Here is a 56239-nt window from a genome sequence, read left to right on the forward strand (position 1 = left end):
CGAAGCCAGGCTACGTTAAGAGCAGCTTGACTCCGGGATCTCTGGTCGTTACCGAATATTTGACCAAAGCCGGCCTGATCGAGCCGCTCGAGCAACTGGGCTTCCACGTAGCTGGTTACGGCTGTGCCACTTGTATCGGAAACAGCGGTCCGCTTCCGGACGAGGTTTCCAAAGCGATTGCCGATAACGATTTGACCGTTGCCGCCGTGCTCAGCGGTAACCGTAACTTCGAGGGACGGATTCACGCTCAGGTGAAAGCCAACTACCTGGCCTCTCCTCCGCTCGTTGTCGCTTATGCCCTGGCCGGAACGGTGGATATCGATCTGACGAATGATCCGATCGGCTATGATAACAATAACGAGCCGGTTTATTTGAAGGACATCTGGCCTTCCACGCAAGAAATTCAGGAAGCCATCCGGATGTCGCTCAGCCCGGCCATGTTCCACGAGAAATACAAAGACGTCTACCGCGCCAACCAACGTTGGAACGAGCTGGACGTTGCCGAAGGCGAGCTGTATGAGTGGGATGAGAAATCCACCTACATTCAAGAGCCTCCATTCTTTACGGACCTGCAGCCGGAGCCTGAATCCATTGCTGATATCCGCGGGGCCAAAGTACTTGCTCAGCTCGGGGATTCCGTTACGACGGACCACATTTCTCCAGCGGGTAACATCTCACCTTCCAGCCCGGCAGGCCAATATTTGGTAGAGCATAACGTAGAGAGAAAAGACTTCAACTCCTACGGCTCCCGCCGCGGTAACCATGAAGTGATGATGCGCGGAACGTTCGCCAATATCCGGATCCGCAACCAGGTGGCTCCCGGCACGGAAGGCGGCGTGACCACTTATCTGCCGAACGGCGAAGTGATGTCTATCTATGATGCTTCTATGAAGTATCAGGAGCAGAACACGCCGCTTATCGTTCTGGCAGGTAAAGAATATGGAACGGGCAGCTCGCGTGACTGGGCGGCCAAAGGAACGTTCCTGCTCGGCGTCAAAGCCGTTATCGCCGAAAGCTTCGAGCGGATTCACCGCAGCAACCTGGTCGGCATGGGCGTGCTGCCGCTGCAATTCCCGGAAGGCTTCGGCTGGAAGACCCTCGGTCTGACCGGTACAGAAACGTTCGACATCGTCGGACTGGATGACAGCGTACAGCCTGGACAAAAAGTAAAAGTCATCGCCACTCGCGACGACGGCTCCAACTTCGAATTCGAAGCGATCGTCCGTCTCGACAGCATGGTGGACGTAGATTACTACCGGAACGGCGGTATTCTGCAAACGGTTCTCCGCCAAATGATGAACGAAAGCAAATAATCATCAGCCGCATTCTTGTGGCAGGTGAACTGAAAAACCACCCCCTGCACTCTGAAGTGCAAGGGGTGGTTTTGTTCGTGCTGCTTGCTTTTATTTATCTTTATTTGATCATCTTGCCCATCCGATTCGCTGCTTCGACGATAATCGGGGCATCCTGCTTCATCTGCTCCATCGTCAATCGGTTGGCTGGGCCCGATACAGCCAGCGCCGCTACCAGCTTGTGAGAGCGGCTGAAGATGGGAGCCGCGATGGCGGCGGCCCCCTCCTCTCTCTCCTCCACGCTTGTCGCATAGCCAAGCTGCTGGACCTCCAGGATTTGTTCCAGAAACCGTTCCCGTTCCGGACCGTTGGGCCAATCCCTGGATTGCTTTAATTCATTGCGCGTCTCCCGATCGGCAAAAGCAACGAGAATCTTACTCGATGCGCCTACGTACAGAGGAAGCCTGGCTCCTACCTGGGCTACTCTGCGAATAGCTTGATTGCTCTGCACCGCCTGAATGCGGACCCGCTCAAAGCCGTCACGGACATAAAGGCTGACCGTCTCCCCTAACAAATCCCGTAATCTCTCCATCTCCGGCAGCAGCAGCACGGCCGGATCATCCGTCTGGGCCATTCCCGCAGCCAGCTCCCATATGCGCAGACCAAGCCGATATTTATCCGTACCGGCATGCCGAACCAGAAACCCTTTGCCTTCCAAGGAAGCGATCAAGCGGTGTACAGTACTTTTATGGAGACCTACTTTAGAAGAAATCTCCGTCAAGCTTAAATCGGAAGCATCTGTAAAGCACAATAAAATATCTACTGCCCGCTCTACCGCGCGGACCGTCAATTTATTATCTTCCATCGTTACACACCCTCTCAAAGTTTCACTTAATGAAACTTGATTACACCTAGTATACCTGATCCCTAACCAAGCGTAAAGAAACGTTTTGCTCTCAGGCATAGTTCCTTCATTGAGAGAATACATTGACAATAGCGTTCTTATCGAGAGCGGGCCCATTTTATGTAAGGAGGAATATGGATGCTAAGGATCTATGGATCGCTTATGCCCTTGAGATTACTCGAAGAAATCCGCTTTTGGAAAATGCAGGAGAAAGAGCACACCGAAGTCATCCGAGCATTAGTCAGCAATCTGGAGCCGCAATATGTGAAGCTGCTCAAAGAATGGGAGCCTGTGTTTGAGAAGACGGAAATGACCGCCACTCAATGGATTGAGGCGTTGATTCGTTCCCCTGGCAGCTTGACACCCCATGCCCAAGCGCAGATTCAAAAATTGGTCCAGGAGTCGCTGCGGCAGTCCCGGTTATTCGTGAGCCAATTGCTGCATATGCTCTATCACAGCCAGGCCATCGCCGGCAATCCGACTGCCCAAGTCGTCGTTCGCCACATTATTCGCGAATCGGAGTACTTCCTCGGTGTGCTGGATGCCTATATGAGCGAACGCTTGCCGGTTCAGCCTCCTATAGTTCAGTTCCCTCCTACCGCGGCATTCCAGGGCTACCAGGCAGGAATGGCCTTCACAGACCCTACACCCCCTTCCCCTGCCAGCCAGAATCGGTCTGAAGAAGATAAAGTTCAATTACATTGGGTAAGAGAGGCAGACCCCTCTTTGACAGCGGCGGGTGAAGGAAGCTGGTCACAGATGATCCCCGACCTGAAGCCGGTTCCAATCGGGGGGCACGTGCTTCCTCCGCTTCCCTACAGCTACGATGCCCTAGAACCCCATATCGATGCCGAAACGATGAAGCTCCACCATGATATCCATCACAAAAGCTACGTGGATGGCCTGAACACGGCTGAGAAAAATATGGCTAAAGCTAGACAAACCGGCGATTTTTCACTGATCAAGCATTGGGAGAGAGAGGCGGCTTTTAACGGAGCCGGGCACTATTTGCATACGATCTTCTGGAACGTTATGACTCCTAAAGGAGGCGGCAAACCTACCGGACCCATCGCTCAACAGATCAACAAAGACTTCGGAAGTTTCGCTAACTTCAAAAAGCATTTTTCAGAAGCAGCCGGGAAAGTCGAGGGCGGGGGCTGGGCTATCCTCGTCTGGAGTCCAAGAAGCCATCGTCTCGAAATTCTGCAGGCCGAGAAGCACCAGAACCTTTCCCAATGGGATATAGTTCCCCTTCTCGTATTGGATGTCTGGGAGCACGCCTATTATTTGAAATATAAAACCGAACGGCCCAAATATGTCGACGCCTGGTGGAATGTCGTCAACTGGAACCATGTGAACGAGCGATTCGAGCAGGCCCGGAAGCTGCGTTGGCATCCATACTAATTGCCAGTCCAATAATATAGGTGTCACTGAAGAATGCTGTTTAATAGGTCATGGAGTGGAGGAAGAAAGGTGTCTCCTATAATCAACAAGGCGCCTACCGCAGAGGGAGGCGCCTTGCCATTAGCGAGCGTATGGACGTCCGCTTAATATTGTTTTAACAAAGATAGAAATTCTGCCCGCAGAGCGGAATCCGTCTGGAAGACTCCTCTGATTCCCGAGGTGACCGTCTTGCTTTCCGGCTTCTTGACCCCACGGGAGCACATGCACAAGTGCTGTCCTTCCACGACGACCATCGTTCCATGAGGCTCCAGCACTTCTTCAATAATGTCTGCAATATCGGCCGTAATTCTTTCTTGCAGCTGCAGCCTTCTCGATACCGCATCCACCAGCCTGGCCAGCTTGCTTAGTCCAGCTACCTTGCCGCTTGGAATATAGCCGATATGGACTTTGCCAAAAAAAGGAGCCATATGGTGCTCACAAGTACTGTAATACACGATATCTTTCACGATAACCAATTCTTCGTGCTTCTCATCGAACGTGACGTCTAGAATATCGCGCAGGTTGGCATGATATCCGGAGAAAATCTCCTCATACATTCGGGTCACTCGGTCGGGGGTTTCCAGCAGGCCTTCCCGGCGGGGGTCTTCCCCGATCAGACGAAGTATTTCACGGACGTGGCCTTCGATTTCTTCTCGGTTATCAACGACTGTCTCGTTCCTGTATTCCTGAAAAGCCATTTGCATATCCTCCATTTACCCGACCACAAGATTATCGTAAGCTGGATCATAGGTTGAATCGTAAGCTGAAGCTATTCACGTTCTTTTGGTCGATTTCTCGGTTTATTTAAACTTCTGTTTTTTCATCATCTGCTGTACTTTATTCATCTGCTGCTTGTTCATGTTGTAGCCCATCTGCTTAGCCATCTTTTGCAGCATTTCCGGGTTGCTTTGCATTTTCTCAATCTGCTTTCGCAAATAAAAGACCCCGGCAAAGAACCCGATCGCAATTCCGGCGATAAGGGTCAAAATCGGAATAACATAATTCATGATGTGACACCTCTGACTTATAGTTTCTTTTTTGTCCTAACCTGATTAATGATAGCACGTCCGGACCTCTGTGACAAACGATTATCCTCTCCAGCCTTCCAATTCCAGAAGAAACCTCTTGGTAGGCAAACCTCCGCCATAACCAACCAGTTCTCCATTAGCCCCAATCACTCGGTGACAAGGAACAACGATCGGTAACGGATTGTTATGATTCGCTCCCCCAACCGCCCTGACCGCCTTGGGAGAGCCGATTGCCTGACTGATTTGCAGGTAGGAGCGGCTTTCCCCGAATGGGATTTGTCGCAAAGCATTCCACACCCGCTGCTGGAACGAAGTTCCCCGCATATCCAATGGCAGAGTGAAGGCCATTCGACTGCCTGCAAAATATTGCTCTAATTGATTTACAGCCTCTCGCAGGACAAGCTTGTCGGGAAAGACCGTATCTGCATAAAGCTTAGATTTGCACCATTTATGCAAAGATTCCTTCACCTCGGCATATGAGCCAAAATCAATTCTGCACAGCCCTTGCTCTGATGCACATAGCACCAAGGGCCCGATCGGAGATTCCATTTCATCATAGAAGGCCTGTGGCATCGGCGTTCTCTCCTTTCTATGTTGAATTGTCCGCTTTTTTCTCCAACGCTTTTTTCAGTTCCTGAACAACCGGCAGTTCCGCTTCCTTATCCAGAGCTTGACGCAAAGCCTCTTCCGCTTCCCGCCCCGGGATTCTCCCAAGCGACCAGGCCGCAGTGGCCCGGATTTCCGGACGCGGATCATCCCGCAGCAGTCCTGTCAATAAAGGAACGGCCGTCTGGTCCTTGAAATGCCCCAGCGCGATGACGGCATTCCTTTGAATGGGCTTTTTTCCTCTCCACGAAGCCGCGCTCTGGCCATACTTCTCCTTGAATTCCCTATTGCTCATCGTCAACAGAGGCTTCAGTAATGGCTTCACAAGCTCCGGGTCCGGCTGCAATTCGGGCTGATGAGTCCAATTCAGTCCTTTATTTTTGGGACAGACGATCTGGCACGTATCGCATCCGTATAGCCGGTTTCCGATTTTCTCCTTGAACTCGTCCTCGACATATCCTTTCGTTTGGGTAATGAAGGAGATGCAGCGACTGGAACTCAATTGACCGGGGCCGACCAGCGCCCCGGTAGGGCAGGTATCGATACATAGGGTGCAGTCTCCGCAATCTTCCGTAATGGGAGTATCCGGTGGAAAAGGAAGATTAGTGACCATCTCCCCCAAATATACCCATGACCCCCATTCGGGTGTAATGATCGCGCAATTTTTACCGCTCCAGCCGATTCCCGCACGCTGCGACACGGCCCGATCCACGAGAGCCCCCGTATCGACCATGCTCATCATCCGCGCACCTTCCACCCGCTCGTCAATGAAGGCTTCCAATCTCGCCAATCGCTCTCTCAGAACATGATGATAATCCGTCCCCCAAGCGGATCGGGAGATCATTCCGCGATACGCACCCGGCTCTGATCTCGGCGGATCCTTTAGTTTGGAAGGATAAGCGATCGCTATAGCGATAATGGAGTGCGGCTCGTCCAAGCTCTGGTCCGGGTAGACCCTCTTATCGATATCCGGCTCTTCAAATCCGGACTCATATCCTTTTTTGCGGTGCTCCAGCAAAATCTGTTTCAGCTCCAGGAACGGGTCCGCTGTTGTAAAGCCAATTTTGTCGATCCCGAGGGAAGGAGCCGCTCTTACGATTTCCTCCTTCAGCCTGCGCCAATCCTCTCTCCCCGCTTCTTCTATTCGGAGCTTCATTCCTGCATCACCTCTTTAGCTTAAGTGCCCCGCCTCATACTCCGCCGAACTTATTAAGCGGCCAGATGATCCATTCGGCTCTTCCGACGATGGATGATTTCGCTATCTCCCCAAAGATCCGGCTGTCCCGGCTGGCATTCCGCTTGCGATTATCCCCTAACACGAACACGTGATTATCTTCCACCGTATAAGGTCCGAAATCCCCATCCTCTATAGCGGTTTTTGTATATTTCTCTTCCACTGGCTGTCCGTTAACATAAAGCTCTCCCGCTCGAATTTCTACCTGATCCCCAGCGACCGCCACTACCCGCTTAACAAGATATTCGGTTCGTCCGTTTTGGGGATCCGGATCTTTAAATATGACTACATCCCCGATCTGCGGCGCTTGAAATCGGTACAGAATCCGGTTAACAAGCAGCCTTTCCCCGTTCTCCAGAGTCGGTTCCATGGAGTAGCCATCCACCATCGATTGGGAAAAAATAAACTGATTAACAATAACGACCACCAATAACGCAAAGGAGATGGATTTAACCCAGTCCCACAATTCCGCCGTAAAGCTGCCGTTGGTTAGACCTTCCGCCTTCTTGTTGCCGGCAGCGCTTCTTTTTTCTTCGAGGGCTTGGTTCATGAATGTTCCTCCGATTTTCTCTCTTTCCACATTTGATAACAATAGAGAGCCAAATCCGCTTGAAAAGGCGGCCTGCGTTCTGAGATGCAGTCCATGAGTTGTCGCAGCCCTTGATCTACATTATATTGCACGCTAAGCGGATAACGATACCTCAGCTTATTCCGTTCATACTCCTCTTCATCCTCCACCCGGATAGTTCCGTTTTCAGCGACGACGACATCCAGATCGTAATCGATATAAGTGAGATGCCTGCCGGAGCCTTGTGGCGGAGAAGCTAAGTTGCAATAATAGCTTACACCAGATGCTCCGATCAATGCGATTATATTATACCATCGGTCCGGCCAGAAAAATGCAACACCTGGAATCGACGTGAACCACCGACTTCCGTCCGATTCAATCACCTTCGTACGATCGTTGATCAGCACAAGGGTTTGCTCTCCCATTCCATCGGGGGGCAAGCATGAGTTCGGAAGAAGCCAGTTTGTTGTCCATTTCCGATGCAGCCGGCCGTCATGTTTGATACTGCGAATAACATATTGGGATTTATTCATAAGCCCCGGCCCTTCTATAAGCTTTGGGTATGAAATAGGGGGTGTTCTTTATGCCAGCCCAAATATCTTTGGGATACGCTGCACAAATTTACTTTCACTTTAACATACTATGATCTCTTGCGCTTACGTAATCTGAATGATTTTTATGGAATAATAAAGAAGCATATCTTCCGGCCAATATGGCTCCAAAAGATATGCCTCATACAAGAATCCTTCCACCCTGTTTAATAATGACAGGAGTACTAACCGTTAACGATCCGCAGCGGCTTGAGCGGCTTAAGAAAATCGCTCGCGCTGTATCCGAGTGCTTTATACAAAGGAAGCACTGGCTCGTTGTGCGCATCCAACGAAACAACAATACGGCTAACCTTACGATAAATAAACCGTTCTTTCAGCCCATTAATCAGAGCCTTGCCTACCCCTTTGCCCCGATGATCGGGATGGACGGCAATTCGGTAATAATATCCCTTGTTATCGTCTATTGTTCCGATGATGAGTCCAACAATCTCTTCCTCAACCGAAGCAACTAGAACCAACTTGCTATCCAAAGACAACTGTCGGCTAAACGCTTGCCTTGTCTCTTCACAGCATTCCTCAGACAAAACTTCTTGTAAAAGTTGGGTTACCGGATAATAATCCGATAAATGAAAGGAACGTACGATCATGACTGTCTCCCCCGCAGCATGGATTAGTAGTCTGTTACCGGACTCTTGTTAAAGCTTGTAATACTATTTTACTACAAAAATCGTCAAAATCCTTCAAATTGTTGAAAAAAATTAATAAAAATTTCAGATTTCTCTTGAAACCGCTTTAATTTAAGCGTTTTCATTGTAGTTGTATTTTTATATATAGTAGTTGTATTTATATATATATGTACGATAAAAATCAATTTTAAGAATAATAAAATGAATTACGTCTATCCTAAATAAATGAAGTTATAATTCATCACATTTATGTGAAGTATTCTACAGATTCATCTATCGTAATTCATCTAATTCATTCACTTTGAGCTGGCAAAATCGTTTTTATTACTTTTGATACATAAATGTTGATTTATTATATTAAATAATGGATAATAAATAAGGAGTACGAATTACATAATTAGGAGGTTATACTGTGGCACATCAATTACCTGCATTACCTTATCCGAATAACGCTCTGGAGCCGCATATCGACGAGCAGACTATGATGATTCACCATGACCGCCATCACAACACCTATGTTACCAACCTGAACGCAGCTCTGGAAAGCGCTCCTGAACTGCAAAGCAAGAGCATTGAAGACCTGATTTCCGATCTTGACAGCGTACCGGAATCGATCCGTACAGCCGTTCGCAATAATGGAGGTGGGCACGCTAACCACTCTCTGTTCTGGACTACGATTGGCCCTAACGGCGGAGGACAGCCTAGCGGAGCTTTGGCAGATGCCATCAATAATGAGTTGGGCGGCTTTGACAAGTTCAAGGAGGATTTCGCCAAAGCGGCTACCACTCGCTTCGGAAGCGGCTGGGCTTGGCTGTCCGTTGACAAGTACGGCAAGCTGGAAGTAAGCAGCACGGCCAATCAGGACAATCCGCTGATGGAAGGCAAAACTCCGATCCTCGGCTTGGACGTATGGGAGCATGCGTATTATTTGAAATACCAAAACAAACGCCCCGATTACATCGCTGCCTTCTGGAACGTTGTTAATTGGGATGAAGTAGGCAAGCTTTACGAAGCGGCCAAGAAATAATGAACCAAGATTTATTGAATTGAAATTCAAGCAGGCCCGGCATAATGCCGAGCCTGCTTTTATTTATGCTTTTACCAGAAAATCAAAAGCCGAGTCGCTTAATCGTTCTTTTCAATCTCTGGGAAACTTAAATGATCAGGTATTTATGGCCAGTTTCTAATGGAGGGAAAAGTCCATTTGTCACTCCAGAATGGAACAGCATTGTTCATGTGATTTTAGGACGGCAGCTATTTGAAAAACAAAATTTATGCAAAGAAGAGAAAAATGGAGATTTTGCGAGTATCTGTTTTCTGAAAATATGGACAGCCTATGAGGCTTCGCCCATTTAAAAAAGACGAACATTTGTTTTTCCCGTTTGACACTTTAAAAGCGCAATTGCTACCCTAGTCATAATTTCCATTTTTATGGAACGGAGTGATCGTTCAATTGCTGAATTTTCCGGAGTGGTTTATTTTTTTTGTTAAACAATTGGCTCGTTCCAAAGGAGCATTCCTGTTCATCTCTCTACTTACCGCAATAGCGGTATTATGCGGAACGGCCGCTCCTCTCCTCATTGGTCGATTGATGGACGGGATCATGCTGCGCGGCGCTGAGGGAATGGCCAGAATCTCCCTTCTGCTATTGGGAGCCTTGCTGCTGGCAGAACTGTGTATTGCCCTTCGGGCCTATATATCAGCCAAGACAATGACCCGGCTGTCCTATGAGTTAACTGAAGAAACATTGGCTTCCGTACTTCACACTTCTGCCGATTTCTTCACGCAAACCTCAAGGGGTGAACTCCTCCAGCGATGTACTCAGGATACTAGAGTGATCCAGCAGTTTGGTTTGGCTACTCTTCCCGGATTTGCACAAGAACTTTTGCTGGCCTGTGCCGCGTTAGCTGTCATCGCCCAATGGAATTGGACCCTTGCAATTGTCCTTCTGGCCTCATACGTCATTCTGTTTATTCCGGTCCATATCTACGGCCGCAAACGGGGCCACGCCAGACAAAAACTGGTCGCTCAAGACGCACAGCTCCGCCAGAGCCTGCTGGAAAGACTGGATACGGTCAAGCAAATCAAACTATATGGAACCGAACGTAAGGAATATGAGGCTTTCGCAACGGATCAGGGCAAATGGGCAGACCTCAAGTTTCAGGAAACTATTGTGGACAGCCTTTACAGAACCTTTCCCCGCATCCCCGACTCGTTGGCTCCGGCATTGGTTTTTTTGTTTGCAGGTTGGCAGATGTTTCAGGGAGAAGCTTCCGTGGGGCAGTTAGTCACTATTCTCGCTTATATTCCGGCAATCAATGCTCCGGCACGCTCGTTTTTCGGACTGTATGTCAGTTTTGCCGATATTAAGGTGCGGATTCATGGAATAATGGAGTATTTGCGCCTGCCCGTCGAGCCAGGCAAGCAACCCGGTTTACGCAAGCTATCGGATTATCGACAGCAGCCCATTTCATTCCATGATGTCCATGTGGCAGGGCCACGAGGCGATTTGCTGCGCAGTCTCAGCTTCACGATCCTGCCCGGTGAGCATGTCGCAATTGTCGGACCGAGTGGAGCCGGCAAAAGCACGCTGCTCCAGCTGCTGCTTCGGCTGCGAGAACCATCGGCAGGCGAAATTAGGATTGGCGGTATTTCCATTCGCGAGCTGGACGCGACCCATCTCCGAAGCCGCGTCGGATATGTCATGCAGGAAGGCGTCTGGTTCCGGGATAGCTTATACCGAAACTTGACCTATCTCGGGGAAGCGGATCGAGAGACGTTGGATAAGTGGATGACAGCATTCGGAGCGGAGGATATCGTATCCAGACTGCCTTCCGGCTACGATTCCGAAATCGATTTCAACGGCAATCGCCTTTCCGGCGGACAACGACAGCTTATCGGTCTGGTACGCACGATGGTGAAGGAACCCGACATACTGCTGCTCGATGAGGCGACCTCCGCTCTGGATCAAACTAGCGAAGCCGCCGTGTATCAAGCATTGGAAGCCTGGGGCGGCAGCCCAACCCGGATCAATATCACCCATCGCTTGAGAGGAGCCGCCTTAGCGGATCGGATTCTCGTGCTGGACAAGGGAGAACTGGTAGAGGAAGGCACCCATGAACAGCTCCTGCGCCGACAGGGGCTGTACGCCAGAATGTGGCGACAAGAACAGGAGACATCCCATGAGCAGGATTCGAGTGATTCGTCTGAACATAATGCGGATGCTCCGTCCGGATATGATGCAAAAGCTCGGGGGATAGGAGGCATTTCCGATGAACGAACCGCAGCCCTCACCCGATAGATGGCCGGCCGTCTCAGCTTATGCCAGGAAGTATCTTTTGCCCCACTGGCCAAATTTATTTCTGATTTTAATGAAAAATGTAGTGGGCAGCCTGCTGTACATGGTGCCCCCCTTCCTGTCCAAATACATACTGGAAACCGTGTTTCCAGAGCAGAATTGGAATCTGCTCATCATCGTAACACTATGCATGGTAGCTGCTCCGGTTATCGGGAGCATGATGATTATACTGGAGGATGTGTGGGGACGATTCATGATTCGGCTGGCTGGCCGGGGACGGGCGGATTTATATAACGGGATTCAGCACCGCCCCCTCGGCTGGCTGCATAATAACAGGACAGGCGATTTGCTGACACGTATTCTGGACGACACCCATTCGATTACGGATTTGGTTAACGGACATATCGGGTTTATGCTTTTTCACATAGTGACCGTAACGGCGGGTTCGGCGGTTTTGCTTGTACTGGAGCCCACATTGGCTTCTATCGTTCTCCTATTGTGGGCGGGACAAGCGGCCCTGGTGAAGATTCTGGGCCGCCACGTCAAACAAAAAGCCGCCGAAACTGCCCGACATAAATCGTTAGTCTCGGAATCGGTGCGGGAAATCATCTCCGGGGCTGCCTTCATCAAAGCGACAGGCAAAGAGTCCAAAGCTATCGGACATTTGCGGGACCGCTTGCGTCAGGAGTGGAATCATACCCGGCGCGAGGTATTGGCGGATCATAGAGTTCGCATGCTCAATGCTTCCTTGAACGCAAGCTTCCTCGTTTTTATGTACACGGCCGGCGGCTGGCTCGTACTCCAGAATACAATGACCATTGGTTCTCTTGTAGCCTTCGTCGCCGTGTACAATTGGCTCAGACCGTTCGGAATCTCACTGATTGACATGGTTATGGGCGCAATGAAGGTAATCCCTTCAATGGAACGGGTAACCGATATTGCGTTTCCTGTACGTCAGATGAGCGCGGGCAGCATACCCCGAGGGCCGATCACGCTGGAGACCAAGAGTCTGTCATTTCGCTACGACAGCCGACCTATACTGGACGATGTCAGCTTTCAAGTTCCTTCCGGCTCCATCGTGTCTATAGTAGGTTATCGAGGTTCCGGCAAGTCAACTCTTGTCGATCTGCTCCTCGGACTATACGAGCCGGAATCCGGAAGCATCCTCCTGAACGGAACCCCCTTGCCGCAACTCGATCCTGCTTGGCTTCGAGGTCAGGTGCTTTGCGTATCTCAGGATTTAAGGCTGAGAAGCGGGACCATTCTGGACAATATCGTATTCGGCCGGGAAAACATTCGGATGGAGGAGGTTTGGGAAGCCGTTCGCCTCGCCCAGTTGCAGGATTGGATCTCCCGCCTTCCCGACGGCTTGTTCACTCGGGTGGGTGAACAAGCGCTGCAAATATCCGGCGGAGAACGGCAGAGAATCAGTATTGCGCGTGCACTGCTGCGCAAACCGGCCATTCTTATCTTCGATGAGGCCACTTCAGCTCTAGATCAAGGGACAGAACGAAGACTACTGAAGCAGATGATTGAGGACCTGAAGGGGGTAACGCTTCTCTTTATTACCCACCGCCTCGATGTTACTCAGCAATCCGACGAAGTCCTGGTACTGCATGAAGGCCGTCTCGTCGATAGAGGCAGCCCCAAGGAGCTAAGGTCGCGGCCGGGTATTTATCAGGAGCTGTGGACGGAGCAAGAAACACCTCTTATGAAGAAAAACTTCTGACGAAGTATTTCAAAAGAGGATCGCCCTATAGTCTTATATCTAGGGGCAACCGCTTAGCCATCTATGGTCTTTTTACAAAATTGTTAACTACCTCCACTCTTGCACTTCTTAACTAAACGTTGTAACTAAATTTATGACGAATGGATCAGATAAGGCTGCGTAGTCAAAAAAAATCGCTCTATCGGAAAGCGATAGAGCGAGCAATCTCCTACGGTCATGGCAGAAAGCCTGCCAATCTGCAGGTTTTTATGCTGTTTTGTCCATTGTCGCAGCAAAGGCTGCAAAACTACATCTTTTTTCTCGTTCCAGTGGAGATTAGACTGTTTCGCGCGAAAATTACTGTATAATCGCAGGCTTTCTCCCCAAGCTCCCATTTCGATAGATAATAACTGTATAATCGCAGAAATTCCTGGTGTGCCAAAGAAACTAGGAACAGGCAAGCGCTGACTTACTTTAAGTGAAAGTAAAATCAACTGCCAAACATAAACTAACTGGATTTAATGCAGGTAAAGAAGCCAGTTCAGACGATTTTTACAATCTAACTGGAAATCCTCCAGCTAGTTCGGACCAAATCTAACCAATTCATTCCCGTCCTCATTTCTTAATGTAGCTTTTCCATTTAGTCCAGCCATCCAGTGAACAAAAGCAAGAACTGCCTGTAGAAATTCCAGTTAGTCTGTCAAGGACTGAGTATGGTTTTGAGCCTTTAACACACTTCCCGGACCAAGGATGAAGGTTACAATATACGAATTATTTCATCAGAATTCCATCCTACGCTTGATCTATTCCAACTTCTGCAAGAATGCGCAGGAATACGTTGGGGAAAGCGTAGCGCTCCATCTCGCCCGCGTCCAGCCAGCGATAATGGGGCGGCAGCCCGGCCGCTTCGAACCGGGGGTCGAGACGGCACCGGTACACGGCGAGCTCCCACCGGATATGGCTGAAGATATGCTCCGCATCCATCAGCCATCGTTCCGGGAGCGCCGTGATCCCGTCCGTCTCCGCCAGCCCGGCGGCGAGCGCCTCCATCTCCGCCCCGCGCCGCGCTGCTGCCGAGCCTTGCCCCGCTGCTGCCTCGCTCAGCGCAGCTGCCGCCGAGCCCGCGCGCCGCTCCGCCGCTCTCGCCGGGCGCTCGACCTCTATGTGGGGAAGCTCCCACATATTGGCGAGAAGCCCTTGGCGGGGACGCCGGCGGATGAGCAGCTTGCCCGCATGCTCGCCGTCGCCCGCGATCAGGGCGACGGCTCTCGGCTCGACGCGCGGCGGCTTCGCTTTTGCTTTGACCGGCAGCTCCTCCGCTTGCCCCTCCAGCCTGCCCCGGCACCGTTCCATCACCGGGCAAGTCAGGCAATGAGGGGACCGCGGCGTGCATACGGTCGCGCCCAGCTCCATCAGCGCCTGGTTGAAGTCGCCGGCCCTCCCTTCCGGGATCAGCTCCCGGGCCAGCCGCTCCATCTTCACGCGCGTGGACCCTTTGGCAATGTCATCCTTGATGAGAAAATAGCGGGACAACACCCTCATGACATTGCCATCCACTGCCGGCTCCGGCCGGTTATAAGCGATGCTCAGCACGGCTCCGGCCGTATAAGGCCCGACTCCTTTCAGGGAGGAAATTTCCTCCTTCTGATCGGGAACTACTCCGCCGTAACGCTCGTGTACCTCTCTTACGGCCGATTGCAGATTTCTGGCCCGCGAGTAGTAGCCCAGACCTTCCCAGGCTTTGAGCACCTCTTCCTCGGGAGCGGAGGCCAGCGCCTCGACATCCGGGAACTTTTCCAGAAATCGGTGATAATACGGGATGACCGTATCGACGCGAGTCTGCTGCAGCATAACCTCGGACACCCAAATATAGTAAGGATTTTTAGTTCTTCTCCAGGGTAAATCACGCTTGCTCCGGCCGTACCATTCCAGCAAACCGCTGGCAAAGTACCGCCTTGTTTCTAATTCTTGCACAGTTTCATCTTTCATCTCCGACTCCTCTTTCTAATAAACAATGTATAATAGTAGATGCAGACAATGAATCTGCATAAGCGGCACTAAAGGTTTAACAGCCATAGAATGGAGAAAGGAAAGGGGTCTTCAGGACAGGTTTCGGCTTTGTCTCCCATCCCTTCGAATTCTCCATGGCCGCTATATTTAATCGGACAAGCGGAAGCCGTTTAAGCTCCGCGCCTGTCTACCAACAGGTCGATGCTAAACCGAACGATCATGCTCTGAATCGATCAGCCATAAAAGACGATAGGATGTGCTAAGCATGCTGACTCCAGGCGAACTGGCTTCGGCTCTCAACAAGCTTGTATTTTCACCGCAATTGATCGGTCATAACAAAACGGAAGCCGATTGGCGCCGGCCGGCCGGACGTATCCGTCACCCTTCCATGTGGCTTATTGTCAGAGGCAAGGGAGTCTTCATTATTAACGGGACTCATTATCCCGCCGAACCAGGGAAGCTTTTCTTTTTTACCCCGGATATGATCGTCGAACGGAGGACGGACCCTGAAGATCCTTTGGAATATTACTTCCTTCGCTTTCATTATTCGGAATGCTATCAGGATAAAGATGTCTGGAGCTTTAACCATGCGCAGGATCGTCCTTTTCCACTGCAAGGCATGTATACTTTGAATAACCCGCCGCAGCTCATCTATTTGTTGGAACAGCTGGCCGCGCTTTGGAAAAGAAGAGGTCCCATTACGGCCATGCGCCGTAAAATCATGATGCAAGAGCTTATGCTTGCCATTATACTCGATTTTCGCTCCCAAAAAATTGCCGGCGACACAACTGCCGCCATCGATAAAACGCAAGACTATATGAGCTGGCACTACCAAGAGCCCCTTACGCTGGAGCAGCTTGCCCAAATGGCTGGTTTAAGCGTAAGCCATTACTCCCGCTTGTTCAAGAAATATACGGGGTACAGTCCGATTGATTATTTAACTCATATTCGTGTGGACCGGGCCAAGGAACTGCTTGTCCTGTCCGGGTATCGGCTGAAATCCATCGCTAACAGTGTCGGATATTCAGACGAGTTTTATTTTAGCCGAATTTTCAAAAAAATTGAAGGGATCTCCCCGCGGGAATACGCCAAAAAACATCGCAACGGCGAAGATCGGCATAATCGGGGATAATCGTTTGACTTGGGACAGGCAGCTGTAGTAAGCTATCGCTTGACTTGCATTAAGTCTAACAGAAAATGAGGGGTGCGCCATGTCACAGCAACATAATGATTGGAGCCGAATGTTACGTACATATTTGAGAGTCTCTCTTCCGTTAATTCCTTTATTCTATATATGGGGGGCACAGTGGTTGTTAAGCGCGGTCCTATGGCTGCGCGATTCCTGGAATCTGCCGGTCTGGGTCCAGCCGGCTTCCGTTGCCCTTGCTGCTGTAGCCAGCGTTATTATCCTGTTTTCCTACAAGACAGACGGGGATCGGGGAGCTGATTCCAAGCTCGCCTTCCAAATGGCGCTGCCCATTTTTGTTTTATTCGCTTCTTTATTGCTTCTGCTTTACCTTGAGGTGGTTAACGGATATTTCGTTCCTTTGGTGCGGGCCCTTTTCCTGTCTTTTTTCTATGTACTGCTAGGGGTGCTTTTCAGCCGCTCACTTATTTATTTAGGACTGTGGCTTTTCGCATTAACCGCTGTTATCGGCATCGGTTATTTGGGTTTTTCTCCATTCGTGCTGGAGTTAATGGGGGGCCTTAGTCTCATCGTGTGCGGCTGGATCCTGCATTCCATCGGCAAAAAGTCAGGTAAATCCACAGCACAAACCAAGTGATCGCTTATCATTCGTCCGGACCCGACTCTACTGTCTTCCCTGTTACTTATGCTGTTTCCCCGACAGGAGTCTGGTTCGGAATAAATCTGCCGCAAAATAGAGCAGAGGAACGCTCATCGAAGCCAGGCCAAAGGCAATGCCCGCTTTTTGCAAATAATCATTTAATTCCGTCGTATCTTGAGCCATATGCAGCGACAAGCCTACCATAAAGGCGCTGGCGGTGAACGCTAACGGCCTCTCGCTTTTCATGCCCAGCAGCTGGGACAGCACGAACACAGACGTGTATAGGCTTAAGCTGATCTTAATGTAGATGCTGGTCGTCCAGATCGCCACCAGAAGCGGATCGATATTTTCCAGAAAATCGCCAAAATGAATATAGCGCAGAGCTTCCAGTAATGGATAAGTCAGGTGAGCCGTCAGTTCGTTGCCGAACAGCAGCAAAGTCAGAACCAGCAGCATTAGAACAAGAAGTGTTCCGAGCCCGGCCGCCCATACCAAGCTGCGGAACGTGCGGCTGGATTGTTTAATTTTGGGGAAGAACAGAATGACCACAAAACATTCTGCATACAAAGCGCTGCTCCATAAAGCCCCTTCCCAAACCTTGCCCCCGTTAAAATGCGTAAAAAACCCGATCGCCCGATAAGCATCGACCTGATATCCGAGCATAACGGTTGTGACTAGGATAGAAACGACAACAAGGATAAAAATGCCTTGGGCAAAACGGAAAATGACCTCAATCCCCGAACGGACAGCCAGCGCAACGCATATTCCCAATGCGGCTGGAACGACCCAATCCGGAGTCTCCGCTAAATAATTCTGATTGATAAAATCCTGATATTCCCGCAGGACAAGGGCAGACAGATGCAGGGTAAAAAAGACGATGACCAGCATTAGCGGCACATGCAGCCAACGTCCTACAATCTCTTTGCCGTATTGAGCTAAATAGCGATCCGGCCGTTTCTTTGCGAAGGCAATGGACAAATAGACCATCCCGAGACTAAGGATACTGCCGGCTATAACTGCCCAAACCGCGCCATATCCCGACGCTTTGACTAACCGCCTGATCATAAATCCCGCTGTCGAGGAACAGAAATAGACGACAAACAGCATCACAATTTGGCTCTGAGTGATCCGCTCCATAGTCCTCCTCCTTATTCAGCCTGTTTTCCAGCATCAAATATAGTAAACTTAAGTCACGAGCGGCAGCCTTGAATCCAGTCTTGAACGGGTTGAAACATGGAGATAATAACAGAATTTGGGTTGGGAATATTTTCGAAATAATAGACTGCCGCATTATAGATAAAAGCGATCAGCAGCAAACTGAATACCTTCCAGATGGTACCGCGGCTTTCTTGGTGTTCTTTCCATTCACTCCACTCCAGCCAGGCTATTCCGCCGAACAATAGTACAAGGACTACGATCCTCCATGCACCTCCTCATTCCTGCTATATTCCGGTCTCATCGGCTCTTGTTCCCCGCCCGGGCGCTTAATATGAGCCTGGATATTCATCTTCAGATCAGCATGCCGGGCATAATAGCTCTGCCAATCCTTCTTTATGCCGGCAAAACGGTCAGGATAATACAATTCGGCTATTTCCCCCAGCTTGAACATATCTGCTCCGATCTTTAACGATTCATCGAAGGCTTGACGGACGATCTTCTCCACCTCGTCCTTCATCGATTGCTGCAATTGGACTATGTTGCCAGGATCGGTAATTTTCAGCTTAGAGTCCGAAGCCAGCAGATGGGCCTCCAATGCTATTTTTAGCTGAAAAACCAGTTCATCCTGCTTCCAGACCGGCTTCACTTGCGATTGACTGCTGATAATATCCAACGTAATGGCTTTTCCGTCCGACGGAGAGGATACTTTGAGGACAGCGGATTTCATCCGATTCATTATCCATAAAGCACCTTGGGTCTGCTCCTCATTGAATTTTCCTATCAGCCGATAGTCCTTGAACAGGGCCGCTCCCTTCGTTCCTACCCAATGGCCGGTCTGATTTTTCTCACTGGCCATTATTTCCTCGTCCACCCGCAGTAATCCGATAGTCAAATCTCCACCGTAGGGATGGACACTCATTAGGTCGCGAAGAGTGGTGTTTAACGTTGTTCGTGTTCTGGCAAACTCTCTCAACACTTCACTTGGAAAGCGCTCGAAAACTGCGGACATCCGCGGAACATTTTCGGCTTCTCCTTCCGAGACGAATAAATAGGTTTTTAATTGCTGATAGGGCATGCGGCCGACAAATTCCAGTAGCGGCAGGATTCCTTTCTTCGCATACTCACTGCTAATGACAATGACCCGGTTGTTCCCCCAATTCAACTCTCGGGGCAAATCATTTTGAATTCTTTTGACCGCCTCGGCAATCGTGTTGCCCTCCTTGGTTACATGAGTGTAGGGGTTTCCTTCGCTGGATACCCCGCCTGCCTGTCCTTGCACCAGCCGATTAGGAAGCGGGAAGCCTAGCGATACCTTGACCCGGCCTTCCCCCGCATCGTCCACATACATCGCCGTCACGAAGGCTCTGTCATTGATTTCGATGCGCGACCAACAGCCTGCAGTCAGCAATGAGCACGCTGCTATCATGAAAGCCAAACGTAGGATCCTGATAAGAGGACGGTTCATAACTAATCCTCCTCCTGCCGTTTCATGCGATCGACATATTGAAGCCGCTGTTTATTGGCATCTGTAGCGTAATAATAGGGTCTGCTCCTCATCCGCCACCAAGGGGCTCTAATAAATACATCGGACATATCGTGGGTGTGCATTGGAGCTATAGGTGATAAATACGGAGTGCCAAAGGAGCGCAAAGTAGTCAAATGCAAATAAATCAGCATCAATCCACAGACGACTCCAAACAAACCGAGAGTGCTGGCCAGAATCATAATAGGAAACCGGAGAAAACGAAGCGTTAAGCCAAGATCAAAATGGGGGATGACGAACGAAGCGACCCCGGTTAATGAAACGATGATGACCATCGGGGCAGAGACAATGCCTGCTTGCACGGCTGCTTGACCAATGACTAGTCCACCGAGTATCGATACCGCTTGACCAATAGGCTTAGGAATGCGCAGGCCGGCCTCTCTCAAGCCTTCGAACGTTAATTCCATCAGGAAAGCCTCCACTACCGCCGGAAAAGGAACGGCTTCTCTGGCCGCCGCCACACTGACGAGCAGATTGGAAGGCAGCGTCTCCGGATGGAAGGTTGTGATGGCGATATACAATGAAGGCAGAAGGAGCGAGGCAATCATCAGTATGTAGCGAATCCAACGAATCCAACTGGCGGCATAAAACCGCTGGTAATAATCTTCCGCCGATTGCAGCAGCGCAAACAGGGTTACGGGGGCGATAAGCGGGTTCGGAGTGCCGTCTACGAATATGACTACCCGGCCTTCCAGCAGAGCGGCGGCGGCAGTGTCCGGCCTTTCCGTGTATTGAAGCTGAGGAAAAGGAGAAGAGGGACTGTCTTCCAAAAATTCCTCGATATAGCTCGTATCGAGGACTCCGTCGATGACGATGCGGGACAGCCTTGTCCTCACTTCATCCACCAGCTGTTGTGTACAGATTCCTTCGAGGTAGCTGATGACGACATCCGTTTGGGTATGGCTGCCAATTTGATAATGCTCCATTTTTAAAAAGGGACTCTTGATCCTGCGTCTCATTAGGCTCAGATTAGTTTCCAGATGCTCAACGAATCCTTCTCGCGGTCCGCGTATGACCGTCTCGTTCTTAGCCTCCTCTATGGGCCTTTTCTCCACTAAAATGTATGGAAAGGAGGCCATCCTCTCTTCCCCGTCAATCAATAAAAGAATGTTCCCTTCAAGAACAGCATTAAGACTTTCCTTTAATTGGAAAATCGTAGAATAAGATGCGGACGGCAGCTGAGTATTCTCGAAGATCCGCTCCGTTAATGAATTGCCGCCGCCAGGAGGTGAAGTGAGCGGCTGCAGAACATACTGCTGAAACATTTCAAAATCGACCATGCCCCGCAAATAGATACAGACGCAGGGGCGATTATCCGGCATAGCTGTAAAAGAATGAAACATCGCATCAAAACAGCGATCAAGCCTTTCGTGAAACCAGAGCAATCTGGGCTTCAGGGCGGAGCCGAGACCTTGAGGCTCATCTATCCCCTGCATTCCTATCCAGTCCCTTTTCGGAATGATTGGAGACATTCTTTCCGGCTTGAGCGGAGAACTGAACAACTTCCTGTTCCTTCGGAATAATCTTCGCATTGCACTTCCTCTCCTATAGATCCATAGTCATTCTTTTGTTTATCTACTATGGTGCTTACGGAGCGCTTTTATTCACCGAGAATCATAGGAACTTCCAGCCTTTCAAGCGGGCCCGGAAGCCCGCCGGCGCGCAATAAACAAGCCGGGGCCTGCTATCAAAAGCAAACCCCGGCCCATTTTTTATATGGCAGATGAGGAAATTATTTCATCTCATCTATGAAGCTGAACCTATTCCAATCCGTATTGCTTCAGTTTATAGTAAAGAGCGCCTCGGGAAATGCGCAGCATGCGCGCCGCCTTCGCCTTGTTTCCATTCGTTCGCTCGAGCGTCTCGGCAATGCGGGCCCGCTCCCATTCCCCGGAGTGGACGCTGAGCGGGAGATCCGGCTCCGTCAGCTCATTCAAAGTCGTCAAGCGGGCGTACTCCGGCAGTTGGGCGGAAGTGACCGTACCGGTTCCGCTTGCTGCGGCCGCGGCGTATTCCATCGCATTCCTCAACTGCGACAGGTTGCCCGGCCAATCGAAGGCCAACACCGCCGCCAACGCGTCCGGTGCAAGCTGCGGCCCGGTCATGCCTGCCTCGGAGGTCGCCTGATCCAGGAATAGCCTGCACAGCTCCGGCAGGTCCTGCTTCCGTTCGCGCAGCGGCGGGACCGTATAGAGCTGAAAGGCGTACCGCAAAGACGGCAGCAAGCGGCCCTCCTCCCCCCTGGCGGCTGCCGGCCCGACGGAGCCGCAGATTCTGCACTGCAGCGGAACGGTGGCCGTCCCGCCCAGCCGCTCGAAGCGGGACGTGCGCAGCATTCCCGCCAGCTTCTCCTGCATCGACGGAGGCAGCGCATCGATGTCTTTCAGATAGAGAGTGCCTTCCGCAGCCAGATCCAGCTTCCCCGGCCGTTCCTCTCCTCCCTGATAGCCGAACAATTCCGCCTCCAGCATTCCTTCCGGAACGGTGCTGCAGCTGACCATCACGAACCGGCCGGAGCGCCCGGCGCTTCGGTGCAGCCATTCGGCCATCGATGTGCGGCCGGCCCCCCCCTCGCCGCCAAGCAGCAGCGGTTGGCCCAGGGAGTAAACAGTCTCCACCCGCTGCAGCAGCTCGGCGGGAAAGACCGCGGGCAGCAGCGGCTGGCCTTCCGGATGATGATACATTTCAGCGCTTAATTTCACATAGGACGATACGTCCCGTTCGATGGACAAGGCACCAATCGTCTTCCCCGCCGCATCCGTGATCGGAGCCGCATTGATCATGACATGCATGCCCGGGCGCGGCTCGTGATAGACCTGGTACACGGCGCTGCCGCTCTCCATAACCTGAAAGAGCATGATCGATTCCCTCTGAAAAAAATCTCCTATCTTACGACCGATAATAGCGGAGCCGTTGATTCCATACGTTTCTTCCGCGACTCGATTCCAATACTGTACCGTCCCCTCGTTGTCAATGACGGTAACGGCGTCATTCATTGCGCCAAGCAGGCCGCCCAGCACGGCTTCCATTACTTCAGACCGGCTCATCATTCATCTCCAAGCAATCCATTTTTCTTAGATTATGGCAAAACCTCAATCAGATTGCAATGAGGAAACCTTCATACCCGGAACACACCTGGGCCCCCGTACAATTTTGCAATCCTAAAAAAGAATGTGTTTACATTTCCAATAATTTATGATTATATTTAATCATAAATAGATAATATGTCTAATTTTTAGACACTTTTGTTCAACGAGAAGAAGGGAAGATGCGCGGATGGAAAGCTTATTGAGAAATGGGTTGTTATTTCTGTCTAAGAATCACGTAGCCAATCGTGCCGCGAAGAAGTACGGCCTGCGCTTCGGCGCCCGCCGCTTCGTCGCCGGCGAGCAGATTGAGGATGCCATCGCAGCGGTCCGGGAGCTCAACGAAGCCGGCATTGAGGCGACACTGGATCATTTGGGCGAGTTCATTCTTACAGAGGAAGAGGCGCTGGAATCGACTCAATTCTGCATACGCACACTGCAGGATATTGAGAAGAGCGGCGTTCGTTCGAATCTCTCCCTCAAGATGACCCAGCTCGGACTGGACCTGTCCCGGGAGCTGTGCATGCGCAATATGCGGGCCATCCTGGACACGGCCGCCGCCTGCGGCAACTTCGTGCGCATCGATATGGAGGATTACGCTCATAATGAAGCCTCCATCGATATTTTCTGCGAGCTGCGCGAGGAATACGGCGACACGGTCGGTCTCGTCATTCAGGCTTACCTGTACAAGAGCGCGGACGATATCGACAAGCTTCACCGGTTCCGGCCGAATCTCCGGCTTGTGAAAGGCGCCTACAAGGAATCGCCGGAAGTCGCCTATCCGAATAAAGAAGACGTTGACCGCAATTTCATCCGTATCATCGAGCAGCATCTCAACAATGGCGACTATGCCGCCATTGCCACCCATGACGAACTTATCATCCAGCATGTCAAGCGATTCGTGAACGAGCACAATATCCCGCGCAGCCAGTTTGAATTCCAGATGCTCTACGGCATTCGGACCCAGGCGCAGAGAGATCTGGCTAATGAAGGATTCAAGATGAGGGTATACGTTCCCTTCGGCAATGATTGGTACGGTTACTTCATGCGCCGCTTGGCGGAACGGCCGGCGAACGTAGGATTTGTGCTGAAGTCTCTCTTCAAGTCGTAGGATTTATTTAATATTCATATATCGGAGGGATTTACTATGACAATGGTCGAATACCGCAATGAACCGTTTACCGATTTCAAGCAGGAGCATAACCGCCAGGCGATGCTTGCCGCGCTGGAGCGCGTCCGTGCCCAATTGGGCCGCACATATCCGCTTCGTATCAACGGCCGGGAGATCATGACCGACAGACGCCTCGCATCCATTAATCCCGGACAGGTCAAGCAAATCGTCGGCTATGTCGCCCAGGCCGACGCCCATCTGGCCAATCAAGCGATTGCCGCGGCGGATGCCGCCTTCCGGGATTGGCAGCATGTCGACCCCGAAGTTCGGGCGGGCTATTTATTCAAAGCTGCCGCCATCATCCGCCGGCGCAAATTCGATTTCTCCGCCTGGCTTGTATATGAGGTCGGCAAGAATTGGGCCGAAGCGGATGCCGATGTCGCCGAGGCGATCGACTTCCTTGAGTTCTATGGCCGGGAAATGATCCGCCTCGCACAGCCGCAGCCGTTGACTCCGCTCCCGGGCGAAGACAACCGGCTGACGTACATCCCGCTGGGCGTCGGCGTCGTCATACCGCCATGGAACTTCCCGCTCGCCATCATGGCCGGCATGACATGCGCCGCCCTCGTCGCCGGGAATACGGTCGTGCTCAAGCCGGCATCGACATCGCCTGTCATCGCGGCCCAATTCTTCGAGCTGATGGAAGAGGCCGGGCTGCCGGCCGGCGTGCTGAACTTCGTTCCCGGCTCCGGCGGAGAGATTGGCGATCTGCTCGTAGATCATCCGCGCACCCGCTTCGTCTCGTTTACGGGCTCCCGCGATGTCGGAGTGCGGATTAACGAGCGGATCGCACGCCCCGCGGGACAGATCTGGATCAAGCGCCTGATCGCCGAGATGGGCGGCAAGGATGGCATTGTCGTGGACAGCAGCGCCGATCCTGAGGAAGCCGCGGAAGCGATCGTCACATCCGCCTTCGGCTTCCAGGGCCAGAAATGCTCCGCCGGCTCCCGCGCCATCATTCATCAGGATTTGTATGAAGAAGTGCTGGGGCATATCATCGAGAAGACGAAGCAGCTGACCGTCGGCCTGCCGGAAGAGAACCATCCAATCGGGCCGGTTATCGATGAGAGCGCCTACAACAAGATCCGGGAATATATGGATATTGGAGCGGCGGAAGGGCATCTGGTCGTTGGAGGAGATATTGCGGAGGGCGACGGCTACTATTTGCAGCCGACCGTAATCGCGGATGTGCTTCCGGAGGCCCGCATCATGCAGGAGGAAATTTTCGGTCCGGTGCTTGCCGTCTGCAAGGCGGGCGATTTCAAGCAGGCGATCGATATATTCAACAATACCGAATACGGCCTGACCGGATCGGTTTTCAGCCGCAACCGCGAGCACCTGGAATACGCCCGCCGTCATATGCATTGCGGTAATCTATACTTCAACCGCAAATGCACCGGCGCGCTCGTCGGCGTGCATCCGTTCGGCGGATTCAATATGTCCGGCACTGACTCCAAAGCGGGCGGGCGCGATTATCTGCTCTTGTTCACCCAAGCGAAGCTTGTATCGGAGAAATGGTAATATAGCCCAAAGATTCGAAAAGAAGAGCCCCCGGAACAAAGGCTGATTAAGCCTCTGTCCGGGGGTTTTGTCTCCGTTCCCTTGGTCGTGCTTTTCTTATCATCGTGGTTGTAAAAATTACCCGTCAGCCGATCTGGTAGGCAACCGCCTTCTTCCAGCCGGCAAATTTGGCCTGCCGTTCTTCTTCTCCCATCTTGGGAACGAAATGTCCGTCTTCGGCGCAAATCGTTTTCAATTCCTCTTTATCCTTCCACATTCCAACGGCAAGACCGGCCAGGAATGCGGCTCCCAACGCCGTAGTCTCCTGCACTTTCGGCCGCACTACCTCCGTTCCGATAATATCCGCCTGAAATTGCATCAGGAAGTTATTCTGAACCGCACCGCCATCCACCTTAAGCTGCTGCAGGCTGATGCCGGATTCCTCTTCCATGACATTCAGAACTTCCGCAGACTGATAAGCAATGGCTTCCAGCGCCGCACGAATCAGATGCGCTCTCTCCGTTCCCCGGCTTAACCCCGTAATCATTCCCCTGGCATGTGGATTCCAGTAGGGGGTCCCCAGACCGGTGAAGGCCGGTACGAAATAGACGCCGTTCGTATCCGGAACGGACAATGCCGCTTGCTCACTGTCGGAGGCCCGTTCGACGATTCCCAGACCGTCACGCAGCCATTGAATGACCGCTCCGGCCGTGAACACGCTTCCTTCCAGCGCATATTCTATTTGCCCGTCGATTTCCCAAGCCACGGTAGTGAGCAGACCCTTGCGGGAAGCTATAGGCTTGGAACCGGTATTCATAAGCATAAAGCAACCGGTTCCGTAAGTATTCTTGGCCATCCCTGCGGAATAACACGCCTGCCCGAACAGCGCCGCCTGCTGGTCGCCCGCCGCTCCCGCAATAGGAATGTCCATCCCGGCTCCAAGCAGCGAAGTATAGCCGTACACCTCGCTGGATGATTTTACTTCGGGCAGCATGCTGCGCGGAATAGACAGGCGCTGCAAGATATCATCATCCCAATCCCGCTTGTGAATATTGAACAGCAGCGTCCGGGATGCATTCGTAATGTCCGTGACATGCACCTTGCCCCCCGTCAAATTCCAGATGAGCCAGCTGTCGATCGTACCGAACAAGGCTTGGCCTGCTTCAGCCTTCTCCCGGATGTGCGGATGATTCATCAGCAGCCACTGCAGCTTGGTACCCGAGAAGTACGGATCGGTCACAAGCCCCGTCTTCTGGCGGATTTTCTCCTCCCAGCCGTCCGCTTTCAACTGATCGCACAGATCTGCCGTCCTCCGGCATTGCCAGACGATGGCCCGATGTAAAGGCTTCCCGGTTTCCCGATCCCAAACGACGGTTGTCTCCCGTTGGTTCGTAATCCCGATTCCGGCAATGTCTTCCGCCTTCACATGAGTGGCGGCCTCCCGCATGACCTCCATCTGCACCCGCCATATTTCTTCCGCATCATGCTCGACCCAGCCCGTCTGCGGAAAATGCTGGGTAAACTCCTTCTGAGCCATGGCCACCCCTTGCCCCGAACGGTCAAAGAGAATAGCCCTGCAGCTTGTCGTCCCCTGATCCAGCGCTAGAATATATTGTTTCGGCATTGTACCCCTCCCGCTTTCGAAAAAAAGATCATGAATTCCTATAGACCCATTCTACCATACTTCAAGCCGGTCAAGGGCTGGCAAACCTTGCAGCCAGCCCCGTCCACGCCTCTTATTGTTATTGTCCCTGATAGGCTTTGGCGGGGACAACCTGTACCGTTTCGAAAGCATGGTCCAACCGCTCCTTCTGGTGAGCCGTCTCCGCCTCATTCCAGCCCAATCTCTCGGCCATAATATGAAGCACGGATTCGCTAATTTCTTTCGCTCGGGCCACGTTAAAGAACAGCAGTCCGGTGCGCCGAACGATGAAGTCAACGGCAGATGCAGCCATTTCGTTATCGATGCAATAATGCACCTCGGCCATTAGTGCTTTTTGCTCCGTATTGATGGAGCCTTCCTTCTCCCACTCGCGAATATTATTGTATATTACCGGAGTATTGGATCCGTATCGGGAGTACAGGTACGCTGCGGTTTCTCTTGCAAGTCCTAGCTGCTCTCCGTCCTGGATGATGCGCTCCTTGTATTCTTCATAGCTTACACCGCCGGTCTCCCCGCCGCTTATAACCTCCTGATCGGTACTGCAGGGCAGATAACTTCCACCCTCCGCCGACATCAACTGCTTGGCGACCAGGTCAACTACTTTTTCCGCCATTTTGCGGAAGCCGGTCAATTTGCCGCCAGCGATCGTAATAAGCCCGGATTCCGCTACAAAAATTTCATCCTTGCGTGACACTTCGGACGGCTTTTTGCCATCTTCATGGATCAAAGGCCGCAGTCCGGACCACATCGATTCCACGTCGGACGACTTCAGATTCACATTATTAAACGCCGCATTCACGGCATCGATCAAATAATCGCGATCCGCATCCGTCGTTCGCGGCTCTTCGATAGCATCCTTGTAGAACGTATCGGTAGTCCCTATATACGTCTTGCCGTCGCGCGGAATGACGAAGATCATCCGGCCGTCGGGAACGTCGAAGTAAGCGGCCTGACGGATCGGAAGCTTGGCATAATCGACCACAAGATGCACGCCTTTGGTCAGCAGCATTCTTTTGCCAACCACCGCATGGTCCTTCTCCCTGACTTTATCTACCCAAGGTCCGGCCGCATTAACTATCTTTTTAGCATAAATTTCATAGCTTTGTCCCGATAGCTCATCTGTCACCTTCACGCCGACCACTTTGCCAGCTTCATACAGGAATTCGCCGGCTTTGGCGTAGTTGACCAGCTTGGCTCCATTGCGATTCGCACACTTGGCAATCTCCATCGTCAATCGGGCATCATCGGTCCGATACTCGTAATAATAGCCCGACCCTTTCAGACCTTCCGTCTTGAAGAGCGGCTCGATTTGCATCGTTTTTTCCCGGTTGAACATTTTGCGGCGTTCTTTTCTTTTCACTCCGGCCAATAAATCATAGACGTACAAACCGATGGAGGAGGCCAGATACCCGTACGTTCCTCCTTTATAAACCGGCAGGAGCATCGGAGCCGGGATGACAATATGAGGCGCATTGCGATGAAGCAGCGCCCGTTCCCTGCCGACCTCCATGACCAGCTTGACCTCGCCCTGCTTCAAGTACCGCAGCCCCCCATGAACCAGCTTCGTGGAGCGGCTGCTCGTTCCCCAGGCAAAATCATTCATTTCGATAAGCGCCGTCTTCAGTCCTCGCCGGCTGGCATCCCAGGCCGTGCCGACACCCGTGATTCCTCCCCCGATAATCAGCACATCATGCTTCTGCTCCTGCATCGCTTCCAGTATGGAGGTTCGACTTAGAGCTGAAAATGAATTATTCATAGCTGTGAACTCCCCTTCGTTGTGTATTGTCAGCGGAAAATACAAAAGAACCCTTTGGCTAAAACCGTACACCTAAATAAAGGTGCAAGTTCAGCAAAGGGTTCTCTTCTTGTCTCCGCCCATAGCTTTGTGCATCGATACTTTCATTATATCTTACTGCCTTTCAGTTGTCCATAAAAGAGTGGTGCCGGGGAATTTAATGATGACCAGCCTATAGCTTCATTCTCCATAAATCCGGTTCCCCGACCGAGACGGCCAAAGCGCCTGCTTTCAATGCCTCGAGCACCTCTTCCTCCTCCCGGATCAGACCTCCCGCGATGATCGGCAAATCCGTCATTCCGGTTAATTCTCTAATGACTTTGGGCATTATGCCGGGCATAATCTCCACCGCATCCGCTCCGGAGGATCGAATCGCTTTCATTCCATTGCGAATGGCGGTGCTGTCAATCAGGAAAAGCCGTTGAATGGCTTTCATCCCATTCTCCTTCGCCACTCCGATCAAATGATTGCGTGTCGATAGAATACCGTCCGGCTTAATTTGGTTCGCCATATACTGTACGCCGCTCCGATCCGAAGCGATTCCTTCAATGAAATCAAAATGAACAAATGCGTGCTTTCCGTTGTTTTTAACCTTGCCGACCAGCTCACGTAAATTCTCAATCGTGCCCATCATCAGAAAAATGACGTTAACTTCGCTTCCCAGAGCCGTATCCAATTCCTCTTCCGACCTTACGGCAGCAATCACTTGATGCTCGACCATATCGACTATTCGCTCCACAGTCACGCCTCCCGATGGTCCGGGCCTTTGTAGCTAACGATCCCGACCTGCTAGTTCACCTAGTTATTATTGTAGCATAAACCAAGGAAGCTGTTGAAAAAATGATGCTCAACCTGCATATTTGAGGCTATTGCGTTTTATTTTTGGGCTTTCGAAGCACTGAGCGTTCAGGGCAAAATAGATCCAGTTTCACTCTTATTCCGGTTTCACTGGACATTAGGAGATGTAAGTCTTCAGTTACTTTCAATCAGGAGCACGGCCGCTATTCAGTCAGCGTCCCAGACTTTCCTGCTTCAGGCTTTTGACGGTTATCCCCTTTGCTCAGGAAAATGACTCGGTCGGAATTTTCTGTTTATACAAGCAAAAAGCACTGAAGCCCTGCTGCTTCAATGCTCTTCCCATACTATAATTTATTACTCCCGTATTCCTCTAAGTTTAGTCTAATTCTCAGACTTCATTCCCCTTACCCTCATAATTAGACGATTCCCACTTTTCCTGACTCATTGGGATAGTGGTCAAAAGGCCGATGAGGAACAGGTGCAAAATAGGTAAATCCGAGCCCCTTATCTTGACAGCGGCAGCTTCACGCTCTTCCCCGTCGCAATGGATTCATCTATTGCAAAACTGACCTCCATCGTTTTATAGGCGTCCTGGAAATCGCAGCGTGTACGAGTGTCGTTCTGAATAGCTTGAATAAACTCATTGATCTCTTCTTTAAAAGGATGATGCGACACATCTCCGCTATCTGGAGTAATCGTAGGAATGGTGGCGTATTCGGTTTGCCCGGGAAGCTTGTGGCTATAAAACTGATTGTTCATAACTGCCCCCTTCTCCCCGAGTAAGTGAACATTGAATTTGTAAGGGGTCTTGCACTCCAACGAAGAAGAGACCTTCCCGATTCCTCCATTGGCCAGCTTCAGGATCGCAATGGCATTCGGATCAAACTCATAATCTGAATCCGCCCAGGTCCGGCAGCTGTATGCGGTCACTTCTTCCACCTCGCCGGCAAAATATCGAACGGCATCGACGGCATGGCAGCCTGCGGACAATATGCTGCTGCCGCCCAGCTCTTTCGTCCGGCTCCACCGATACTGCCCATATTGGGGCCCGACATGATGCCAATAATCAATCTGTGCCATGAACACCCGACCGATCGCATCATTGTCAATCAAGGCCTTCGTATTTACGAAGGACGGGTTCCAGCGAAGCACAAAACTGGCCACCGTCTTCACCGGATGGGCAGCTAACGCTTCCGCCATACGCCACAATCCCTCCCGGTTCATCGCCAACGGCTTCTCCATCACAATGTGCTTGCCATGCTCGGCAGCAAGAACCGTATACTCAGGACGAATATCCGGGGTGGAGCAAAGCACGATTGCATCTACATTGGAGTCCCGGACGGCGTGCTCATATTGATCCATCACGAGGGCATCTATGCCCAATTCAGCCAGCTTGGCTCTGGCATGCTCCATATGCTTGCTAACGATGGCATACACCTCTGCGTCTGGATTAGCGGCAATCGCCTGCAAATATTCCCCGGCTACCCAACCTGTCCCGGCAACGGCAAAGCGGATTTTTGACATGCTACCTTCTCCTTCATCTTGGTTTTTTAGTCCTCCCTGACCTGAACTGCTCCTGATCATTGCCATGGGCTCAACTTCTCCTGATCCTTTTTCTTAACTTGGGCCCATTATTTTATTCCCTTGTCCATCCTAATGAGATCGAAGCCATTGATTTACGTATTTGATTTTATGCGGCTCCGTGGAAAGGTATGAACTCCCCTGCATATGTACACAATCGGAAAAATGAATGAAGCCTGCCTGGAATGGAAACCTTAAACTTATTAGAAGTGACATCAACGTTTAAGGGGATGAAGAACGATGAAAAAAGCGATGGTCATTTTTTTCTGTCTCTTTCTTATAACCGCTCTTGCCGCTTGCGGGAGCAAGAAGGATAATGCCGGGACGGCAAGTCCAAGTCCAGGGGCACCCAGCGGAGAACCCGGAAAACAGCCGGCGACCACCGTCGATGCCGAAGCTTTATATAAACAGCATTGTCTGGCTTGTCACGGGGCGAACCTGGAAGGAAAGCTGGGAGGCAACACGAATCTGACTAAGGTTGGGGGCAAATTGTCCAAGGAACAGATCGTTACTAAAATTGAGAATGGCGGCAACGGGATGACGGCCTTCAAGAACACTTTGAATAGCGATCAGATCAACGCGCTCGCTGATTGGTTATCCACCAAGAAATAATTTTTGATAACAAGCCGTATATAAAAAAGCAGCAAGCACCCGCGCGTGGAGCGACTGGGTGCTTGCTGTCATCCGTGATTATGGGCTAATTACAGCCCCTTATCGTATATATGGCCTTTCAGCTACAGCAAAGGCGGTAGCCACCGTTTCACTATGAGAGATGCTGAGATGAATATGAATATCTCCCAGGTTCAATCGCTCTAATGATGAAACGGACAAGGTACACTCCGGCTTGCCGTTCGGATCGGGAAGCACTTCAATGTCCTGAAAACCGACCTGCCGGCCGATCCCGCAAGCCAAAGCTTTAGCTACCGCCTCCTTGGCTGCAAAGCGTCCGGCTACATATTCGTGCAATCGGCCCTGGCGATTTTCGGCCAACCGCCGTTCTTCATGCGTAAGAATCCGCTCCACAAATCGAGGCCCGGACGGTTCGCTCATCAGCTTCTTGACCCGGGCAATTTCGATTACATCCGTTCCCACTCCGATAATCACGATGTTCTCCTGCCTTCTCTCTATCGATTAAATTCCCGGTATTTTATTTCGTTTATGCCGGGTGCGGAGATAATGCTGCTCCAGCTTCTCGGCGCTGGCCGGATCAATCGTCTTACCTTCCAAATAACTGTTGTTCTCCTCATAGGTGACGCCAAGCTCCTGCTCATCCGTCTGTCCTTCCCACAAGCCGGCTGTAGGAACTTTATCGATTACGCTTCGCGGAACGCCCAGCTTTTCCGCCAGTTGGCTGATTTGCCTCTTATTCAGGGTGCTGAGCGGATTGATATCGACCGCGCCGTCTCCGTATTTAGTAAAGAAGCCGGTTAACGCTTCCGACGCATGGTCCGTTCCGACAACGATCAGATTCAGCTCGAAGGCCAGCGCATATTGAACGACCATCCTCGTTCTCGCTTTAATATTGCCTTTGCCCGGGATGCTCACATGTTTGTGAATTCCAAGCCCTTTAAGACTATATTCCACTTCCAGAGCGATCTCATCCACCGCTTCCTCAATATTCGTCTCTGTTTTGAAATCAAGCTCAAAAGCCTGTGCCACCGCATAGCTGTCCTCGATGTCGGACTGCTGACCGTAAGGCTGAAACACTCCTAGGGTTTTGTACTCTTTGCCCTCTTCTTGGGTTAATTCGTCAGTGGCCTGTTTGCACAGTCCGGCAGCAACTGCGCTATCCAGTCCGCCGCTAATCGCGATGAGCAGCCCGGACGAGCCGTTATTTTTAACATAGTGTTTAAGAAAATCTACTCTATTGCGAATTTCTTCGTCGACATCGATGACCGGACGCACCCCTAATTCATCGATAATTTGACGCTGCAAGCTCATATCCATTCCCGCCCTTCCAATTTATCCGCTTCTTAAGCTCCACGCTTAGCTTTCCAACCGTCTCTTTTCAACGCTTATTTATGCCTGTTATGATTAGTTTGAGAGATGCCTCCAACAAAATCAAGTGGATTTTTATTCGCTCTTTTGTTAGGATGACTTAAAAAGAAGAACCAACGACTCTATGTCAAGGGACAACACCGAGAAAGAGAGGAGAAGCGGTATGATTGATATCCATTGCCACATTCTGGATGGTGTAGATGATGGAGCAAGTGATCTGAGAGAATCCATCGCCATGGCAAAGGTCGCGCATGAGGACGGAGTTCGCCACATCGTGGCCACCCCCCATTTCAACACCGTGTACCATGTTCCCAAATCTATAACCTATCATAAAGTACGACAGCTTCAGGACGCTTTACAAGAAGCCGGTATTCCGCTGACGGTATCCTGCGGGCATGAAGTCACCTTGAAGGATGCCGAACAATTCTACAAGCAAACGGAAAATAACGAGTACTTTCACTTGAACGAAGAGAAAACGTTCCTGCTCCTGGAGCAGCCTTGGGCCGGATACATGCCGGATTCCTTGGAGGTCATCGACTACTTGATTGCCAATGGAGTGACCCCCATTATCCCCCATCCGGAAAGGCACGTATTCTTCCGTGAAGAGCCCAAGCTGCTGACCGGGCTTATCGAGCGCGGCGCCTGGACCCAGGTATCGGCGGACAGCTTGGCCGGCCGTAATAACGAAGATGCCCGGCGCTTGGCATTATGGCTGCTCGAGAATGACCTTGTGCATACTCTAGGCTCAGATGCCCATAATATTCGACGCAAACCGAATTTGGGAGAAGGCTATCAGATCATCGTCGAACACGCCGGCGAAGCGAGACAACACGAAATCATTCAGCGAATGGCCCTGATCATTCCCGAAGACGGTTCATCGAACAAAAATCCTGTTACGGCCTAATAAGCCTAACAGGATTTTTGTTTAGCAGGCCTATTCTAGCCTTGGCAAAATTCGTTAAAAGCTTGCTTTAAATCAGCCGCGATCATTTCAGCCGACCGATCCTCGATCTGATGACGTTGAATGAAATGAACCAGCTCTCCGTCCTTAAACAAAGCTATGGATGGAGATGAAGGCGGGTATCCCGTAATATATTCACGCGCTTTAGCGGTTGCTTCTTTATCCTGGCCGGCGAATACGGTGAAGAGATGGTCCGGCTTGACCTCATTCTCCAACGCTTGAGCTACCCCCGGACGACATTGGCCCGCCGCGCAGCCGCATACCGAGTTAACTACAAGCAAGGCGGTTCCTTTAGCGTTCTCGAGTTGGTCTACTACTTCCTCCGGAGTCCGAAGCTCCTTCACTCCGATTTGGGTCAGTTGATCCCGCATGGGTTGAACCATATCTCTCATATATGCGTCAAAGGACATTGACATTATCGTTCACTCCTTATGTGCTTTAGTATAATCACTATTTATCATTATACAGCCCCTGAGAGTGAATGCAAAGATACAGTTTGCGGCCTTGTCTCACTTAACTCTCCTCTCCTTCCGATTCCTCCTGGGAGTCTTCATTTGCGGCTTCTTGCCCCTTCTGATAGCCGTAAGCGACATTTTTATCCGGATGCATCATGATCCCGCTTTGTGGAGGAATGCCCTGTTCAAAATAATTGCGGTTCTCCGTCGTCTGAAATCCAATATCTTTAAAGGGGTGAACCCATTGGTCCCCGGCCATCACCGCCGGATCCGTTTCCGTTGACCACTGCTCCAATGGAGAATGCTCTGATTCATAATCGTAATCTCCGATCACTACCCCGAATTCATTGATAAAAGGCTGCTCAGGGCCGCGATTTTTACGAAATTTCGGCAAAAATTCGATCTCGAAAGGATCGAGATCTTCGGACGGGTTCTTGTTGTGAGGCGATTGCTCTTTTTCCTTCATAATCAGACCTCCTAAGTCGAAGGGCGATTAGGTCCGTCGAGCTTCTTGCCCCGCTCCCCATCCAGACTTCGGCCTTTAGCCCGCTGTTCGTTCTGCTTCTGCTGTAATTGCTGTTCTTTAGAGTTATTAGAGTGGTGTTTCATTCGCTTTCAGCTCCTTTTAGCCCCTATTATGCGCCAACTCTGTCCGATTTATGACGCTGCTTCCTTGCTACCCACCCTCCGTTTCATTCTGGCGGCCCATTAGGTACAATAGGAGAATGAGTTTGTGATCTATTGTGAAATGAGGTTCGTTCTATGGACTATGATGTCATCGTTATCGGAGGAGGCCCTTCGGGGCTGATGTCGTGTATTGCTGCAGCGACGCACGGAGCCCGGGTTCTATTGGTGGATAAAGGCAATAAACTGGGACGTAAGCTGGGCATATCTGGCGGCGGCCGATGCAATGTAACCAATGCCAAGCCATTGGATGAAATAATAAGCAACATTCCCGGAAACGGAAAATTTCTGTACAGCGCATTTGCTGAATTCAGCCCCAAGGATATTATCGAGTTCTTCGAAGGGTTAGGGATTCGGCTTAAGGAGGAGGATCGGGGGCGTATGTTTCCGGTATCCGATCGGGCGCAAACCGTCGTTGACGTTTTAATCCGCAAGGTTCGCGAGCTGGGAGTGGAAATTATCGTGAACAGTCCGGTTAAACAGGTGGTTTACGATCAAGGAAAGGCTGCAGGCATCCATTTGAAGACGGGCCAAACGATCTCTTCCTGCAGTGTCATTATCGCTACTGGCGGCAAATCGGTCCCTCATACCGGCAGCACCGGCGATGGTTATCCTTGGGCGGAAGAAGCCGGCCATACCATTACGGACTTATATCCGACGGAAGTTCCCGTTACTTCGGGAGAATCGTTCATTCAAAGCAAGGAGCTTCAGGGGCTTTCCCTGAGAAATATAGCGATGTCCGTTTGGAACAGCAAGGGTAAAAAAATTATCGAGCATGAAGGGGATATGATTTTTACTCATTTCGGCCTTTCGGGTCCGGCTATTCTGCGCTGCAGTCAATTCGTCGTCAAGGAGCTCAAGCGTTCCGGCAAAACAACCGTAAAGCTGACACTCGATCTATTCCCGGATAAGCCGTTCGGGCTGCTGCTGGACGAGCTATGGAACCTGGCCAGGAAAGAGCCGAAGAAAGCGGTCAAGAACGTTCTGAAAATCGCGCTCCCCGACAAAATGATTCCTCTCGTGCTGAAAAAAGCAGGCATTCAAGAGGATGTCACTTATGACAATATCCCAAAACAGCCTTGGGAGGAATTGGCCAAAACAATCAAGGCATTTCCGATCGAGGCAAACGGCACCTTGTCCATTAAAGAAGCTTTTGTGACAGGGGGAGGCGTCCATTTGAAGGAGATCGATCCGCGAACGATGCAATCCAAAATCATGCCGGGCCTGTTCTTTTGCGGGGAAGTGCTGGATATCCATGGATATACCGGTGGCTACAATATCACAGCCGCTTTCGCAACGGGGTACACAGCTGGCAAGAATGCCGCTCAAGTGAGGTGCTGATGGATTGAAACGGATCATTCATGCAGGAAGTATCTCCTATTTGATCGTAGGGCTCGCTGAAGTAGCTTAGGCCCACTCCTTTCTACCTTATTGCTTCATTACGGCAAGAGCTATAGTGACGGGGGCTTGCTCGTTTTCCGCCAATTTTTGGTTATTCATCCGGGGTCTTAATCATGCCGGTCTTGTCGAGGAGGTTATCCAGAAGAGGGGCGCTGGTTGCCAGCTTCGCTCTGCTAACCTTGTCGCAATGGGGATGCGAATCATCTGTTCCCTGGCAAAACCGAGCGGACGACCCGCATCCTAATCGCCTCCTCAGGATTGGGAGGGGCGGTTCTTCCGCTGGGGCTCGGCTGGATGATGGATCATTACTCCCCGCAGACCGCGTGGCTGCTATTGGCTGGCTTCATGGTCGTCATGCTGGTCATTGTCTGCTTTCGCTGGCAGTCGGAAGCGCATAGACCAAGAGCGGAATCTTGCGATCAAGGAACGGGCTATTGAAGGCTTGCCGTTGAAATATAGGTACAAATGCGCAATAGAACCGATGATGAGTGTGTTTTGTACGAAAAATCGTACAATTAGCCGTAGGTATGCCGCGACGGTCCCGTTTTTGTATGAATAATCGTACAAATGGCGCACAAGTTCCGAGAAAGGGGCGTCTTTGTACGAAAAATCGTACAATTAGCCGTGCTTTGCCGCGACGGTCCCGTTTTTGTATGAATAATCGTACAAATAGACACACAATCCGAGTACAGTGAAATAAATGTAAATAACAGAGTGCTTTTTTGCACGTTGATCGTATAAATCGCTTAATAGGCAAAATAAGCGGTACACAAATGGACTTTTTCAACATTCTGAAACTGGGTGCCCCCTGTAAGGATACATTTTACTTTTCCAACAGGCTGATTGCGCTTATTTTGCCCCGAAAGCCCGCCCGAAGTGTGAAATCCTCCAGCTAGTTCGAACAAACCAAACCAAAAATGATGTGGACACCCACAGAGCTCAAGTTGCCAAACATTAGTCGTTTAACAAGCGACCCTAACATAAACGTGGTGCCCAAACCTTTCGCGGCGGGTGCCTGCTGGCGTAGTTTCTGAAGAATCCAGCGATACAACCGCCGAAACTAAACAGGATGCTTAAGTATTGCATTAACCAGGGAAGAGAGTCAAAACCCATCCGCCCACAGCGGCAACCGCTACAACGATCCAGGGCGGTAGCTTGCCATAAACGAGCAGTCCGAAGGCAGCCAGCGCGAGGGCGAAGTCTCTGCCGGTATGAATAGAGCTCGTCCATACCGGATCATAGAGGGCCGCCAGCAAAATGCCTACAACCGCTGCATTAACGGCTGCCAAAGCTCCTCTCATGGCGGTATTTCGTCTCAGCCTCTCCCAATAAGGAAGGGTGCCGACGACGAGCAGGAAGGCCGGCAGAAAAATAGCGGCCGTAGCTAGCACCGCGCCCATCCAACCATGGATGACCATCCCCAGGTAAGCCGCAAACGTAAAGAGCGGTCCGGGTACGGCCTGTGCCGCTCCATAACCCGCCAGAAACTGTTCCCGGGTAACCCAGCCCGACGGCACCACTTCTTGTTCCAGCAGCGGAAGGACGACATGGCCTCCCCCGAACACCAGGGACCCGGAACGATAGAAGCTATCGAGCACAGCGAGCCACTCCAGGCTCGTGTAGGATCGGAGAAGCGGCAGCAGGATAAGGAGCAGGAAGAAAGCAGTGAGCCAGCCTGCGCCGCTTTTCTTATGGAGCGGCAGTGAAAGCATTGGCCCCGCATCTTCTTGGGCACTTCTATAAAATAACCAGCCAATGCTGCCTGCAACAAGCAAGAGGATCACCTGAATCCAAGCCGAAGACACTAGTAAAGATATTATCGCTGTACCCAGTACAATAAGCAGCCTGCCGCGATCTGGCGCCAGACTTCTGCCCATCCCCAGAACCGCTTGTGCTACAATGGCGACAGCGGCAACTTGAAGGCCGTGAACCCACCCTGTCTCTCCCCAACCGAACGCTTCCACAAAATAAGCAAATAGAATCATAAGAAGAACGGAAGGGAGAGTAAACCCGAGCCATGCCGCCAAGGCTCCCGGCAGGCCACCCCTCATCAGTCCGATGCCAATCCCCACCTGAGAACTGGCCGGACCCGGCAAGAACTGGCACAGAGCAACCAGATCGGCATAGCTTCGGTCATCCAGCCATCCCCGGCGCTCTACATATTCATTGCGAAAATACCCTAAATGAGCCACCGGCCCTCCGAATGAAGTCAGTCCCAGCTTCGCCGATACCATTCCTATCTCCAATAAAGAATATCGAGAGGGCTCTTTGGATTTATGATGGTGATGAGCTTGCTCCAATCTATTCCCCCGCTTTCACAGGCTAATTCGTATTTTATGGCGTTAATCATACATTACTATAACAAAAATGAAAACAGCCCCAACCGAAAAAGGATCGGTCCAGGCTGACATTCACCAATAACTTAATATACTTTCATTGATCTCTCGTATTCTTTACTCTCCCCGTTAGCCAGGGTAACCCGTACCTCCACCGTCCATTCGCCGGGAAAAGCCAGAGAGGAGCCCTCATTGTCATAAACATACTGGGTATAACCGGGAAACCATCCCTGTTCCTTGTTAGCGGAAGACGGCTGCAGAGGAATCTGAATCGGTTCAATGCCTTCTTCATTAATATGTTTAAGAATCATTTGAACCTTCTCCGGCTCTTCTTCTTCCTTCGGAACCCAGACTTGAACCGTGAAAGTATTGCGAGAGCCCGGAATGTTCGGAGCTATCTTGGCAGACATGTGAAGCTCTTCCCCCATCTCATGCCAATTGAGCGGCTTATTCGGCGGCAGCGGATTAAGTGCGGTCAACACACCGACAATAGAAACAATGAGAACCATTAAGCCGATTTCGATTTTGACGGCTGTCATCAGCGAGCTGAACTTCTTTTTCTTGATGAACCGCCTCAGAATGACACCCGCCACCATAACTACAAGAACCAGACCCGCTTTGATCAACAGGGTAGTCCCCCATTGGGTATATAACAAATATTTCGGATTAGGAAGAAACAGGAGCAGGATAAAGACTCCCGACAGCACCAGCAGAATCATGCTGTCCAGCGCCAGGAATGAAAACTGCGGCAGGAACTTCAGCGCATGCTCTCTGTTTTTCCGCCAATGGGCGGCAAGATATAACAGCCCGCCGACCCACACGGCCGCGGCTAATAAATGGATTAAATCGATCAGCACTGCATTTTTTCCATCTACCAGTCCGTTGGCGTGGCCATTAAAGCTTTTGGCCGCAAGCAGCAGAACGAGCCATAGAACATCGACTAATCTGGAGCGGTTAAGAATAACAAAGCCCAATAAAGACAGCCCGAGTGAGACCATCCAGGAAATCGCTGTCGTTGTCCCCAAGAAGGACACAAGATTGTCCGATGTCCATTCTCCGATGGCCGGAGGCATCTCCACTGCGATTAACAAAATAAGCGCCAACAAATAAACCCGCTGCAAGGTCAGGGACCAGCCCCGATCTATCTGGATGACCGACTCGGATGGTTTTCGATAAAATAGCCGCCAGAATACCCAGCCGGTTACACATAACATGCTGATATAATAGATCATTCTGACCAGATAGCCGGCGTAATCCATCCATCCCATTTGCCAGGAGAGCTTGCCGGACCCGGACAACGCCGCTCGTTGGGCCGCCAATTGCGCGAGATCCGGCTCTCCGACGGTGAATACGTAAGATCCGGTAACAGGATGGCCATCCTTCGACGTAACCCTGTAGGTGACCGTGTAGGTTCCATTCTGCATTCCCGGAAGCTCCAAGCTCAACTCCCGATTATCCCCACTTAGAACAGCTTTCTGATTGGTCACTTCATTCTTGCGATAATCCACTACTTTAATTTGAGAATTCGGCTCTAGCTGTTGATTAAAGGTAAGCACTATTCTCTCCGGAGAAACGTCCATCTGGCTTTCCGCTTCCGGAACCGACTGGATCAAAGAAGCATGAGCCAACACTTGCTGAGGCAGTATGAACAGCATGAGAAGAACTATAATGAACCAGCGTCTTGCATTAAGCAATGGCTACGATCCCCTTCCTGCCTTGAAAAATTGCTTCTGGATGTCACTTTTGTATGATTGTCCCCTGCTGCTGAAGGAACCGGACACTTGCAGACTCCATACTACATCTTATCACCATATCGAATAACTTGACCAGAAGGTATGGCTCGTTCGGGCTATATGATTGAACTTTCCATGACAAAACGCACAAATAGCCGAACCAGATTTCGCCGGTTCGGCTGCCGTCCGCCGCCCGCCCTTAACAGGGCAGGTCCTCATGTTAACTACTTAATCTACAATTTACGGTTATTGTTCCGATCCACTCATACGGTCAGGGTCATGATGATTCCTTTTTTCGTTTTGCCCAGCTTCAAATGATCCCAGATACCGGGCTTGTCCGAAATCACTTCAATTAATTCACCGTTATCGTCATAAATATAGATGACATTATTGCGGTCGAACTCCGTGTCACATTGAACACAGTACCAGTGCTTGATGGATGATATAAAATTAACATTATGTTTTTTCTGACAGACCGGGCATTTCTTCGTTTCCTGCTTCTGTTTCCTTCTCCTTGATTTGGCGCTTCCTGAGCTTGTTTCTGGAGGCTTCGCCGCAGTTTTCACTTGGAATTTATCCAACCAGGACTTAACGGTTTGTGGTGCGCTGCTTATCATGTGCCTTCCTCCTTTTCATTGAAATGCCAGGGACAATTCAACTAATTTCCTATAGCATACCTTTTCAACCTTAAAGACAAATTAAAAAAATGTGACTAAAAAGTACACATTTTCTTAAATATTTATTAAGATTTGAGTTAAATGCCCGTTTTCGGTCAAATTCGGGCTGTTAGCCTACCTTGGATGACGTGCCTATCTCTTTAGGTCATTTTTCGCCTAGGAGAAGGGTAACAGTGTTTAACTGTATTTAGTGAAGGTAAATTGAAGCGAATGGGGCAAATGAACTGGACTAGATGGAAAAACCGCGTTTAAAATGGAGGTTTTTTGCTGATATCCTTCTTTCGGCATAAAATAGATGGAGATTTTCCACTTCGTTTTCGTTTTTAACCCCCAACGGAGCAAACTAGCTGCATGAAATCCATTTAGTTGTCAATCCATGTAGTCGACGATGCATTTAGTTGTTATATTTTGCAACCATTTAGCCATCTATGCTCAGTGGGGTGCCGCGAGGCGGTTGTTCTTCTCTCCGTGCTCCATCCCCATAGTACCTTTCGTATAGCTCCAGAGCCTCCGCTCTTTGCTCTTCACAGCCATAGAACATATTTTTCATAAGCGTTTTTTTTCGTTTTATTGAAAAGGGCTTCTTGGGGCTAAGCATAGTAAGCCTCTCTTCCTTTGTTTCGTTCCACAACCGGTACGCCAGCTCATCCCTGTCCGGACAGTACCCTATAAACCGGGAGGGACGGAAACGCAATCCGGCAAATAACGGAAGGTTCTCGGGCAGCGCCGCGCCGCATTGTTCTCGCACGATCTCCTCGAGCGTTCTTTCTTTCTCAAAGGTGACCGCAATCGCCTGACAAATTCGCGATTCCCAGGCGGGATGCAGCTTGCCGTGATGAGAAGTAATTCTTTTTCTCGATATTCTTGTTAAATCGGATACGAGCAAGGTGGTACAGCCCTGCGGCAGGCCGCGCAGCTTCCCGACCGGGAAGACATTGGCATGCTCCGTCTTCCTCTGGCTGGTGGCCGGGATGACGGTGATGTCTTCGAAATACGGATTGTCTTCCCAGACTATGGCGTAATGCCCCCCGCTATATTCGGAGCCGACACCTGAAAATTTACAATGGACGATGTCCCTCCGCTCGTAGTGGGGAGTATATTTTCCGCGGGAGTCCTTGGTCAGCTTCACTTGCTCGCATTCCGAAAATAATTTTAATTTAGTAAACCACAGAGGACCTGTCGTATGGATCATAGAGATTAGGCTCTCTTCTGATCCCTCTGCCGCTCCAAGCATTCCATGCTTTCCCAGCGGCATCTCGACAGCATGGCCTTGCGGTGGTTCAGCCTCCATCGGGAGCATAGAATGGTCCACGATCACCGGCTCCTTTTCTCTAAACAGTTATAGAGGTCATTTGTAGTGAATTAGTTTGCCGGTGAATCGTCTTTTTTATTCAATATAGAAGGCGATTTGCCCACTCCCCGCATGGATCTCCTCCATCTCTTCGACACGGCGGAATTCCAGCTCCGAGATCAGCACTCCCTCCTGGAGCACCGACTCAAAGCGGCGAATAGCGCGCTCCCCTTCTGCATCTGCATGGACAAGCAGACGCACCCGTCTGTCAATCGGGAGCTGCAGCTTCTTCCGCTTATCCTGCACTGCCCTGATCAGCTCGCGCACCGTTCCTTCCTGAAGAAGCTCGGGGGTTAGGCGAGTGTCCAGCGTGACGGTAATTCCCGATCCTGAAGCGGCAGCGAAGCCTTCTTTGGTACGGGTCTCTACAATAAGCTCTTCCAGAGAGACTCTCATCGTTGTGCCACCGTTCTCCCATTCGAAGCTCCCCTGCTCCAGCCCTTGTTGAATTTGAGCCGGATTTAAGCCTTGCAGGTATGGCTGGATGTCGTTCGCCAACTTGCCGAATTTGGGACCGGCCAATTTCCAGTTCAGCTTAACCGTCTGATCGACAAATTCATTGTGATTTCCGGTTAAAGTTACCGTCTTCACGTTGATTTCTTCTCTGATCATCTCCTCATAAGGAAGAAGATCAAAGGCAAAATCGAGCGTCACCGCAAGCCCGGACAACGGTTGTCTTGTCTTGATTCCGGTATCGTTGCGCACGCTGCGGGCCAGTTCAACGATTTTACGGGCGGTCGCGATTCCTTGCTCCAATTCGGGAGAGATCCACGCCTCCTCCGGCGCCGGGAAAGCAGCAAGATGGACGCTCTCTCCTCCTCCGTTCAAGTTGAGGTACAAATCCTCCGCCAAGAACGGAGCGAAAGGAGCGATCATTCGGCTGACGGTAAGCAGCACGGTCCGCAGCGTCTGATAAGCGGAAATTTTGTCATCTGTCAGCCCATGTCCCCAATAGCGGTCACGAGAGCGACGAATGTACCAGTTGCTCAGCTCATCGATGAACGCTTCTATGCTTTTGGCCGGATTAAGGAAGTCGTATCCTTCGAGTCCGCGAACCGTATCCTTAAGCGTGCTGTTCAATCTGGAAAGAATCCAGCGGTCCAGTTGATGAACCGGCCTCTCTTCCGGATGCTCCTCCGGCCGGAAGTCGTCAATCGTCGCATAAAGAACATAGAAGGAATGAGCGTTGGTCAACGTATCGATTACCTTCGATTTAGCTTCGGCGACTAGAGACTTCGTAAAGCGCTTATTGTTCCAAGGGGCGCTGTCTGCTAGTAGTGCCCAGCGAAAAGCATCCGCTCCGAACTCCTCAATGATTTCCCACGGATTAATTACATTCCCTTTGCTCTTGGACATTTTCTGACCATTCTCGTCCAGAATATGTCCTGTCGACATAACTGCCTTATAAGGAGCCTGGCCGTTCAACAGGGTAGAGACCGCCAGCAGGCTGAAGAACCAGCCCCGGGTCTGATCAATCCCTTCGCAGATCATGTCAGCAGGATACTGCTCTGCAAACTGCTGCTTATCGCCAAACGGATAATGATATTGTGCAAAGGGCATTGAGCCGCTGTCAAACCACACATCAATCACTTCCGGGGTGCGTTCCATCACCCCGGCACATTGCGGACAAGTCAATTGGACTTCGTCCACATAGGGCTTGTGCAGTTCCATCTCGCTGTCCAGAGGGGTGACCGACCGGCGGCGCAGGTCCTCCCTGGACTCGGGTGTATATTCACATTCGCAATCCCGGCAGATCCATACGTTGAGAGGAGTCCCCCAGTACCGATTGCGGCTTATATTCCAATCGATCAACTCCTCGAGAAATTTGCCGAACCGCCCATCCCGGAGATGCTCCGGATACCAGCGTACGTTCTGATTGTTCTCGATCAGCTGTTCCTTCACCGCTGTGGTCCGGATAAACCAGCTTTCCATGGCGTAATAAAGCAGGGGCGAATGGCAGCGCCAGCAGAAGGGATAACTGTGCTCATACCGTTCCTTGGAGTACAGAAGGTTCCGGGCTGCTAAATCTTTAACAATATCGACGTCGCAATCTTTGACGAAACGTCCGGCCAATGGAGCAACCGCCTCTATATACCGGCCAGAGGCATCCACAACCTGGAGCATGTCGATATTATTATGTCGACAAGCGCGATAGTCGTCCTCTCCATGAGCCGGAGCGATATGAACGATCCCCGTACCGCTTGTATCGCTTACGAATTCCGCGCCGATGACGACATGCCCCTTATTCAGCGGAGCAAAGGCAAATGGAGGTTGATAGGCCGTCCCGATGAACTCGGCACCGGAATGAACGGACAGCACCTCGTAATCGCCGTTCATAACTTGTTCTGCGAGAGTTTCCGCGACGATATATACTTCCTCCCCTTGCCGGACCCGGGCGTACGCGAGGTCAGGGTTAACGGCCAAAGCCGTATTGGCCGGAAGGGTCCACGGAGTTGTCGTCCAAGCCAGGAAGATGTCCCCGGATTGCTTGGACACAAATTTCACAGTAGCGCTCAAATCTTTAACGTCCTCATAGCCTTGAGCAACCTCATGGGAACTGAGCGAGGTCTGGCAGCTCGGACAGTATGGACTGACGCGATGCCCCCGATAGAGCAAGCCCTTATGGTGGATTTGGGACAAAATATACCATACGCTCTCGATATAATCGTTAGTTAACGTCACATAGGGATTATCCAGGTCAGTCCAATAGCCAATCGCCTCCGTCAAGTCCCGCCATTGCTTTTCATACTCGAATACGCTCGATTTGCATTGGCGGACAAATTCAGCGACTCCGTAATGCTCAATTTCCTGCTTGCCGGAAATGCCGAGCTGCTTCTCCACTCCGAGCTCGACGGGAAGCCCGTGCGTATCCCAACCGGCTTTGCGGATGACCCGGTATCCGGTCATCGTCTTATAACGGCCGATGAAATCTTTGATCACCCGGCCGAGCACGTGTCCAATATGCGGAGCCCCATTCGCCGTAGGCGGTCCTTCATAAAAAACAAAATTCCGCTTGTCCGCAGCAGCCTCCGTCGATTTAGCGAACGTTCCTTTGTCCGCCCACTCCTTCAGAATGCGCCGCTCCCGCTCCCGCGCATTTTCCCTAACGTCTACCGGCTTCATCCTGGCCTCCCCTTTCTTTAATTTTATTTTCAAGGTCAAATTAATAAATTGAACAGGACCGGATCTTTATTGAGCTCCGTGTACTGGAAGCCTTTCTTTTCCATTCTTTCAATTAAGGGAACATAATCCTCCCGGCATTTCAATTCAATCCCGACCAGCGCCGGTCCATTATCTTTATTATGTTTTTTCGTATATTCAAACCGGGTAATATCATCGTTCGGCCCAAGCACATGGTCCAGAAACTCCCGGAGAGCGCCAGCCCGCTGCGGAAAATTGACGGTAAAATAATGCTTCAGCCCCTCGTAAATCAGCGACCTCTCTTTAATTTCCTGCATCCGGTCGATATCATTATTGCCGCCGCTGATGACACAGACGACGTTCTTGCCGCGGATTTGCTCCCGATACAGATCCAACGCTGCTATGGGCAGTGCGCCGGCCGGCTCCGCAACGATAGCATTTTCGTTATACAAATCGAGAATGCTTGTGCACACCTTTCCTTCCGGAACAAGCAGCACATCATCTAGCACTTCTCTACAGATAGCGCTGGTCAATTCCCCTACCCGTTTGACCGCAGCTCCATCCACGAACTTATCCATGTTCTCCAGTGTGACCGGCTCATTGTTAGCAATCGCTTCACTCAAGGAAGGAGCGCCGGCTGGCTCGACGCCGATCACTTTGGTCGCGGGGCTAATCGTTTTAACATAGGTGCCCACACCTGCCGCCAGACCACCGCCACCGACGGTTACAAAAATATAATCCGCCCCGCCGTCCATGCTCTCTAATATTTCCATCCCTACCGTGCCGTTGCCGGCAACGATCTTCGGATCATCAAACGGGTGAATGAAGATCATCCCGGACTGCTCGCACGTTTGAACGGCTTCCGCATAGGCATCGTCAAACGTATCCCCGGTCAAAATAACTTCAACATAAGATCCCCCGAATAATTTGACCTGGGTAACTTTCTGCCTTGGCGTCGTGCTCGGCATAAAGATTTTGCCTTGAATTTGCAAAGCATTGCAGGAAAAAGCGACTCCCTGCGCATGGTTGCCGGCACTCGCGCAGACGATCCCGCGGGCACATTCTTCAGCGGACAGCGTGCGAATCCAGTGATAAGCTCCACGGATTTTGAAGGAACGGACGACCTGCAAATCTTCCCTTTTCAAGTACACGTTGCAATCATAACGATCGGACAGAATTTTATCCCTCTGCAGCGGAGTCCGTACAATAACTTCTTTCAGCACATGATGGGCATATACGATATCTTCCATGCCTACGGTGTTTTTCGTGTTCATTTGATTCATCATTATCCCCTTCTTTACCAATAGTCCTTCGGAAGGTAGGAATACAAAGCCAAAACTCGCCCTGGAGCTCCCTTTCTTTCTCCACCCCCGAATCCAAATAAAAAAGTCCCGTCCCCGACAAGGGACGAGACTTAAGCTCGCGTTACCACCCTAATTCCGCCGTGCCGGAATATAAGCATAATATCCGAAAAAAGCACTGCGGCGCTCAACAACGTACTATCATACGCGTTCCTTGTAACGGCGGACTCCCGGTAAAGCTTACTCACAAAGTTCAGCTTTACTTCTCAGAGATGATTTTCGGCTATGTTCTGAACGTTGGCTTTCAGCGGAGGCGCCAACTCTCTGGGGAACAAAATCACAGCTTACTCTTTCTCTTCAACGAATTTATCAGAAAATTAATTTAATAATAGTTATACCGTGTTTTTAAGGCGGTGTCAATGGTCTACAAATGGATGCCGGCGGAAAAATGATCATAGTCGTCCCCCGATGGATCAAACACTGAAGGTTGCCCATCCTCTGCTTGATTCGCCGGATCGGCAGCACCCTGCTGCAAATAGCTGTCAGGCCAGTCTTCATTTACCGTATGAGCAGGAATCGAAATTCCATCCATGCCATAAGCGGAGGCAAGCACTCGTTCCTCTTGCCCGCGGTGGGTTTCTTGCAGCCTTCCCCCATGGGCCTGGGCAATTTCCAAAGCAGAGGTAAGATCCCCGCGCTCTACCTGAATGCTAACCACCAGCTTGCTTTTGTAGCCCAGCTCATTCAACATATCGCAGGCCTGGACGGCCGATCCAGGGTGATCGAATTCGAAGGAAACCGCATTTGCATTTTCCATTAAGTCCACTCCTAATCCAACAATTTTATAGAGATTGTCTTCAATAAATCCCTTTGTCTTCACTTACTTATAGGGCTTATTTTCGATTAGGTTAACCGTTTGGAGCCGGGTTCATACTTATCTATCAAACATCGTAAGAAGTCCTGCGGCCCAATAGCCTAATACCCCGCCGACCGGCAGAAGCAGCATGGCTCCCAGCCAGGAATAGACTGCTGCGCCCAACACCGCGCTTATGATAAGGTATCCCGGCATTGCGGTGAAGACAATCATTCTTTTGGTCGCTTCGCGGATCACTCCGTCCTTCCAGGAAAACATCTTAATAAAAGGACCTTTCCTGGATTCCTGCCCATTCTGCTTCACCATGTACGACAACAGGAATGCGGCTGCCGCCCAAAGCACCCATTTCATTGGGAAAGGCAAAGCGATCATCCCAAATGAACAAACCGAAACAAACTGGATGTACAGAAGAACCGACGGTTTTGAACGAAAAAATAATTTTATTCCGGTTTCTGCTATTCCGTTGGCGGCCGTCCTTTTATTAAACAACCGGTTGGAGGAACGGAATAACAAGGGACGCTTTCTCCCCGATTTGGGCTGTATAGATGTGACATTAGCAAGCACAAAGCCTGTGAATTTCATCTTCGCCTCGTAATCACGGCGGATATCCTGAACCATTAGCGCCCGGGCTCCCTGAAGCTTCTTCTTCCATAAGACAAGAGCGGCAAAGCTCAGCAGGATGCAGAGCAGAAGAGCCAGCGGTTGAATCGGCATGATCCAGTAGCTTCCCGAAAAATAAAGAAAGAAGCTAATGCAAAAAAGTGGGATTTGCAGCAAAACCAGCCTCCAGCCGGAATACCTTGTCTCCAACAATGGCCAGATGAGCTGTGAATTCAATTTATACAAATAAGTAAAGATCCCCAGCCATACAATAGTAGCCGCCGTAAACGAGTACGCAAAGGTGAGGAAGGGGGTTAGGAAGCTGAGGATGGCCGCCGTCTCGATTAACTGTTTCGTCAGAGTATAGAGCAAGCCTCGTCTTCTCAATTCTCTGACCCAATGAGGATGCTGCAGCAGAACCAATTGATCCGCTGCCTCAAGAAAGCAGCGTAACGTCCCCGAGCTGGCATAAAGAAATAAAACGAAGGAAACTAGCGCGAACGGAATATAGCTAAACCACTCTGGAGGGGTGACCATCCAGTCATAATATTGAATAGAGAGGAAGAAAAGCGCAGGCACGACAATGTACAAAGCCACTGTCCAATCTACGGTCATATTCAATATACTCCATTGAAATTTGGCGTTTTCTTTTAATCTTCGCGCAAATAATTGTTGAGGTGTCATCATCTAATCTTATCTCCTTGGGAAAGGCTGCTTTTTCTGTCCGGGTTAGTTCTGGACTAGGCAGGATCTGATCAAAGAAGCGAGTTGAAGCATTCAAACAACGATTCTCCCGGCATTCCGCATTGCTGACGAATGGACTCCAAATCGCCCTGGGCTGCAAGTCGGCCTTCGTTCATTAGCAAGAAGGAGTCGCAAATCTTTTCCGCTGTGTCCAACACGTGGGTGGACATAAGCACGCCTGCTCCGCGTCTGCGTTTTTCATTCAATAATTCCAAGAAATCTTTAATGGCACGCGGATCCAGGCCAATAAAGGGCTCGTCCACAATATACAAAACCGGCTCATGCAGAAAAGCGAGAATGAGCATAACTTTTTGCTGCATTCCTTTGGAGAAGCTAGACGGCAGATGATGCCTTACCTCCGTCATTCTGAATTTAGCCAGCAATTTCTCTGCTCGGGCTTCGAATACCCCCTGCTCCAGCTCCCAGGCGCTGGCCGCAAGCTCCAGATGCTCCCATAGCGTTAACCGATCATACAGAATCGGATGCTCGGGAATATAGGAATAAGTGCCGTTCATCGTAATGTCTCCCCGAAAATCGGTGAGCAGGCCGAGAATGGCTTTAACGGTTGTACTTTTCCCCGCACCGTTAGGACCAATCAATCCTACCAGTTGTCCGGGGCTAATAGAGAAATCGACATCGCTAATTACAGCGTCCCGATCGGTATACCCTGCGCTTTCTATATGAACCTTCAACAGTTCTGCCTGAGCATCGTGGAAGGAAAGCTGGCTCTGGTTGGCGGAAGAGGTCTGTTCGGTTGTCATGTTCTCCCCTCTTTCGAACTTGATTATTATTAGGTATTACGAACTATACCGTCGTTAGTTTCCAAAAACGGAGAAAAAGTTAGCAGATTTAAGATTCTAATCCCTTTTGTAATGGCATTTACATAAGCCTTTCCATAAGTGCCTTTCCATAAGTTTATAGGAAAAAGTTCAACGATATTTGATTTTTCTTGGGAGTCTGAACAATCCATTTCCGAACCCGGAGGAATAAAAAAAGCAGGCTGCGCAGCCTGCCATGAATGATATAGAAAGATGATGTTGCTATATTTAGTTTGGTAACAATCGAAGTATCCCTGCGTTCCGCATACGATTCCTCTAGAATAGCATCATCATCAACTTGTAAATGACAAAAGCCAAGACCATCGAAATCGGGATAGTAATGACCCAGGTCATAATCATTTGCCCGACCGTTCCCCAATTAATGGAGCGGAAGCGGACCGCACTGCCTGTTCCAATAATGGCCGACGTAATGACATGGGTTGTCGAAAGAGGCATCCCGTAATGAGTTGCGGTTTGCAAGACAAGCGTTGATGTCAGGTCGGAAGCAAACCCGTTCATCGGCTCGATTTTAATAATTTTCTTGCTCACTGTCTTGATGATCTTCATCCCGCCAAAGGCGGTTCCAAGCCCCATCGCGGTAGCCGCCGCGGCCTTAACCCAAAAAGGAACGTGCAGCTCTGTCTGAAAGTCTCCCGCAATGAGCGCAAAAACAATTATGCCCATTGCTTTCTGAGCATCGTTAGCTCCATGGGAAAAAGCTTGGGCTCCTGCGGAAACGATCTGCATCAACCGGAAACTTCGGTTGACTTTACTCGGAGAGCGATTCCCCAGCAGATAGATCAGCCAGCGGATAATATTCAACACTATATATCCGACAACAAAAGCGATAACCGGCGATAAAATAAGGATGATAATAATTTTGTTGAAGCCCGACCAGTTAATGGCATCCAACCCGGCTCCGGCAAAAACAGCGCCAGCCAGCGACCCAATCAGAGTGTGAGAAGAGGACGATGGAATACCGAAATACCAAGTAATGAGATTCCAGGCAATGGCCGAGATTAACGCGGCTATTACAATTTGCAAACCATTCTCAATTTGAAAAGGATCAGCAATGCTTCCGCCTACATTCTTGGCCACTCCTTCAAAAATAATCGCACCCACAAAGTTGAGAACCGCCGCATACATAATCGCCGTCCGGGGTGTCAACGCTTTGGTCGATACCGAGGTGGCAATCGCATTCGCCGTATCGTGAAACCCGTTAATAAAATCAAAAATAAGCGCCAGTAGAACAACTATGATAATGATTGTCACACGGGATCCCCCTATATTTCATACGTTGCAGATCTATGAAAAGCTACACCCGGCAGCTTGTTTTTTATCCGAAGGTCACACAAAAGGTTAACACAAATTAGGCAACATTCAAATAATAACACAATTCATTATAATTTCATTAATAATTTTTAACTATCTTCTACAATTTTCGCAACATGGAATATAGAGGCCTCTAAATCTTAACCATTTCACAACAAAAGAGTGCGAAATCGGGCTATCGGTTATCCTTCCCTATTCACACAACAAATTGTCTCCAGCTTATGTAAGCATCATTACTAGCTTACCCTGTTCTCTCTCCAGAAAAACGAAGAACATCTATTTTCTTATTTAATGATAGCGTTTACAATTCCTCCCAGAAATCCGGCCAGCAGAAACAAGACGGCGGCTCCCGTCAACAAAAACATCACTCTCTCGGTCTGTGGTTCCAGATGACTTTCCCCGCAATGGGGGCACCATTTAGCTTTCTTCGATATTTTATTCCCACAGGTCTTGCAGTTTGAATTAAGACCCATATGACTCTGCCTCCGATCGTTGGCGTCGGTTCTTTCATCCGATACAGCCCATCTTACTATATAAGACATCTTCGAAATAGGTTTTGTTACGGGCAAAATTAAATTTTTTTTGTATCCTCACTAAGGAGTCACATTTTCGACATAATCACGTTATAAATCAAACAGAATTTCTACTTTATTTTTTCCGTTTCAATCGTTATACTAGAGCGTAGTCATTCCGATGATAATGATTTTCATTATTATTAAATCATATAGAAATATGGAGGGAAAATTTCTTTTTTTGCCACATAGTTGAGAATGAATATTATTGTCGATTTATTAAAGTAATGATTTAATAGTAACTAGGCTTGTTATTTCAGGGAGGTAAAGAAACATGCGGTTGAATTATAAATCATCATTCATTATGATTGCTATATTGGTCATCTCTTTGTTGACCGGTTGCGGGGCTGGAGGTTCTGGAGGTGCGCAGAGCGATGGAACACCGACACCGACTCCTGAGTCTGCCGGCACTTCCCAGCCGGAAGCCAACGGTAAAACCGGTGGAGAAGTCAACATATATACAGCTCGCCATTATGATGTGGATGCTGAGTTGTACGCCAAATTTACAGAACAAACCGGAATCAAGGTTAACGTCGTAGAAGGCAAGGCTCCGGAGTTGATTGAACGTATAAAGCGTGAAGGGGCAAGCACGCCGGCCGACTTATTCATAACCGTTGACGGAGGCATACTGAATACGGCGAAAACCGCCGAGCTGCTGCAGCCCGTTCAATCGAGTGTCGTGGACGCTCAAGTCCCCTCTGATTTACGGGATAAGGACAGTCACTGGATCGGTTTATCCACCCGGGCGCGTGTTATTGTCTATGCCAAGGATCGGATAGATCCAGCCGAGCTCTCCACCTATGAAGATTTGGCTGAAGACAAGTGGAAGGGCAAGCTTCTAACCCGCTCCTCCACCAGCCTGTATAACCAATCCTTGCTGGCTTCGCTCATTGCCATCAATGGGGAGCAGGAAGCGGAAGCCTGGGCTAGCGGAATTGCCGCTAATCTGGCTCGCGACCCGGAAGGCGGAGACCGCGATCAGGCTAAAGCTATCGTAGCCGGTGTAGGCGATGTCGCTATCATGAATTCGTACTACGTAGGCCACATGTCGGTTTCCGATGATCCGGAGGAGGTCAAGGTGGCCAACAGTGTCGGCGTCTTCTTCCCCAATCAGGATACGACAGGAACGCACCTGAACATAAGCGGTGCCGGCTTGATTAAACATAGCAAGAACAAAGATAATGCCATTAAACTGATTGAATATTTGACCGCTCCTGAAGCACAGGCTGTTATCTCTAAGTCCAATTTCGAGTTCCCGGTAAACAAGGAAGCCGAGATGCCGGAATTGCTCAAGAGCTGGGGAGAATTTAAGCATCAGGGGATCGACTTCGCCGCTTATGGCGAGTTTAATCCAAAGGCGGTGGAAATCGCCAACAAGGTGGGCTGGAAATAATAGATGAAGATAAGAATACTCCTACGCAACATCAGGAGGCACACAAACGGATGGCTTATTACAAGCCTGATCGGGGCAGCAGTCATTCTGCTGCCCATCGTTTATGTGCTGTCCGGACTGATTCAACCGGCTAATGAGAATTGGAATAATGTAACCCAATATCTGCTTAAAGATTATATTATCGGCTCTGCGAAGCTAGTGCTTTTTACTGGCTTTTTTGCTACTTTAATCGGAGTAGTTTTGGCCTGGCTTGTAGTCGGATATACCTTTCCGCTCAGAAGGTTCTTCCGATGGGCGCTAATGCTGCCGCTCGCTGTTCCTCCTTATATTGCTGCTTTTACTTATGCTACTATGACAAGCTATACCGGGACTATTCAAGCAACGCTGCGCAACCAATTCGATATTAATCTAGCTCCCGGTATGATAGAAATCATGTCTACCCGTGGCGCTGTTTTTATAATGACGCTATTTTTATTTCCCTATGTTTTCATGATTTCTCGCACATTTCTTGAGAAGCAGAGCGCATCTTATATCGAGAATGCCATGTTGCTCGGGCACAAGCGATTCTCGCTTTTCTTTCGGGTCGTGCTGCCGATTTCCCGCCCGGCCATTATAGCCGGTGGAATGCTGGTCGTATTTGAAGTGTTAAGTGACTATGGAGTAGCCAGTTATTTTGGGGTTCAGACGTTGTCCACCGCTATTTTTCAAACCTGGTTCGGAATGTACGATGTGGATTCAGCCATTAAGCTGGCCGCGTGGCTAATGATCGTTATTATTGGAATATTTGCCATTGAACGGTTTCTGCGGCGCAATCGCAAGTTTAATTCCACCACAAGCCAGAGCCGGCCCCTCAATCCCCGGCCTTTGAAGGGATTCGCGGCGCTAGGCGCCACCTTGCTGTGCTCCATCGTCTTTCTTCTTTCCTTTCTCATACCTGTGGTCCAGATTATAGTGTGGACAACGTGGACTTACCGAAAAGTATGGAGATCGGATTTTATGGATTTAATGATGAACAGCTTGACGGGTGCGTTAATAGGGACCTGTATCATCATTGTGATCGCTCTTCTGGCAGCGCGAACATCGCGAACGATTTCCTCATCGCTAGGCTATGCCATTTCCAGACTCATGACGGCTGGCTATGCTATACCGGGGGCGATTATTGCGATCGGCGTGCTGGCTATATTTATCGCACTCGACCGCCAGTTATCTCCATTCTATGCTTGGTTAGGCAAAGGAGAAGGTGTTCTTATCCTCAGTCTGTCTCTCTCTATGCTGGTTACCGGATATATCATTCGATTCATGGCGACCGGGTATAATGCCATCGAGTCAGGGTACGAGAAAATCCCCCGTACCTACTCGGAAGCTTCGAGAATGCTTGGACGAAGCTCCACCAGCACCTTTTTCAAAATCGAGCTTCCGCTCTTGAAGGGGGCTGTATTTACGGGGTTCGTTCTTACATTTGTAGAAATCGTCAAAGAACTGCCCTTAACCTTGCTGCTCCGTCCATTCAATTTTGACACGTTAGCTACACGGACCTATCAATATGCGATGGATGAACGTATTTTTGAAGCGGCTTTGCCGTCGTTGCTGCTGATCGGAATCAGTCTGATTTCCGTGCTGTTCATCCTGATGCTTGAAAAGGAGAAGAGGACATGACGTATGTTGAGGTAGAAAAGATTTCGTTCCGTTATGCCAGAAGACAGCCTCGGATCATCGATAAGTTATCCTTCACCATGCGTAAAGGAGAAATAGTCGGGATTCTGGGACCGAGCGGCAGCGGTAAAAGCACCCTTCTCCGATTGGTAGCCGGACTGGAGGTCCCTGAAGAGGGCAGCATAGCTATAGAGGGACGCATCATCGTGGACGAACGAACCTGTCTGGACGCGGAAAAGCGCGGTGTGGGCATGGTGTTTCAAGACTATGCGCTCTTCCCCCATCTGAACACGGCCGACAATATTGCCTTTGGACTGCACAAGCTTAAACGTGCAGATCGAAATCAACGCTTACGCGAAATGCTGGAGCTGGTACAGCTTACGGATTATGCCCAAAGATATCCTCACGAGCTCAGCGGAGGACAGCAGCAGCGTGTCGCCTTGGCGCGAGCGCTTGCCCCGCAGCCGTCTATTCTGTTGATGGACGAGCCATTCAGCAACCTGGACGCTAATCTGAAATCCTCCATTCGCAGCGAGCTGCGTCAGATTCTGAGCAAGGCGGGCATGACCTGTCTCTTTGTTTCTCACGATCAAGCGGACATCGAAGCCATCTGTGATCGCTCCATAAGTATCGTTTAGAGCGTTGGGCCTGTCCTCCTGCTCCTCTCTTGCTCCTCTCTGTCAAACGTCTGTGAAAATGTCACCTTATCTGTGCTATGAAAATGTCACTTTTTTTGAAGGAGGCCACTCTTACCAGTAGGCCTCTGAATAACTGTTATGCTGTGAATACATAGCGTCTTGGAATG

At 50.3% G+C, this 56239-nt stretch carries 50 protein-coding genes and 1 other annotated feature (1 of these 51 only partly in view); of the genes, 17 read left to right on the forward strand and 33 right to left on the reverse strand.

All coding sequences use genetic code 11. The annotated features are described in order from the left end of the window. Positions 1-1313, forward strand: the end of a protein-coding gene (gene acnA, locus KJS69_RS19350) for an aconitate hydratase AcnA (RefSeq protein WP_213585428.1). It extends 1405 nt beyond the left edge of the window; only the last 1313 of its 2718 coding nucleotides appear in the window; its start codon lies beyond the left edge, outside the window; its stop codon occupies positions 1311-1313. Between the two features lie 100 nt (positions 1314-1413). Here the strand turns inward: acnA and KJS69_RS19355 are convergent, their stop codons facing one another. Further along, on the reverse strand, positions 1414-2157 hold the full coding sequence (locus KJS69_RS19355) for an IclR family transcriptional regulator (RefSeq protein WP_213585429.1): 744 nt from the start codon (positions 2155-2157) through the stop codon (positions 1414-1416). 177 nt (positions 2158-2334) lie between these two features. Between KJS69_RS19355 and KJS69_RS19360 the strand changes: the two genes are divergently transcribed. Continuing rightward, positions 2335-3600 carry a Fe-Mn family superoxide dismutase gene (locus tag KJS69_RS19360; protein ID WP_213585430.1) on the forward strand — a complete coding sequence of 422 codons (1266 nt, stop codon included), beginning with the start codon at positions 2335-2337 and terminating at the stop codon, positions 3598-3600. A 143-nt stretch (positions 3601-3743) separates the two neighbouring features. Here the strand turns inward: KJS69_RS19360 and folE are convergent, their stop codons facing one another. The 7 genes from folE to KJS69_RS19395 all read right to left on the reverse strand — a co-directional run bounded on the left by folE (position 3744) and on the right by KJS69_RS19395 (position 8273). Next, the gene (folE, locus tag KJS69_RS19365) at positions 3744-4337 is read right to left on the reverse strand and encodes a GTP cyclohydrolase I FolE (protein ID WP_213585431.1); all 594 of its coding nucleotides are present in this window, start codon (positions 4335-4337) and stop codon (positions 3744-3746) included. A 102-nt stretch (positions 4338-4439) separates the two neighbouring features. Then, entirely contained in the window at positions 4440-4646 is a 207-nt protein-coding gene (locus KJS69_RS19370) for a YneF family protein (RefSeq protein ID WP_213585432.1), read from the reverse strand. An 81-nt stretch (positions 4647-4727) separates the two neighbouring features. Further along, positions 4728-5240, reverse strand: coding sequence for a methylated-DNA--[protein]-cysteine S-methyltransferase (locus tag KJS69_RS19375; RefSeq protein WP_249730617.1), 513 nt, complete (start codon positions 5238-5240; stop codon positions 4728-4730). Between the two features lie 16 nt (positions 5241-5256). Next, the gene (queG, locus tag KJS69_RS19380; protein WP_213585433.1) at positions 5257-6429 is read right to left on the reverse strand and encodes a tRNA epoxyqueuosine(34) reductase QueG; all 1173 of its coding nucleotides are present in this window, start codon (positions 6427-6429) and stop codon (positions 5257-5259) included. 34 nt (positions 6430-6463) lie between these two features. Continuing rightward, positions 6464-7057: a signal peptidase I gene (gene lepB, locus KJS69_RS19385; RefSeq protein WP_213585434.1), complete on the reverse strand. Its 594-nt coding sequence runs from the start codon at positions 7055-7057 to the stop codon at positions 6464-6466. Further along, on the reverse strand, positions 7054-7608 hold the full coding sequence (locus tag KJS69_RS19390; RefSeq protein ID WP_213585435.1) for a DUF402 domain-containing protein: 555 nt from the start codon (positions 7606-7608) through the stop codon (positions 7054-7056). The genes lepB and KJS69_RS19390 overlap by 4 nt, the downstream gene beginning before the upstream one ends. Positions 7609-7850: 242 nt before the next feature. Then, positions 7851-8273, reverse strand: a complete 423-nt coding sequence (locus tag KJS69_RS19395; protein ID WP_213585436.1) for a GNAT family N-acetyltransferase — start codon at positions 8271-8273, stop codon at positions 7851-7853. 451 nt (positions 8274-8724) lie between these two features. Here KJS69_RS19395 and KJS69_RS19400 point away from each other — a divergent pair, with 451 nt between their 5' ends. The 4 genes from KJS69_RS19400 (at position 8725) to KJS69_RS19415 (ending at position 13339) form a co-directional block, all read left to right on the forward strand. Next, positions 8725-9339 carry a superoxide dismutase gene (locus KJS69_RS19400; RefSeq protein WP_213585437.1) on the forward strand — a complete coding sequence of 205 codons (615 nt, stop codon included), beginning with the start codon at positions 8725-8727 and terminating at the stop codon, positions 9337-9339. A 131-nt stretch (positions 9340-9470) separates the two neighbouring features. Continuing rightward, positions 9471-9668, forward strand: a complete 198-nt coding sequence (locus tag KJS69_RS19405; protein WP_213585438.1) for a hypothetical protein — start codon at positions 9471-9473, stop codon at positions 9666-9668. Positions 9669-9765: 97 nt separating this feature from the next. Then, complete coding sequence (locus KJS69_RS19410; RefSeq protein ID WP_213585439.1) at positions 9766-11613, forward strand: ABC transporter ATP-binding protein; 1848 nt, start codon at positions 9766-9768, stop codon at positions 11611-11613. Further along, a complete protein-coding gene (locus KJS69_RS19415; RefSeq protein WP_213585440.1) occupies positions 11585-13339 on the forward strand; it encodes an ABC transporter ATP-binding protein in 1755 nt (584 codons plus the stop codon). Before KJS69_RS19410 ends, KJS69_RS19415 begins: the two co-directional genes overlap by 29 nt. Before the next feature lie 771 nt (positions 13340-14110). On the opposite strand, the gene mutY is transcribed toward KJS69_RS19415, so the two are convergent. Further along, positions 14111-15307 carry an A/G-specific adenine glycosylase gene (gene mutY, locus KJS69_RS19420; protein ID WP_213585441.1) on the reverse strand — a complete coding sequence of 399 codons (1197 nt, stop codon included), beginning with the start codon at positions 15305-15307 and terminating at the stop codon, positions 14111-14113. Between the two features lie 286 nt (positions 15308-15593). Here mutY and KJS69_RS19425 point away from each other — a divergent pair, with 286 nt between their 5' ends. Together KJS69_RS19425 and KJS69_RS19430 are read left to right on the forward strand one after the other, a co-directional pair. Continuing rightward, on the forward strand, positions 15594-16460 hold the full coding sequence (locus KJS69_RS19425) for an AraC family transcriptional regulator (protein WP_213585442.1): 867 nt from the start codon (positions 15594-15596) through the stop codon (positions 16458-16460). 178 nt (positions 16461-16638) lie between these two features. Next, positions 16639-17112: a hypothetical protein gene (locus KJS69_RS19430; RefSeq protein WP_213585443.1), complete on the forward strand. Its 474-nt coding sequence runs from the start codon at positions 16639-16641 to the stop codon at positions 17110-17112. A gap of 42 nt (positions 17113-17154) precedes the next feature. Here KJS69_RS19430 and KJS69_RS19435 read toward each other — a convergent pair whose 3' ends face one another. From KJS69_RS19435 to KJS69_RS19450, 4 genes are all read right to left on the reverse strand, one after another. Continuing rightward, positions 17155-18252 (reverse strand): GerAB/ArcD/ProY family transporter, encoded by a 1098-nt coding sequence (locus tag KJS69_RS19435; RefSeq protein ID WP_213585444.1) that lies wholly within the window; start codon positions 18250-18252, stop codon positions 17155-17157. A 274-nt stretch (positions 18253-18526) separates the two neighbouring features. Then, complete coding sequence (locus KJS69_RS19440; protein ID WP_213585445.1) at positions 18527-19738, reverse strand: Ger(x)C family spore germination protein; 1212 nt, start codon at positions 19736-19738, stop codon at positions 18527-18529. A gap of 2 nt (positions 19739-19740) precedes the next feature. After that, positions 19741-21348, reverse strand: coding sequence for a spore germination protein (locus tag KJS69_RS19445; RefSeq protein ID WP_249730618.1), 1608 nt, complete (start codon positions 21346-21348; stop codon positions 19741-19743). A gap of 228 nt (positions 21349-21576) precedes the next feature. Then, positions 21577-22866: a sigma 54-interacting transcriptional regulator gene (locus KJS69_RS19450; protein ID WP_249730619.1), complete on the reverse strand. Its 1290-nt coding sequence runs from the start codon at positions 22864-22866 to the stop codon at positions 21577-21579. A gap of 226 nt (positions 22867-23092) precedes the next feature. Between KJS69_RS19450 and KJS69_RS19455 the strand changes: the two genes are divergently transcribed. Together KJS69_RS19455 and pruA are read left to right on the forward strand one after the other, a co-directional pair. Beyond that, on the forward strand, positions 23093-24013 hold the full coding sequence (locus KJS69_RS19455) for a proline dehydrogenase family protein (protein ID WP_213585446.1): 921 nt from the start codon (positions 23093-23095) through the stop codon (positions 24011-24013). Positions 24014-24049: 36 nt separating this feature from the next. After that, on the forward strand, positions 24050-25594 hold the full coding sequence (gene pruA / locus KJS69_RS19460) for an L-glutamate gamma-semialdehyde dehydrogenase (protein ID WP_213585447.1): 1545 nt from the start codon (positions 24050-24052) through the stop codon (positions 25592-25594). Positions 25595-25718: 124 nt separating this feature from the next. On the opposite strand, the gene glpK is transcribed toward pruA, so the two are convergent. From glpK to KJS69_RS19480, 4 genes are all read right to left on the reverse strand, one after another. Further along, entirely contained in the window at positions 25719-27197 is a 1479-nt protein-coding gene (gene glpK, locus KJS69_RS19465) for a glycerol kinase GlpK (protein WP_213585448.1), read from the reverse strand. Between the two features lie 118 nt (positions 27198-27315). Beyond that, entirely contained in the window at positions 27316-28992 is a 1677-nt protein-coding gene (locus KJS69_RS19470) for a glycerol-3-phosphate dehydrogenase/oxidase (RefSeq protein ID WP_213585449.1), read from the reverse strand. A 211-nt stretch (positions 28993-29203) separates the two neighbouring features. Then, positions 29204-29770 (reverse strand): glycerol-3-phosphate responsive antiterminator, encoded by a 567-nt coding sequence (locus KJS69_RS19475; RefSeq protein WP_213585450.1) that lies wholly within the window; start codon positions 29768-29770, stop codon positions 29204-29206. Positions 29771-30333: 563 nt separating this feature from the next. Further along, the gene (locus tag KJS69_RS19480) at positions 30334-31353 is read right to left on the reverse strand and encodes a Gfo/Idh/MocA family protein (RefSeq protein ID WP_213585451.1); all 1020 of its coding nucleotides are present in this window, start codon (positions 31351-31353) and stop codon (positions 30334-30336) included. 297 nt (positions 31354-31650) lie between these two features. Here KJS69_RS19480 and KJS69_RS19485 point away from each other — a divergent pair, with 297 nt between their 5' ends. Then, the gene (locus KJS69_RS19485) at positions 31651-32022 is read left to right on the forward strand and encodes a c-type cytochrome (protein WP_213585452.1); all 372 of its coding nucleotides are present in this window, start codon (positions 31651-31653) and stop codon (positions 32020-32022) included. A gap of 99 nt (positions 32023-32121) precedes the next feature. On the opposite strand, the gene acpS is transcribed toward KJS69_RS19485, so the two are convergent. Continuing rightward, the gene (gene acpS, locus KJS69_RS19490; RefSeq protein WP_213585453.1) at positions 32122-32514 is read right to left on the reverse strand and encodes a holo-ACP synthase; all 393 of its coding nucleotides are present in this window, start codon (positions 32512-32514) and stop codon (positions 32122-32124) included. 27 nt (positions 32515-32541) lie between these two features. Beyond that, entirely contained in the window at positions 32542-33351 is an 810-nt protein-coding gene (nadE, locus tag KJS69_RS19495; RefSeq protein WP_213585454.1) for an ammonia-dependent NAD(+) synthetase, read from the reverse strand. Between the two features lie 220 nt (positions 33352-33571). Between nadE and KJS69_RS19500 the strand changes: the two genes are divergently transcribed. After that, positions 33572-34312, forward strand: coding sequence for a tyrosine-protein phosphatase (locus KJS69_RS19500; protein WP_213585455.1), 741 nt, complete (start codon positions 33572-33574; stop codon positions 34310-34312). 35 nt (positions 34313-34347) lie between these two features. Here KJS69_RS19500 and KJS69_RS19505 read toward each other — a convergent pair whose 3' ends face one another. From KJS69_RS19505 to KJS69_RS30025, 3 genes are all read right to left on the reverse strand, one after another. Further along, on the reverse strand, positions 34348-34785 hold the full coding sequence (locus KJS69_RS19505; RefSeq protein ID WP_213585456.1) for a BrxA/BrxB family bacilliredoxin: 438 nt from the start codon (positions 34783-34785) through the stop codon (positions 34348-34350). Between the two features lie 97 nt (positions 34786-34882). After that, positions 34883-35290 carry a DUF3905 domain-containing protein gene (locus tag KJS69_RS19510; protein WP_213585457.1) on the reverse strand — a complete coding sequence of 136 codons (408 nt, stop codon included), beginning with the start codon at positions 35288-35290 and terminating at the stop codon, positions 34883-34885. Between the two features lie 11 nt (positions 35291-35301). Continuing rightward, positions 35302-35433, reverse strand: coding sequence for a hypothetical protein (locus tag KJS69_RS30025; RefSeq protein WP_283777477.1), 132 nt, complete (start codon positions 35431-35433; stop codon positions 35302-35304). 153 nt (positions 35434-35586) lie between these two features. On the opposite strand from KJS69_RS30025, the gene KJS69_RS19515 reads away from it, so the two are divergent. Together KJS69_RS19515 and KJS69_RS19520 are read left to right on the forward strand one after the other, a co-directional pair. After that, positions 35587-36849 (forward strand): BaiN/RdsA family NAD(P)/FAD-dependent oxidoreductase, encoded by a 1263-nt coding sequence (locus KJS69_RS19515; protein ID WP_213585458.1) that lies wholly within the window; start codon positions 35587-35589, stop codon positions 36847-36849. Between the two features lie 354 nt (positions 36850-37203). Further along, positions 37204-37347 carry a hypothetical protein gene (locus KJS69_RS19520; protein WP_213585459.1) on the forward strand — a complete coding sequence of 48 codons (144 nt, stop codon included), beginning with the start codon at positions 37204-37206 and terminating at the stop codon, positions 37345-37347. 647 nt (positions 37348-37994) lie between these two features. On the opposite strand, the gene chrA is transcribed toward KJS69_RS19520, so the two are convergent. The 11 genes from chrA to KJS69_RS19575 form a co-directional block, all read right to left on the reverse strand. Then, on the reverse strand, positions 37995-39143 hold the full coding sequence (chrA, locus tag KJS69_RS19525) for a chromate efflux transporter (RefSeq protein WP_213585491.1): 1149 nt from the start codon (positions 39141-39143) through the stop codon (positions 37995-37997). A 188-nt stretch (positions 39144-39331) separates the two neighbouring features. Beyond that, on the reverse strand, positions 39332-40939 hold the full coding sequence (locus tag KJS69_RS19530; protein ID WP_213585460.1) for a copper resistance CopC/CopD family protein: 1608 nt from the start codon (positions 40937-40939) through the stop codon (positions 39332-39334). Between the two features lie 302 nt (positions 40940-41241). Beyond that, positions 41242-41595 carry a hypothetical protein gene (locus KJS69_RS19535; protein ID WP_213585461.1) on the reverse strand — a complete coding sequence of 118 codons (354 nt, stop codon included), beginning with the start codon at positions 41593-41595 and terminating at the stop codon, positions 41242-41244. 478 nt (positions 41596-42073) lie between these two features. Next, positions 42074-42967 carry a type II toxin-antitoxin system PemK/MazF family toxin gene (locus KJS69_RS19540; protein WP_213585462.1) on the reverse strand — a complete coding sequence of 298 codons (894 nt, stop codon included), beginning with the start codon at positions 42965-42967 and terminating at the stop codon, positions 42074-42076. Positions 42968-43042: 75 nt separating this feature from the next. Beyond that, positions 43043-46129 (reverse strand): isoleucine--tRNA ligase, encoded by a 3087-nt coding sequence (ileS, locus tag KJS69_RS19545; protein ID WP_213585463.1) that lies wholly within the window; start codon positions 46127-46129, stop codon positions 43043-43045. A 35-nt stretch (positions 46130-46164) separates the two neighbouring features. Beyond that, positions 46165-47430: a threonine ammonia-lyase IlvA gene (ilvA, locus tag KJS69_RS19550; protein WP_213585492.1), complete on the reverse strand. Its 1266-nt coding sequence runs from the start codon at positions 47428-47430 to the stop codon at positions 46165-46167. A gap of 117 nt (positions 47431-47547) precedes the next feature. Further along, positions 47548-47818: a binding site (T-box leader), on the reverse strand. Positions 47819-47872: 54 nt separating this feature from the next. Beyond that, positions 47873-48265, reverse strand: coding sequence for a hypothetical protein (locus KJS69_RS19555; protein ID WP_213585464.1), 393 nt, complete (start codon positions 48263-48265; stop codon positions 47873-47875). Positions 48266-48382: 117 nt separating this feature from the next. Beyond that, complete coding sequence (locus tag KJS69_RS19560; protein ID WP_213585465.1) at positions 48383-49609, reverse strand: ABC transporter permease; 1227 nt, start codon at positions 49607-49609, stop codon at positions 48383-48385. A gap of 68 nt (positions 49610-49677) precedes the next feature. Further along, positions 49678-50427 (reverse strand): ABC transporter ATP-binding protein, encoded by a 750-nt coding sequence (locus KJS69_RS19565; protein WP_213585466.1) that lies wholly within the window; start codon positions 50425-50427, stop codon positions 49678-49680. A 333-nt stretch (positions 50428-50760) separates the two neighbouring features. Then, the gene (locus KJS69_RS19570) at positions 50761-51756 is read right to left on the reverse strand and encodes an inorganic phosphate transporter (protein ID WP_213585467.1); all 996 of its coding nucleotides are present in this window, start codon (positions 51754-51756) and stop codon (positions 50761-50763) included. Positions 51757-52100: 344 nt separating this feature from the next. Next, positions 52101-52289, reverse strand: coding sequence for a hypothetical protein (locus tag KJS69_RS19575; protein WP_213585468.1), 189 nt, complete (start codon positions 52287-52289; stop codon positions 52101-52103). 373 nt (positions 52290-52662) lie between these two features. Between KJS69_RS19575 and KJS69_RS19580 the strand changes: the two genes are divergently transcribed. Genes KJS69_RS19580 through KJS69_RS19590 form a run of 3 tightly spaced genes read left to right on the forward strand, consistent with a single transcriptional unit; the run spans position 52663 to position 56072 of the window. Further along, the gene (locus KJS69_RS19580) at positions 52663-53781 is read left to right on the forward strand and encodes a Fe(3+) ABC transporter substrate-binding protein (RefSeq protein ID WP_213585469.1); all 1119 of its coding nucleotides are present in this window, start codon (positions 52663-52665) and stop codon (positions 53779-53781) included. A gap of 3 nt (positions 53782-53784) precedes the next feature. Next, complete coding sequence (locus KJS69_RS19585) at positions 53785-55437, forward strand: ABC transporter permease (protein ID WP_213585470.1); 1653 nt, start codon at positions 53785-53787, stop codon at positions 55435-55437. Continuing rightward, positions 55434-56072 (forward strand): ABC transporter ATP-binding protein, encoded by a 639-nt coding sequence (locus KJS69_RS19590; protein WP_213585471.1) that lies wholly within the window; start codon positions 55434-55436, stop codon positions 56070-56072. The genes KJS69_RS19585 and KJS69_RS19590 overlap by 4 nt, the downstream gene beginning before the upstream one ends. The last annotated feature ends 167 nt before the right edge of the window (positions 56073-56239 follow it).

The sequence above is a fragment of the Paenibacillus sp. J2TS4 genome, from assembly GCF_018403245.1.
Taxonomy (GTDB): Bacteria; Bacillota; Bacilli; order Paenibacillales; family NBRC-103111; genus Paenibacillus_L.

Coding starts and splice junctions, on each gene's coding strand:
- mutY (WP_213585441.1), bottom strand. CDS start 15,307: ATGAAAGATGAAACTGTGCAAGAATTAGAAACAAGGCGGTACTTTGCC.
- KJS69_RS19505 (WP_213585456.1), bottom strand. CDS start 34,785: ATGTCAATGTCCTTTGACGCATATATGAGAGATATGGTTCAACCCATG.
- folE (WP_213585431.1), bottom strand. CDS start 4,337: ATGGCTTTTCAGGAATACAGGAACGAGACAGTCGTTGATAACCGAGAA.
- KJS69_RS19555 (WP_213585464.1), bottom strand. CDS start 48,265: ATGGAAAATGCAAATGCGGTTTCCTTCGAATTCGATCACCCTGGATCG.
- KJS69_RS19425 (WP_213585442.1), top strand. CDS start 15,594: ATGCTGACTCCAGGCGAACTGGCTTCGGCTCTCAACAAGCTTGTATTT.
- KJS69_RS30025 (WP_283777477.1), bottom strand. CDS start 35,433: ATGAAACACCACTCTAATAACTCTAAAGAACAGCAATTACAGCAGAAG.
- KJS69_RS19520 (WP_213585459.1), top strand. CDS start 37,204: ATGATGGATCATTACTCCCCGCAGACCGCGTGGCTGCTATTGGCTGGC.
- KJS69_RS19470 (WP_213585449.1), bottom strand. CDS start 28,992: ATGAATAATTCATTTTCAGCTCTAAGTCGAACCTCCATACTGGAAGCG.
- KJS69_RS19355 (WP_213585429.1), bottom strand. CDS start 2,157: ATGGAAGATAATAAATTGACGGTCCGCGCGGTAGAGCGGGCAGTAGAT.
- KJS69_RS19485 (WP_213585452.1), top strand. CDS start 31,651: ATGAAAAAAGCGATGGTCATTTTTTTCTGTCTCTTTCTTATAACCGCT.
- KJS69_RS19395 (WP_213585436.1), bottom strand. CDS start 8,273: ATGATCGTACGTTCCTTTCATTTATCGGATTATTATCCGGTAACCCAA.
- KJS69_RS19510 (WP_213585457.1), bottom strand. CDS start 35,290: ATGAAGGAAAAAGAGCAATCGCCTCACAACAAGAACCCGTCCGAAGAT.
- glpK (WP_213585448.1), bottom strand. CDS start 27,197: ATGCCGAAACAATATATTCTAGCGCTGGATCAGGGGACGACAAGCTGC.
- KJS69_RS19440 (WP_213585445.1), bottom strand. CDS start 19,738: ATGAACCGTCCTCTTATCAGGATCCTACGTTTGGCTTTCATGATAGCA.
- ileS (WP_213585463.1), bottom strand. CDS start 46,129: ATGAAGCCGGTAGACGTTAGGGAAAATGCGCGGGAGCGGGAGCGGCGC.
- lepB (WP_213585434.1), bottom strand. CDS start 7,057: ATGAACCAAGCCCTCGAAGAAAAAAGAAGCGCTGCCGGCAACAAGAAG.
- KJS69_RS19560 (WP_213585465.1), bottom strand. CDS start 49,609: ATGATGACACCTCAACAATTATTTGCGCGAAGATTAAAAGAAAACGCC.
- chrA (WP_213585491.1), bottom strand. CDS start 39,143: ATGGTATCGGCGAAGCTGGGACTGACTTCATTCGGAGGGCCGGTGGCT.
- KJS69_RS19500 (WP_213585455.1), top strand. CDS start 33,572: ATGATTGATATCCATTGCCACATTCTGGATGGTGTAGATGATGGAGCA.
- KJS69_RS19590 (WP_213585471.1), top strand. CDS start 55,434: ATGACGTATGTTGAGGTAGAAAAGATTTCGTTCCGTTATGCCAGAAGA.
- KJS69_RS19370 (WP_213585432.1), bottom strand. CDS start 4,646: ATGAATTATGTTATTCCGATTTTGACCCTTATCGCCGGAATTGCGATC.
- KJS69_RS19515 (WP_213585458.1), top strand. CDS start 35,587: ATGGACTATGATGTCATCGTTATCGGAGGAGGCCCTTCGGGGCTGATG.
- KJS69_RS19435 (WP_213585444.1), bottom strand. CDS start 18,252: ATGGAGCGGATCACTCAGAGCCAAATTGTGATGCTGTTTGTCGTCTAT.
- KJS69_RS19580 (WP_213585469.1), top strand. CDS start 52,663: ATGCGGTTGAATTATAAATCATCATTCATTATGATTGCTATATTGGTC.
- KJS69_RS19575 (WP_213585468.1), bottom strand. CDS start 52,289: ATGGGTCTTAATTCAAACTGCAAGACCTGTGGGAATAAAATATCGAAG.
- ilvA (WP_213585492.1), bottom strand. CDS start 47,430: ATGAATCAAATGAACACGAAAAACACCGTAGGCATGGAAGATATCGTA.
- KJS69_RS19535 (WP_213585461.1), bottom strand. CDS start 41,595: ATGATAAGCAGCGCACCACAAACCGTTAAGTCCTGGTTGGATAAATTC.
- KJS69_RS19360 (WP_213585430.1), top strand. CDS start 2,335: ATGCTAAGGATCTATGGATCGCTTATGCCCTTGAGATTACTCGAAGAA.
- KJS69_RS19445 (WP_249730618.1), bottom strand. CDS start 21,348: ATGCGAAGATTATTCCGAAGGAACAGGAAGTTGTTCAGTTCTCCGCTC.
- KJS69_RS19405 (WP_213585438.1), top strand. CDS start 9,471: ATGATCAGGTATTTATGGCCAGTTTCTAATGGAGGGAAAAGTCCATTT.
- queG (WP_213585433.1), bottom strand. CDS start 6,429: ATGAAGCTCCGAATAGAAGAAGCGGGGAGAGAGGATTGGCGCAGGCTG.
- KJS69_RS19565 (WP_213585466.1), bottom strand. CDS start 50,427: ATGACAACCGAACAGACCTCTTCCGCCAACCAGAGCCAGCTTTCCTTC.
- KJS69_RS19585 (WP_213585470.1), top strand. CDS start 53,785: ATGAAGATAAGAATACTCCTACGCAACATCAGGAGGCACACAAACGGA.
- KJS69_RS19480 (WP_213585451.1), bottom strand. CDS start 31,353: ATGTCAAAAATCCGCTTTGCCGTTGCCGGGACAGGTTGGGTAGCCGGG.
- nadE (WP_213585454.1), bottom strand. CDS start 33,351: ATGAGCTTGCAGCGTCAAATTATCGATGAATTAGGGGTGCGTCCGGTC.
- pruA (WP_213585447.1), top strand. CDS start 24,050: ATGACAATGGTCGAATACCGCAATGAACCGTTTACCGATTTCAAGCAG.
- KJS69_RS19390 (WP_213585435.1), bottom strand. CDS start 7,608: ATGAATAAATCCCAATATGTTATTCGCAGTATCAAACATGACGGCCGG.
- KJS69_RS19415 (WP_213585440.1), top strand. CDS start 11,585: ATGAACGAACCGCAGCCCTCACCCGATAGATGGCCGGCCGTCTCAGCT.
- KJS69_RS19375 (WP_249730617.1), bottom strand. CDS start 5,240: ATGCCACAGGCCTTCTATGATGAAATGGAATCTCCGATCGGGCCCTTG.
- KJS69_RS19450 (WP_249730619.1), bottom strand. CDS start 22,866: ATGATGAGCCGGTCTGAAGTAATGGAAGCCGTGCTGGGCGGCCTGCTT.
- KJS69_RS19455 (WP_213585446.1), top strand. CDS start 23,093: ATGGAAAGCTTATTGAGAAATGGGTTGTTATTTCTGTCTAAGAATCAC.